This is a genomic window from Caulobacter sp. BP25 (genome assembly GCF_002737755.1).
In the GTDB taxonomy this organism is placed as follows: Bacteria; Pseudomonadota; Alphaproteobacteria; order Caulobacterales; family Caulobacteraceae; genus Caulobacter.
Map to the genome: position 1 here is coordinate 1 of NZ_PEGH01000011.1, position 57671 is coordinate 57671.

At 65.1% G+C, this 57671-nt stretch carries 49 protein-coding genes and 2 pseudogenes (1 of these 51 running past the window's edge); 36 read left to right on the top strand and 15 right to left on the bottom strand.

Annotation, left to right across the window (positions count from 1 at the left end):
- Both CSW59_RS08010 and CSW59_RS08015 read left to right on the top strand, forming a co-directional pair.
- A partial coding sequence (locus CSW59_RS08010) for an aspartate/glutamate racemase family protein (protein WP_236632182.1) occupies positions 1 to 613 on the top strand: 613 nt, incomplete at its 5' end.
- Positions 614 to 617: 4 nt separating this feature from the next.
- On the top strand, positions 618 to 1343 hold the full coding sequence (locus CSW59_RS08015; protein ID WP_201722743.1) for a hypothetical protein: 726 nt from the start codon (positions 618 to 620) through the stop codon (positions 1341 to 1343).
- A gap of 33 nt (positions 1344 to 1376) precedes the next feature.
- On the opposite strand, the gene CSW59_RS08020 is transcribed toward CSW59_RS08015, so the two are convergent.
- From CSW59_RS08020 to CSW59_RS08030, 3 genes are read right to left on the bottom strand one after another with little or no spacing between them, the layout of a single operon-like run.
- Positions 1377 to 2714 carry an amidase gene (locus tag CSW59_RS08020; protein ID WP_099443545.1) on the bottom strand — a complete coding sequence of 446 codons (1338 nt, stop codon included), beginning with the start codon at positions 2712 to 2714 and terminating at the stop codon, positions 1377 to 1379.
- Entirely contained in the window at positions 2711 to 4114 is a 1404-nt protein-coding gene (locus CSW59_RS08025) for a phenylacetate--CoA ligase family protein (RefSeq protein ID WP_201722744.1), read from the bottom strand. Before CSW59_RS08025 ends, CSW59_RS08020 begins: the two co-directional genes overlap by 4 nt.
- Before the next feature lie 9 nt (positions 4115 to 4123).
- A complete protein-coding gene (locus CSW59_RS08030) occupies positions 4124 to 5467 on the bottom strand; it encodes an MmgE/PrpD family protein (RefSeq protein ID WP_201722745.1) in 1344 nt (447 codons plus the stop codon).
- Positions 5468 to 5642: 175 nt separating this feature from the next.
- Here CSW59_RS08030 and CSW59_RS08035 point away from each other — a divergent pair, with 175 nt between their 5' ends.
- On the top strand, positions 5643 to 6368 hold the full coding sequence (locus CSW59_RS08035; protein WP_099443547.1) for a GntR family transcriptional regulator: 726 nt from the start codon (positions 5643 to 5645) through the stop codon (positions 6366 to 6368).
- On the opposite strand, the gene CSW59_RS08040 is transcribed toward CSW59_RS08035, so the two are convergent.
- The 5 genes from CSW59_RS08040 to CSW59_RS08060 are packed head-to-tail and all read right to left on the bottom strand — an operon-like array spanning position 6369 to position 11183.
- Positions 6369 to 7472 carry a CaiB/BaiF CoA-transferase family protein gene (locus tag CSW59_RS08040; protein ID WP_099443548.1) on the bottom strand — a complete coding sequence of 368 codons (1104 nt, stop codon included), beginning with the start codon at positions 7470 to 7472 and terminating at the stop codon, positions 6369 to 6371.
- Positions 7469 to 8617, bottom strand: coding sequence for a CaiB/BaiF CoA-transferase family protein (locus CSW59_RS08045; protein ID WP_099443549.1), 1149 nt, complete (start codon positions 8615 to 8617; stop codon positions 7469 to 7471). The genes CSW59_RS08040 and CSW59_RS08045 overlap by 4 nt, the downstream gene beginning before the upstream one ends.
- The gene (locus tag CSW59_RS08050) at positions 8617 to 9813 is read right to left on the bottom strand and encodes an acyl-CoA dehydrogenase family protein (protein ID WP_099443550.1); all 1197 of its coding nucleotides are present in this window, start codon (positions 9811 to 9813) and stop codon (positions 8617 to 8619) included. Before CSW59_RS08050 ends, CSW59_RS08045 begins: the two co-directional genes overlap by 1 nt.
- 18 nt (positions 9814 to 9831) lie before the next feature.
- Positions 9832 to 10353 carry a MaoC family dehydratase gene (locus tag CSW59_RS08055; RefSeq protein ID WP_099443551.1) on the bottom strand — a complete coding sequence of 174 codons (522 nt, stop codon included), beginning with the start codon at positions 10351 to 10353 and terminating at the stop codon, positions 9832 to 9834.
- An 11-nt stretch (positions 10354 to 10364) separates the two neighbouring features.
- The gene (locus CSW59_RS08060) at positions 10365 to 11183 is read right to left on the bottom strand and encodes a CoA ester lyase (protein WP_099443552.1); all 819 of its coding nucleotides are present in this window, start codon (positions 11181 to 11183) and stop codon (positions 10365 to 10367) included.
- 267 nt (positions 11184 to 11450) lie between these two features.
- Between CSW59_RS08060 and CSW59_RS08065 the strand changes: the two genes are divergently transcribed.
- From CSW59_RS08065 to CSW59_RS08070, 3 genes are read left to right on the top strand one after another with little or no spacing between them, the layout of a single operon-like run.
- Positions 11451 to 11771, top strand: a complete 321-nt coding sequence (locus CSW59_RS08065; protein WP_099443553.1) for an REDY-like protein HapK — start codon at positions 11451 to 11453, stop codon at positions 11769 to 11771.
- Positions 11772 to 11773: 2 nt separating this feature from the next.
- Positions 11774 to 11929, top strand: a complete 156-nt coding sequence (locus tag CSW59_RS20925) for a hypothetical protein (RefSeq protein WP_201722746.1) — start codon at positions 11774 to 11776, stop codon at positions 11927 to 11929.
- On the top strand, positions 11926 to 12606 hold the full coding sequence (locus CSW59_RS08070) for an SDR family NAD(P)-dependent oxidoreductase (RefSeq protein ID WP_201722747.1): 681 nt from the start codon (positions 11926 to 11928) through the stop codon (positions 12604 to 12606). The genes CSW59_RS20925 and CSW59_RS08070 overlap by 4 nt, the downstream gene beginning before the upstream one ends.
- A 114-nt stretch (positions 12607 to 12720) precedes the next feature.
- Here CSW59_RS08070 and CSW59_RS21305 read toward each other — a convergent pair whose 3' ends face one another.
- Together CSW59_RS21305 and CSW59_RS08075 are read right to left on the bottom strand one after the other, a co-directional pair.
- On the bottom strand, positions 12721 to 12942 hold the full coding sequence (locus tag CSW59_RS21305) for a transposase (protein WP_236632186.1): 222 nt from the start codon (positions 12940 to 12942) through the stop codon (positions 12721 to 12723).
- 18 nt (positions 12943 to 12960) lie between these two features.
- A pseudogene (locus CSW59_RS08075) lies at positions 12961 to 13167 on the bottom strand (ATP-binding protein); the annotation flags it as partial.
- 296 nt (positions 13168 to 13463) lie between these two features.
- Here CSW59_RS08075 and CSW59_RS08080 point away from each other — a divergent pair.
- From CSW59_RS08080 to CSW59_RS08130, 11 genes are all read left to right on the top strand, one after another.
- The gene (locus CSW59_RS08080) at positions 13464 to 16292 is read left to right on the top strand and encodes a TonB-dependent receptor (protein ID WP_236632183.1); all 2829 of its coding nucleotides are present in this window, start codon (positions 13464 to 13466) and stop codon (positions 16290 to 16292) included.
- 62 nt (positions 16293 to 16354) lie between these two features.
- A complete protein-coding gene (locus CSW59_RS08085; RefSeq protein ID WP_099443554.1) occupies positions 16355 to 17725 on the top strand; it encodes a BNR repeat-containing protein in 1371 nt (456 codons plus the stop codon).
- 70 nt (positions 17726 to 17795) lie between these two features.
- A complete protein-coding gene (gene rhaT / locus CSW59_RS08090; RefSeq protein WP_099443555.1) occupies positions 17796 to 18860 on the top strand; it encodes an L-rhamnose/proton symporter RhaT in 1065 nt (354 codons plus the stop codon).
- A 32-nt stretch (positions 18861 to 18892) separates the two neighbouring features.
- Positions 18893 to 21007, top strand: coding sequence for a glycoside hydrolase family 88 protein (locus CSW59_RS08095; protein ID WP_201722748.1), 2115 nt, complete (start codon positions 18893 to 18895; stop codon positions 21005 to 21007).
- Positions 20994 to 21809 carry an IclR family transcriptional regulator gene (locus CSW59_RS08100; protein WP_099443556.1) on the top strand — a complete coding sequence of 272 codons (816 nt, stop codon included), beginning with the start codon at positions 20994 to 20996 and terminating at the stop codon, positions 21807 to 21809. Before CSW59_RS08095 ends, CSW59_RS08100 begins: the two co-directional genes overlap by 14 nt.
- Before the next feature lie 12 nt (positions 21810 to 21821).
- The gene (locus CSW59_RS08105) at positions 21822 to 22274 is read left to right on the top strand and encodes a heme-binding protein (RefSeq protein WP_099443557.1); all 453 of its coding nucleotides are present in this window, start codon (positions 21822 to 21824) and stop codon (positions 22272 to 22274) included.
- Positions 22271 to 23029 (top strand): IclR family transcriptional regulator, encoded by a 759-nt coding sequence (locus tag CSW59_RS08110; RefSeq protein ID WP_099443558.1) that lies wholly within the window; start codon positions 22271 to 22273, stop codon positions 23027 to 23029. Before CSW59_RS08105 ends, CSW59_RS08110 begins: the two co-directional genes overlap by 4 nt.
- 141 nt (positions 23030 to 23170) lie before the next feature.
- Positions 23171 to 23854, top strand: a complete 684-nt coding sequence (locus CSW59_RS08115; RefSeq protein ID WP_099443666.1) for an OmpW family outer membrane protein — start codon at positions 23171 to 23173, stop codon at positions 23852 to 23854.
- Positions 23818 to 24543, top strand: a complete 726-nt coding sequence (locus tag CSW59_RS08120) for a DUF2490 domain-containing protein (RefSeq protein ID WP_099443559.1) — start codon at positions 23818 to 23820, stop codon at positions 24541 to 24543. The genes CSW59_RS08115 and CSW59_RS08120 overlap by 37 nt, the downstream gene beginning before the upstream one ends.
- A gap of 16 nt (positions 24544 to 24559) precedes the next feature.
- Entirely contained in the window at positions 24560 to 25180 is a 621-nt protein-coding gene (locus CSW59_RS08125) for a hypothetical protein (protein ID WP_143754976.1), read from the top strand.
- Positions 25181 to 25377: 197 nt separating this feature from the next.
- A complete protein-coding gene (locus CSW59_RS08130; RefSeq protein WP_099443561.1) occupies positions 25378 to 25944 on the top strand; it encodes a hypothetical protein in 567 nt (188 codons plus the stop codon).
- Between the two features lie 111 nt (positions 25945 to 26055).
- Here CSW59_RS08130 and CSW59_RS08135 read toward each other — a convergent pair whose 3' ends face one another.
- The 3 genes and pseudogenes from CSW59_RS08135 to CSW59_RS08145 all read right to left on the bottom strand — a co-directional run.
- Positions 26056 to 26784 (bottom strand): response regulator transcription factor, encoded by a 729-nt coding sequence (locus CSW59_RS08135; protein ID WP_099443562.1) that lies wholly within the window; start codon positions 26782 to 26784, stop codon positions 26056 to 26058.
- Positions 26785 to 28359: a cell wall metabolism sensor histidine kinase WalK gene (locus CSW59_RS08140; RefSeq protein WP_099443667.1), complete on the bottom strand. Its 1575-nt coding sequence runs from the start codon at positions 28357 to 28359 to the stop codon at positions 26785 to 26787.
- A gap of 214 nt (positions 28360 to 28573) precedes the next feature.
- A pseudogene (locus CSW59_RS08145) lies at positions 28574 to 28777 on the bottom strand (response regulator transcription factor); the annotation flags it as partial.
- Positions 28778 to 29317: 540 nt separating this feature from the next.
- Between CSW59_RS08145 and CSW59_RS08150 the strand changes: the two are divergent.
- Positions 29318 to 29995 carry a FadR/GntR family transcriptional regulator gene (locus CSW59_RS08150; protein WP_099443564.1) on the top strand — a complete coding sequence of 226 codons (678 nt, stop codon included), beginning with the start codon at positions 29318 to 29320 and terminating at the stop codon, positions 29993 to 29995.
- Here the strand turns inward: CSW59_RS08150 and CSW59_RS08155 are convergent.
- On the bottom strand, positions 29984 to 30505 hold the full coding sequence (locus CSW59_RS08155; protein ID WP_236632184.1) for a gluconokinase: 522 nt from the start codon (positions 30503 to 30505) through the stop codon (positions 29984 to 29986). The genes CSW59_RS08150 and CSW59_RS08155 overlap by 12 nt on opposite strands.
- Positions 30506 to 30715: 210 nt before the next feature.
- Here CSW59_RS08155 and CSW59_RS08160 point away from each other — a divergent pair, with 210 nt between their 5' ends.
- The 6 genes from CSW59_RS08160 to CSW59_RS08185 all read left to right on the top strand — a co-directional run bounded on the left by CSW59_RS08160 (position 30716) and on the right by CSW59_RS08185 (position 43313).
- A complete protein-coding gene (locus tag CSW59_RS08160) occupies positions 30716 to 33721 on the top strand; it encodes a glycosyl hydrolase family 28-related protein (protein WP_099443565.1) in 3006 nt (1001 codons plus the stop codon).
- 314 nt (positions 33722 to 34035) lie between these two features.
- Complete coding sequence (locus tag CSW59_RS08165) at positions 34036 to 36993, top strand: TonB-dependent siderophore receptor (RefSeq protein ID WP_099443566.1); 2958 nt, start codon at positions 34036 to 34038, stop codon at positions 36991 to 36993.
- A gap of 271 nt (positions 36994 to 37264) precedes the next feature.
- Positions 37265 to 39046 carry an SLC13 family permease gene (locus CSW59_RS08170; RefSeq protein WP_099443567.1) on the top strand — a complete coding sequence of 594 codons (1782 nt, stop codon included), beginning with the start codon at positions 37265 to 37267 and terminating at the stop codon, positions 39044 to 39046.
- A gap of 99 nt (positions 39047 to 39145) precedes the next feature.
- Positions 39146 to 39913 carry a cyclic nucleotide-binding domain-containing protein gene (locus tag CSW59_RS08175; protein WP_099443568.1) on the top strand — a complete coding sequence of 256 codons (768 nt, stop codon included), beginning with the start codon at positions 39146 to 39148 and terminating at the stop codon, positions 39911 to 39913.
- Positions 39913 to 40422, top strand: a complete 510-nt coding sequence (locus CSW59_RS08180; RefSeq protein ID WP_099443569.1) for a 6-carboxytetrahydropterin synthase — start codon at positions 39913 to 39915, stop codon at positions 40420 to 40422. The genes CSW59_RS08175 and CSW59_RS08180 overlap by 1 nt, the downstream gene beginning before the upstream one ends.
- Positions 40423 to 40580: 158 nt before the next feature.
- A complete protein-coding gene (locus CSW59_RS08185; protein WP_201722749.1) occupies positions 40581 to 43313 on the top strand; it encodes a Tat pathway signal sequence domain protein in 2733 nt (910 codons plus the stop codon).
- Positions 43314 to 43359: 46 nt separating this feature from the next.
- Here CSW59_RS08185 and CSW59_RS08190 read toward each other — a convergent pair whose 3' ends face one another.
- Positions 43360 to 43629 (bottom strand): hypothetical protein, encoded by a 270-nt coding sequence (locus CSW59_RS08190; RefSeq protein WP_099443570.1) that lies wholly within the window; start codon positions 43627 to 43629, stop codon positions 43360 to 43362.
- A gap of 121 nt (positions 43630 to 43750) precedes the next feature.
- Here CSW59_RS08190 and ccoN point away from each other — a divergent pair, with 121 nt between their 5' ends.
- The 12 genes from ccoN to CSW59_RS08250 form a co-directional block, all read left to right on the top strand.
- Positions 43751 to 45397, top strand: a complete 1647-nt coding sequence (gene ccoN / locus CSW59_RS08195; RefSeq protein WP_099443571.1) for a cytochrome-c oxidase, cbb3-type subunit I — start codon at positions 43751 to 43753, stop codon at positions 45395 to 45397.
- Positions 45398 to 45404: 7 nt separating this feature from the next.
- On the top strand, positions 45405 to 46148 hold the full coding sequence (gene ccoO, locus CSW59_RS08200) for a cytochrome-c oxidase, cbb3-type subunit II (protein ID WP_099443572.1): 744 nt from the start codon (positions 45405 to 45407) through the stop codon (positions 46146 to 46148).
- Entirely contained in the window at positions 46145 to 46312 is a 168-nt protein-coding gene (locus CSW59_RS08205; protein ID WP_013079015.1) for a cbb3-type cytochrome c oxidase subunit 3, read from the top strand. Before ccoO ends, CSW59_RS08205 begins: the two co-directional genes overlap by 4 nt.
- Positions 46312 to 47181 (top strand): cytochrome-c oxidase, cbb3-type subunit III, encoded by an 870-nt coding sequence (ccoP, locus tag CSW59_RS08210; RefSeq protein ID WP_099443573.1) that lies wholly within the window; start codon positions 46312 to 46314, stop codon positions 47179 to 47181. The genes CSW59_RS08205 and ccoP overlap by 1 nt, the downstream gene beginning before the upstream one ends.
- Positions 47182 to 47186: 5 nt before the next feature.
- Entirely contained in the window at positions 47187 to 48680 is a 1494-nt protein-coding gene (ccoG, locus tag CSW59_RS08215; RefSeq protein WP_099443574.1) for a cytochrome c oxidase accessory protein CcoG, read from the top strand.
- Positions 48677 to 49183 carry a FixH family protein gene (locus CSW59_RS08220; protein WP_099443575.1) on the top strand — a complete coding sequence of 169 codons (507 nt, stop codon included), beginning with the start codon at positions 48677 to 48679 and terminating at the stop codon, positions 49181 to 49183. Before ccoG ends, CSW59_RS08220 begins: the two co-directional genes overlap by 4 nt.
- Positions 49180 to 51354: a heavy metal translocating P-type ATPase gene (locus CSW59_RS08225; RefSeq protein ID WP_099443576.1), complete on the top strand. Its 2175-nt coding sequence runs from the start codon at positions 49180 to 49182 to the stop codon at positions 51352 to 51354. Before CSW59_RS08220 ends, CSW59_RS08225 begins: the two co-directional genes overlap by 4 nt.
- Complete coding sequence (gene ccoS, locus CSW59_RS08230; protein WP_099443577.1) at positions 51351 to 51512, top strand: cbb3-type cytochrome oxidase assembly protein CcoS; 162 nt, start codon at positions 51351 to 51353, stop codon at positions 51510 to 51512. Before CSW59_RS08225 ends, ccoS begins: the two co-directional genes overlap by 4 nt.
- 72 nt (positions 51513 to 51584) lie before the next feature.
- Positions 51585 to 52964 carry an oxygen-independent coproporphyrinogen III oxidase gene (gene hemN, locus CSW59_RS08235; RefSeq protein ID WP_099443578.1) on the top strand — a complete coding sequence of 460 codons (1380 nt, stop codon included), beginning with the start codon at positions 51585 to 51587 and terminating at the stop codon, positions 52962 to 52964.
- A 99-nt stretch (positions 52965 to 53063) separates the two neighbouring features.
- Positions 53064 to 53708 carry an OmpW family outer membrane protein gene (locus CSW59_RS08240; protein WP_099443670.1) on the top strand — a complete coding sequence of 215 codons (645 nt, stop codon included), beginning with the start codon at positions 53064 to 53066 and terminating at the stop codon, positions 53706 to 53708.
- 305 nt (positions 53709 to 54013) lie between these two features.
- Positions 54014 to 56410 carry a TonB-dependent siderophore receptor gene (locus CSW59_RS08245; RefSeq protein WP_099443579.1) on the top strand — a complete coding sequence of 799 codons (2397 nt, stop codon included), beginning with the start codon at positions 54014 to 54016 and terminating at the stop codon, positions 56408 to 56410.
- A 58-nt stretch (positions 56411 to 56468) separates the two neighbouring features.
- Positions 56469 to 57671, top strand: the 5' portion of a protein-coding gene (locus tag CSW59_RS08250; RefSeq protein ID WP_099443671.1) for a CynX/NimT family MFS transporter. It continues 102 nt past the right edge of the window; 1203 of the gene's 1305 nt are visible here — the first part of the coding sequence; it begins with the start codon at positions 56469 to 56471; the stop codon falls past the right edge of the window.

Genomic DNA, 57671 nt, shown 5'->3' on the forward strand with positions numbered 1-57671 from the left:
CGGCGACTACGGCCTGGATATCCTGCGCTCTGGTCTTGGCATCCCCGTCGTGGGCTGCGGTGACGCTGCTCTGGAAGAAGCCGCGCGCCTGGGACGAACGTTCGCCCTGGTGACGACATGGCCGCGCCGTTTCGATGGACTTCATCGTCAAGCGGGTGCTGCGCGCGCAAGGGCTCGAGCCGGCTGCCGCGGTATCCTGTCGATCGGCGGTGAGGAGGATCTGACGGGCGTTTCACAGCCGGGCGGATACCTCTCGCGCATCGCCGCTGGAGAGGCCGGGATCCTCGACCGCTTGAGAGATGCCTGTCGCCACGCCGTCGAGCGAAATGGCGCCGAGGTCATTGTCCTGGGCTGCACCTGCTTGTCGTCGGTCGCCGAGACCTTGGCGCGCGACTGTTCGGTTCCCGTGGTGAACCCGCGTTTGGCGGGCGTCAGAAGCGCTTTGCGCCAAGTGGCTCAGGACAGCGCGCGCGCCAATGCTGGCTTCCGCGCCGAAAGCTTGGACGTCCTGAAAAGCATGCTCGACGCAGTCGCGGACACGCCGCCTGAAGCCTGTCCGACCTGTGTTGGCGACCACCTCGATCCCCAAGCTCACCCTTCCAGAGGCGCATGAAGCCATGATGAAGCATCGCACGATCCGCGGTCGGATCCTCTACACGTCTAATAAGCCGGGGCGCGAAGGGCAGGAGCGCGGGCGCGAGAGCTTCGTCATGCGCCAGCATAAGGATGGCAAGGTCACGATCAGCGCCCAATGCGAGATCGACGAGCCCGATCCGACCGTGCTGCGCGACGTCATCTATTCGATGGATGAATCTGGCCGGCCCATGGATTGCCATGTGCGCCTGACCGTCGGCGATCGCTTCATGGGCTCGGGCTGGTTTCGGTTCGGTGACGGCTTTATAGAATGCGAGAGCTACGGCCCCTCGATCGGGCGTGTGTCCCAGCGCATGCCGGTGTCCGGGCCCTATGACGGCTTCGGGACCCATCCCATCATCGGCGACGCCTACATGACGCGGGTGATGGACCTGTCGCGCGGCCCGCACAAGCGAGCCTTGCGCGCCTTCCTGCCGTCCGTCGACCATCGCGGCGCCACGCCGCCGCTGATCGCCGAGAGCAACCTCTACATGGAGTATGTCGGCGAGGACGAAGCGACGACGCCGGCCGGGACCTTCGCCTGCCGCCATTTTCGCTTTTCGGACGAGGCGGGCGGCATGGTCAGCAAGGACGGGGCCCATCCGGTCTATGACCTGTGGGTCACGGCCGACGACGACCACCTTTTCGTGAAGGGCGGCGTCGGTGGCTACATGCAGACCTGGTACGAACTGGTCGAACTGGAACGCTGAGATCGGCGCCGGCGGTCCCCCGCCGGCGTTCTTCTAGGCCGTAAAGCCCGCGGGCGTTGATCGTGGCGCCGCCGCCGCGAGGGTCTTTGCCAAGGCCAGGGCCACGGCGGGGTCATGGGAGATGATCTGTCCCGACAACGGCAGCCCATCGGGCGAGAGACCCGTGGGAAAGGCGACGGCCGGCGCGCCCATGAATGCCCCTAGGGCGGTGAAGTCCGCCTGGTTCGCCGGCGCGACCTGATCGAAAGGGAACGCCGTCTGGGGCGCGGTGGGCGTCAGCAAGGCGGAGAAGGGCGCAAGCCTCGCTTCGACCTCGGCGACGGCCTTGGCCAGATCGCGATAGGCGCGCGCCAGCTTGACCGCCGGCTGTTTAGCGCCCCAGTCCAGCAGGCGTCGGAATTCCGCTGAGAAGCCTTCCGGATCCTCGCCCAGGGCCGTGGCATGCACGACAGCGCCTTCGGCCTCGCAGACCAGAAGGCCCGCGCGACGCAGGCGGCTAAAGTCGTAGTCAGGCAGACGCAAGGCGGTGACCAGAAGGCCCGCCGTCCGCGCGGCCTCGACGGTGGCCGCAAAGGCGTTCGCGACGGCGGGCTCGACCTTCACCTGGCCTTCGAAGTCGAGTACGGCGATCGGACCTTCGGGCGCCTTGAGGGCCAAGACCTGTCCGCTGGCCGCTTCGGCCAAGAGGCGCGCATCTTCGATCGAACGCGCGTGGACGCCGACATGGTCGTAGGTCCACGACAGGGCCTCGACGCCGACGGTGGAGATGAAGCCGCGCGCCGGCTTGAAGCCAAACACGCCACAATAGGCCGAGGGAATACGCACGCTGCCCATGGTGTCGGTGCCCAGGGCTGCGGCGCAGAGGCCTGCGGCGGTCGCAGCGCCTGAGCCACCCGACGAGCCCCCGGGGGTCCACCCATGGCGATAGGGGTTGTGACACCGGCCGTAAGCCAGGTTGTCGGTCGTCGCGCCCAGCGCCCCTTCGTGCATGTTCAGCGCGCCAAGGATCACCGCGCCGGCCGCGCGCAGTCGCTCGACCGTTTCGGCGTCGCGCGCGGGCAGGCGGCCACGATAGGCGCCGATCCCCGAGGTCCAGGGCAGGCCGGCGATGGCGATATTGGCCTTCACGGCGATCGGGACACCGTCGAGCGTGGAGAGGGGCTGACCCTCGCGCCAGCGGGCGGCGCTGGCTGCGGCGGCCGCGCGTGCGCCCTCGACGTCGAGCGCGGTGACCGCGCCCAGCGACGGGTTCAACCGCTCGATCCGCGCCAGATAGACCTCGGTCGCTTCGGAGGGCGTGACGGCGCGCGCTCGAAACAGTTCGGCCAGACCAGCGACGCCGGCTTCGACGATGGGGTTGTGGAAGCTCATTTGCGTTCGTCGATCAGGCGGATGGGCTTCTGGCGGACGTCAATCTGAGTGCGCGCCGCCGTAGCGCCCTTCGGGGTCAGCTCGATCTCGACCTCGATGCCGATCTTGCGCTTGAGGGCCTCGCCAAACACGCGGGAGACGTCGGCGTAGGATGCTTCGGGCGCGGTGGTCTCGGCGACCACGACGAAGCTGTCGCGCCCGCCTTGGTCGCGACGCGCCAGGCAGATGAACTCGCCGGCGAAGGCGTCGAACTCCTCCAGCATGGCGCCAACGCCGTGCGGGAAGATGTTGATGCCCCGGATCTTGACCATGTTGTCCGAGCGCCCGAGGAAGCCGGCGATGCGGTCGTACTGGATGCCGATCGACGACTTGCCGGTCAGGCGGCGCGAGACGTCGTGGGTGTTGAAGCGGATGATCGGATAGAGGTCGTCCTTGAACAGGCAAGTGACGACCATGTCGCCCAGCTCGCCATCGGCCACCGGCGCGCCGGTGTCGATGTCGCAGAGTTCGACATAGTGGGCGTCCTCGTGAATGTAGAGGCCGTCCTGGTCGGGGCCTTCGCCGGCGATCAGGCCGGTATCGCCCACGCCGTACCAGTCGAAGCACTGATCGACGCCCCAGACCTCCTTCATCACCGCCTTGTCCTCGCGCCCAAGCTGGCCGGAGATCATCCGCAGCGGGATGTCGCGCCCGGGCTCGATGCCGTTCTCCCGCGCGACGTCGGCCAGCTTCTTCACATAGTCGGCGAAGCCGGCGATGACCGTGGCCTTGAAGCGCTTCATCAGCTCGACCTGCTGCAGCGAGCGTGTCTCCACGCCCGTGCCGGCCGACATGAAGGTGGCGCTGGTCCAGTGGGTCAGGGCCTCGCGGACATAGTGGCCGCCGTTGATCATGCCGTGGCCGTAGACCGAGTGGATCACGTCGTCGGGCCGCAGGCCCTGGAAGCGGAAGCTGCGGGCCAGCAGCAGGTTCTGCACCTCGCGGCTCTTGGGGCCAAACAGCAGCACCTGCGGATCGCCCGTGGTGCCCGAGGTGGTGTGCATGATCGCGGGGGGCTTCTGGTCCGCCGGATAGCTCTCGAAGCCGGCGAAGTCGCCAAAGGGCGGGGCCAGCTTCAGCGACTCCATGATGTCGGACTTGCTGAACATCGGCAGGCGGGGCAGGTCGTCGATCGAGCGGATGTCGCCCGGCTCGATCCCAGCCGCGCCCCACAGGCGCTGGTAGAATGGAATCCGCCAGGCGCGAGCGACGCAGCGCAGGAACAGCTTGTTCTGATGCGCGCGCAAGGCCTCGCGGCTGACCGACGTGGCGAAGGCGACGAAGTCATCCCCGATCGGATGCTCAGCCAGCATCTGGTCGAAGTCGATCGAGCGCCAATAGGACTGATGGGTGTCTTTCATCGTCTTCCGTCAGATCGCGCCGTGGGCGAGGCGGAACGCCTCCGCGCCGTCGGTCAGGGTGTCGAAGCGGTCCATCAGGGCCGCCAGCGGTTCGTGCAGGGCCGCGAGGCCAGCGAAGTCGAGGCAGGCATAGCCTTTGGCCAATTGCTGCTCGCGGCTCAGCGGATAGGCGGGAGAGCCCAGCTGGGCGGTTACTGGTTCGCGGACCGTGCGGCCGTCCGCCAGCGTGAGGCTCAGCTCGGCGGGGATGAAGGCGGCCGGGTCCGGGTTGTCGTCCACCGTCACGACGATGCGCGAGGCCAGGTCCAATACCGAGGCGTCCGAAAGTGCGGCGGGGGTGAAGTCCGATAGGCTGACCGCGCCCCGCGTCAGAGCCACGGCGATCAGATAGGGCAGGCACAGGCGAGCGTGCGAGACGGCCATGCCCGGGTGGCTTTCGCGGCCGACCAGGTGCCGGATCAAGGCCGGGGCGCGGTAGGTCGCCGCGACGACCTGCTCGCCGCTCAAGGCGTGCGCCTGGCGCAGGTTCAGGGCGGCCACAACGCCGCCGTGGGTAGCGCGCCCGCTGGGATAGGGCTTCACGCAGACTTCGCTGATCCGAAAGTCGCGGCCGAGACGGTCCAGCGCGTCGGTCAGATCATGGTTCTTCTCGAACAGGGTCAGATAGCCGAACGGGCCGGTGACCGAGTCGATAGGGCCGGACAGGCCGGCGACGGCGATGTCCACAGCCTGTATGGCGTTGCGGGCGGCGTTGGCGACCTGGACGGGCAGGGCGGGCTTGCCCTCGGTGTGGGCCTGCATGGTGCCGGACGAGAAGGCCAAGGCGTAGCCCAGCGCGTTCAGCGTGGTCTCCCGGTCTAGCCGGCGCAGGCGGCACAGCGCCGCGACGCTGCCGAAGATGCCGGCGGTGGCAGGGCGGAAGAATTGGATCGGGCTGGTCGCTGCGACGCCCAGCGTGACCGACACGTCCGTCCCCGCGACCATGGCGGCGAGTATTTCCGATCCCGGATAGGGGCCCGAGCGCTCGGCCTCGGCCATCAGCACCGGCATGATCGTAGGCAGGGGATGCAGGACGGCGCCTTCGTGCACCGAATCGAATTCCTGCCCGTGGGTCTGGAAGGCGTTGATGAAGGCCGCCGAGGGGGCGGGCAGGCGTACGCCCGGCCGCCCCAGCACGCCGCAATTTTGATCGGCGGCCGCGCCCCACCCCTGGACGACATGCAGGAGTTCGTCGCCATGGGTTGCGCGCGCGCCGCCGATCCCGACCACGACGGCGTCATACAGCAGGCGCAGCGCATCGGCGCGGACAGAAGCGGGCAAGGCGCTCCAGTCCACCGACAGCGCGTGATCCACGAGCCGCTCCGATGTCATTCGAGATCGGGTGGTCTCAATCATGCCGCTTGATGCTCCGTAAATGTCCGGACATATATCTGTCGCCCGCTCCGGACGTCGGGTCAAGCGACGGGGCTTGCCTTATCGTAGAGCGAGGTTTTGATGCTTCTCGCCTGCTCAGAAAGTCCGCGCTCGCATGTCGACTCCTCGTTACCGCCAATTGACCGACGTCCTGCGCAAGGAAATCGAATCTGGTCGCTATCCGATCGGCTCGTTGCTGCCGCCCGAGGTCGAGCTGTGCGAGGCCTATGGCGTGTCGCGTCACACGATCCGCGACGCCATCCGCCTTCTGCGCGAGGCGGGTCTCGTCGAGCGCCGCCGTGGCCTTGGCACCACCGTTCTCGCCGCCGCGCCGCCGGTCTCCTTCGTGCAGCCGCTGGGCAGCGTCTCGGCGCTGTTGCAGTACGCGCGCGATGCGCGTCTCGAACTGGGCGATGTTCAAACCCGGCCTCTGACGCCCGAAGAGGCCGAGGCGTTCCGGGTCCCGACGGGAGAAGCGCACGGCGCGTGGTTGCTGATGGAGGGCGTGCGGGATCGCGACGCAAAGCCTCTGTCGCTCACCCGCGTTCTCATTCCTCCGCGCTTCGCCGACCTGCAAGGCGAGGTCCAGGCTTGGAGCGGCGCATTCCAAGAGCTGATCGCTGAGCGATATGGCGTGGTCGTTGATCGGATCGAGCAGGAGATCAGCGCCGAACTGCTGGATCCGGAAGCCGCGCGGCTGTTGAAAGCGCGGCGCGGCGAGGCGGCCCTTCGGACCTTGCGGCGATACTTCAGCGCCGACGACAGCCTGATCCTGGCGTCGGACAGCCTGCATCCGGCGGGTCGCTTCGTCTATGCGATGACCTATCACCGGGATAGCTGATCAGCGCCAGCCGAGGGTGTCGTCGTTCACGGGCGGCACGGTCGGGTCGGGGCGACCAGGCTCGTCGCGGAAGATGAGCGGCGTGCCGACGATCTCCGAGCCCTCGGCGTCGTGGGCCAGCATGCCACGCGCGACGAGGTGGGGGTCTTCGAAGGCTTCCTTGAGGTTTCGGACGGGCGCGAAGCAGACGTCGCGACCTTCGAACCAGGTCTCCCATTCCGTCCGTGTTTTCTGCTTGAAGGCCTCGCGCAGGAAGGCCCGCAAAGGCTCCTGCTGTGGGCCGGGCGGATAGGTCGCATAGACCGTGAGATCCTCGCGTCCCAAACCCGACAGCAGCGCCTTGGCGAACTTCGGCTCGGCCCCGCCCAGGCTCACCCACTGGTGGTCAGCGGTTTCATAGAGATTGTACATGGCGTTGCCGCCGAACGAGCGCTCGTCCTTGACGACATGCGGCTCGCCCGTCGCGAAGATGCGACCTGTGACGTTCGGGGTCCAGGCGATCAGGCTGTCGAACATGGCGACGTCGAGGAAGTCGCCCTTGCCGGTGTCGCGCCGACGTAGCAGCGCCATCAGCACGCCCGACAATGCGGTCAGGGAGGCCAGGGCGTCGGCCACCGGCATGTGCGGCATGGCCGGCTTGCCGTCCTGGCCTTCGTTCAGGGCGACCACCCCGGCGAGGGCCTCAACCGCCAGGTCATGCGCTGGACGATCGCGGTTGGGACCGGTCTGGCCAAAGGCTGAGATCGAGACATAGACCACGCCTGGATTGATCGCCGCGATGGCGTTGTAGCCGACGCCGAGTCGGTCGGCGACGCCAGGACGGAAGGCTTCGACCACTACGTCAGCCTCGGCGGCTAGCGCCATGAAGCGGGCCTTGTCGGCGTCGGCCTTGAGGTTCAAGCGTAGTGAACGCTTGCCACGGTTGGCGTTACGGAACCACACGGTGTGGCCGTTCTTGCGGTAGCCGATATGCCGCGCCGGATCGCCTTCCTCCCAGGGCTCGACCTTGATCACGTCCGCGCCATGGTCGGCCATCATCAGGGTCAACATCGGGCCGGGCAGGAACAGGGAAAGGTCGAGGACCTTGACGCCTTCCAGCTTCATCGGCGGATCTCGCTCAACAGGGCTTGGGTGTGTTCGCCGAGCTTGGGCGCGCGGACGCCAAGCATGCGCTCGCCGTTGATCTTGACCGGGCAGGCCAGCATCCGCAGGCCATCGGGCTTGTCGGGATGCTCGACCACGTCGCGCATCCCGATCTCGTGGACGAAGGCGTTGTCCAGCGCCTCGCCCAGCGAGGTCACCGGCGCGAACGGCACGTGGCCGCCCAGGATCTTGGACCACTCGGCGGTGGTGCGCGTCGACAGCACCGCGTCGACCGCCTCGGTCAGCTCCGCCAGGTGCTTGCGGCGGCTCGGGATGTCGAGAAAGCGAGGGTCGGTCTTCAGCTCTGGATGGCCGGTCAGGTCGCAGAAGCTCTCCCAGAACTTTGGCGTCTGGCACATCAGCATGCCCCAGCCGTCGGCGGTGCGGACGGCCTGCGAGGGCGCGATCGAGGGGTGGGCCCCGCGCGGCAGCCGACCGACCTCATGGCCCTCGTTCAAGCGCCAGACGGCTGGATAGCTCAACTGGTGCAGGGCCACGTCGAACAGCGAGACGTCGACGTCACAGCCCCGGCCGCTGGTCCGCGCCTTCAGGATGGCGGCTAGGATGCCCATGGCAAAGGTCGAGCCGGTCATGAAGTCGACCATCGACACGCCCAGGCGCGTCGGCGGGCCGTCGGGCTCGCCGCTCATGCCCATGAAGCCGCATTCGGCCTGCATCAGGTAGTCGTAGCCGGGCCAGCTCTCTCGGCTATTGTCGCGACCATAGGCCGACAGGTGGGCGCAGACGATCGACGGCTTGATCGCCGAAAGGTCGGCATAGGTGACCTTCATCTTGGCCGGCTGGTCGCCGCGTAGGTTGTTGACCACCGCGTCGGCGGTGGCGACCAGGGCTTCGAAATCGGCGCGGCCCTCGGGCGTCTTGATCTCGAGCGCAAGCGACTTCTTCGAACGCGAGAAGGTCTGGAAGAACTCACTGTCCCTATCGCCCAGAAAGAAGGGGCCGGTGGCGCGGCTGACGTCGCCGCCCATCGACGGCGCCTCGATCTTGACGACCTCGGCACCCAGTTCGGCGAGCAGTTGGGTGCCGTAGGGACCGGCGCCGTACTGCTCGATGGCGAGAATTCGCAGACCTTCCAGCGGGCGCATTAGACGGGGTTCCTCGCCACCAGTTGCTTGGCGATGATGATGCGCTGCATCTCGTTGGTGCCTTCGCCGATGCACATCAGCGGGGCGTCGCGATACAGGCGCTCGATCGGATACTCCTTGGAATAGCCGTAGCCGCCGTGGATGCGCATGGCCTCGGTGGCGCAATAGACCGCCGTTTCCGAAGCGAAGTACTTGGCCATGCCCGCTTCCATGTCGACGCGCAGGCCTTTGTCGTAGGCCGCCGCGGCGTCCTGGACGAGCAGCTCGGCCGCGCGGGTCTTGGAGGCCATCTCGCCCAGCTTCAGCTGAATCGCCTGGTGCTCGGCGATCGGCTTGCCCATGGTCTTGCGCAGCTGGGCGTACTTGACGCTTTCGCTGAGAGCGCGCTTGGCGATGCCCACGGCGCGCGCGGCGACGTTGATGCGGCCGATTTCCAGGCCGCCCGTGGCCATCAGGAAACCCTTGCCCTCTTCGCCGCTGACGAGGCCCAGCTCGGCGGAGATGGCGTAGTCTTCGTACATCAGTTCGCCGGAATCGATGCCTTTGTAGCCTAGCTTCTCAAGCTTGCGGCCGTTCTTGACGCCGGGGATCGGCTCGCCGGTCTCGGGGTTGGCCTTGGGCGTGATCAGCATGCTCATGCCCTTGTAGCGGGGCTTGGCGTCCGGATCGGTCTTGACCAGCAGGGCTACGACATGGCCCTCGATGGCGTTCGAGATCCAGGTCTTGTTGCCGTTGACGATGTAGGTGTCGCCCTCGCGGCGGGCGACCGTGCGGATCGCCTGCAGGTCGGTGCCCGCGTCGGGCTCGGTCAGACCCAGGCAGCCACGCAGCTCGCCCGAGGCGAAGCGGGGAAGCCAGAAGTCCTTCTGCGTTTGGGTGCCGAACTTCTGCACCACCAGCGCCATCATCAGGTGCGAGTTGAAGATGCCCGTCAGGCTCATCCACTCTTCGGAGATGCGGGTGACGATCTTGGAATAGGTGGTCGCCGAGAGGCCCAGGCCGCCGTACTCCGGATCGATCAGGGCCCCGAACAGGCCCAGTTCCTTCATGTCCTCGACCAGTTCGGTCGGATAGATGTCGTCGTGCTCGAGCTTCATCGCGACGGGCGCGACCTTTTTCTCGATCCACTTCTCGATCGCGTCGAGGATCGCGCGTTCCTCGGCTTCGGCCTCGGCGGAAGCGACTTGGGCGTTCATGGCGATGTCCTCAGGAAATCAATAGGTTTCGACGCGATCCTCGACCGCGTTGCCGCGGGCCGGGATCAGCATGTTGCGCTTGAAGCTGCAGACGACTTCGCCGCGCTGGTTCTTGCCGATCGTGCGGATGGTCACGATGCCCTGGCCGGGCCGCGAGGCGCTCTCGCGCTTGGCCAGCACTTCGCTCTCGCCGTACAGCGTGTCGCCGTGGAACACCGGCGCGGTGAACTTCACCTCGTCCATGCCGAGGTTGGCGATGGCCTTCTGCGAGACGTCGGTGACGCTCATGCCGATCAGAAGGGCCAGGGTATAGGGGCTGACGACGAGGTTCTGCTTGAACTCCGAGGCCTTGGCGAACTCGGCGTCGAAGTGCATCGGGTGGGTGTTCAGCGTCAGCAGAGTGAATAGGTGGTTGTCATACTCGGTGACGGTCTTGCCAGGGCGATGCTCGTAGACGTCGCCGACGTGGAAGTCCTCGTAGTAGCGGCCGAAGGTCTCGCGATAGCGATTGGGGCCGACTTCTTTCCAGTTCTGGACCAAGTTCGTATTCCTCAGGCGAATGGAGCGCGCGCGAGCACGCGTTGGGCCGACCGGATCACCGGGGCCTCGATGAGCTTTCCGTCGAGCAGGGCCGCCGCGCCGCCAGCGGCCGCGAAGGCCTCCAGCACGCGCTCGGCTTGAGCGATCTCGGCGGCGGTGGGCGAGAAGACCAGATTCACCGTCGCGACCTGCGAGGGGTGGATGCAGGCGCGTCCGCTAAAGCCCAGCGCCTTGACCCGGCGGGTGCCGGCTTCAAGGCCGGCTTCGTCCTTCACGTCGATATGAGGCACGTCCAGCAGCTCGACGCCGGCGTTGGCGCAGGCGGCCGCTAAGGTGGAGCGGGCCAGAAACAGCGGTTCCCAGTCCATCGTCACGCCGAGGTCGGCGGAGTAGTCCGCGCCGCCGAACAATACGCCCTTCACGCCGGGGGCGGCTGCTATCTCCCAGGCGGCCTTCAGCGCGCCGGCGCTTTCTACGATGGGCCAGAGGGGCGGGGTCTGGTCGCCGAGGACCGCGCGAACGATCCGGATCTCCTCTGCGTGGCTCGCTTTCGGCAGCATCAGCAGCACCGGACGGGCATGGCTTTCCGCCAGGGCCACGAGGTCTCGCAGGCCTTCGATCGTTCCGAGGCCGTTGATCCGCAGGCCCACTGGCGCGCCTGCCGGCTGCGCGGCCAGCCAGGCCAGGGTCGCGGCGCGCGCCGAGGCCTTCTGATCGGGCGGAACGGCGTCCTCCAGATCAACGCAGACCAAGTCCGCGCCGGCGGCCATGGCCTTGTCAAAGCGCTCGGGCCGAGCGCCGGGAACGAAGAGGAGAGAGCGGATCGACATAGGAGACTCTTAAATGTCCGGACATTTATGGCGAGGCCTGGACCGCGATGTCAACTGGCGGACCGCAAGTGAGGGGCGGCGCGGCCTGTCCGGGCCCAAGAAATCTCGCGTTCGATCGCAGGGCGGGCGCCGCGCGAGAGGCGGCGCGCGCGATGCCCGCCAAAGTCTCAATCTGACGGATGCGGCGTGTCTGGCTCGCAAGCCCTCTCGACGAGCGGCGTATCGCGACTAAAATGTCCGTACATTTAATATTCGGTGGAGAAGACCATGGCGGCCCGGATCATCGTCCTTTTCAATCTCAAGCCCGGCCAGTCGGTGGCTGATTACGAAGCCTGGGCCAAGGCCAAGGATCTGCCCACGGTCAACGGCCTGGGCTCCGTCGCCGGCTTCGAGGTCTTCCGCAGCGCGGGCCTGCTGATGGGCGAGGGCAAGCCGCCTTACGAGTATGTCGAGATCATCGACGTCGCCGACATGGACAAGTTCGGCGCCGACGTCTCCACGCCGACCATGGAGGCGATCGCCGCCGAGTTTGGCGCCTTTGCCGACGCAGTCTTCATCATGACCGAAAAGCTCGATTGGAAGGCCTGAGCATGGGGCGTTTCACGGGTAAGACCGCTGTCATCACGGGCTCTGGCCGCCGCAAGGGTCTCGGCGAGGCCATCGCGCGGCGTCTAGCGGAGGAGGGCGCTTCGATCGTCATCTCCGACATAGGTCGCTCGACCGATCACGCCACCCCGGCGCCATGATTGGCGCGACCGAGGAGATGGAAGCCGTCGCCGAGGACCTGCGCGGCCTAGGCGTGGAGGTCAGCACTAAGCCGTGTGACGTAAGACGCTGGGACGAGGTTAAGGCTCTGGCCAACCATGCCGTCAGCCAGCACGGCTCCCTGGACATCTGGGTCAACAACGCCGGCATCGGCTACATTATGAAGCCGCTGCTGGAGGTCTCTCCCGACGATTGGGAGGCCGTCATTGGTGTGAACCTGACGGGCGCCTTCTTCGGCCTTAAGGCCGCCGCCGAGGCGATGATCGCTCTGGGCAAGGGTGGGCGGATCATCAATATCGCCAGCCAGGCCGCCAAGTCGGGCTTTCCCCACGCTCAGGCCTACACTTCGTCCAAGCACGGCCTAGTGGGGCTGGTCCGCTCCGCCGCGATTGAATTGGGTCCATGCGGGATTACGGTGAATAATGTCTGTCCCAATCATGTCACGACAGGGCTTGGTTCTTGGCAGAACGAGTACTTCTCCAAGGTGCTCGGGGTGACGCTTGAGCAATATCTTGGCCAAATGGCGGCCCGTATTCCGATGGGACGACCTGGGCTTGCGTCCGACACCGCTGGCGCGGTCGCGTTCCTGTGCTCTGATGACGCGGGCTATATCACGGCCGAAAGTCTCAATGTTTCGGGCGGAGAGGAGCCGCACTGATGGCGGCTTTTACAGGCGCAAGGGCTCCCCGTAGTCTATACTGGGTGGCGATGCGGCGGAGGTCCTTCAAGCGACGCAACAGTCGTTCGACGGTGTTGCGGCGACGATAGGCGATCAGGTCATCAGCGATTGAAGCGGTTTTGGATGGTCGTGTACGAGTCCGTACTCGGCCGAGCAGCATCGCTTGGGCGTGCCTGAGCGCAGCATTTGGACGATGCCGTTGGCGACCCTTCGATCATCACCCCGTCGGGCCCTGCTACGACCTCGCGGCAAGTGAGGCTTGATCGCCGACCACTCCGCATCCGAGAGCCAATAGATCTGCTTGCGCTTCGACATCCGGGCGCCCTCCCGGAAGCCACGCCCTTCGTCCTCGATGCTGATCACCACGTTAAAGCGGTCCTCGTGGGCGGCCATCTCGACGCGCGACGCAGGCGGGCTATAGGCGATGGCGTTCTCCAATACGTGGGCGAGCACCTACTCCAGAAGGCTTGCGTCGACCTGGATCAAGGATAGCCCGCGAGGAAAGCCTTGCGTGAGCGCGCGGCCGCCCAGGCGTCGGGCGCATCCACATGGGGGAGGCTATGTTCCTATAAACGGAACGGCTTATAAAAATATCGTGACTAATGATCCGTCACAATGCGGCTGTCTCGATCGGTATCTGCCGCTTTAGTATTGTTTTATCTGGACTTTCCTTTCCGCTGCTTCAATCCGGCGTCGACGGCGGGATACCGGTTTCAGTCGGATACGCGGATGACTTGTATGACAAGTCATTTCGGATGGTGTAGCCCTGGTATCAATCAATGACACAAGGTCCCACATAACGGGACTGGGGTGGAAACGGAGAGGGGTACCGGGCGATGTCTCAGGGGAAGATGAATCGCGTCTGCGTCGTGGCGCTGGCGACGGCGAGTTCGATCGCGTTGATGACCGGAATGGCCAGCGCGCAAACGGCGGGCTCGGCGCAGACCGAGTCCGACGCCGTCGAAGAGGTAGTCGTCACCGGCTTCAAGCAGATGTACGCCAATGCGGCGCAGATGAAGCGAGACGCGATCCAGATCAGCGATAGCATTTCATCAGACGGCCTTGGCCGCTTCCCCGACTTGAACGTCGGCGAGGCGATGCAGCGCATTCCCGGCGTACAGATCAACCGCGAGGCCGACTCGCGTGATGCGACCATCAACCTGCGCGGCTTGCCGGGCACTTTCGCTCGCGTGACCTTGAATGGGGGCACCTTCGCTGATCCGATTCTCGATGGTTCTACGCCGCTTGGCGCCTTCAACTCGGACATCTTCTCGGCGATCACCGTGATCAAATCGCCTACGGCCGCCGATCAGGCGGGGGGCTTGAGCGGCAATATCGACCTGCGCATCCAAGGCGCGCTGGATCGGCCTGAAGGCGGCGCGGCGAAGGTGGCCGTGGAGTACAACGAACTGGGCAAGAGCTGGGCGCCGCGCGGCACCCTCAGTTACGCGAAGCGGTTCCTGGACGACCGCGTCGGCGTGTTTGGCGTGGTGGCCTATTCCAAGGAGAAGTTCCGCCGGGACTCGATCTTCTTCAATCAGTACACGGCGCTGAGCCCGACTACGACGCCGAACTACGCCACGCGCTATGCGTCAGCCAATCCAGCTGGCGTGCTCTTCCCGTCCGATATTCGCCAGGGCGCTCGCAACAACGAGGGCCATATGGTGACCGCCGCTGGCGGTGTGGCCTACAAGCCCAACGACCATGTGACCTTTGACCTGACAGGATTCCTCACGCGGAGGGAGCTGGACGGCAACACGCTCGACATACTCGATATCGACATGCGCAACAGCCTCACGGTCATAGATCCGACCGGGCCAGTGTTTTCGCTGGATGACGGGCGAGCCTACGTCAATCGCTACAGCTACAGCAACGCCAGCGTGTTCGCCTCGATGCGCAAGGAGCCGTTGCTGCAGCAGGCTTGGGGCGTCAATCCGCGGCTTGAGTGGAAGAACGACCAATGGAAGGCCTCAGCCGTTGGCACGCTGTCCAAGGCCAAGAACCACGTCCTGCAGACCCAGTTCGATGTCCGGCGGCTACCCAAGGTGGGCGGCAATGGCACGTCTGGGACTTTCTTCTCGGGCGCGGGCGACATCGGCGACTATCTGTTCACGCTGTCGCCTGATCCCGCAGTTGTGGTCGGCGCGGGGCCCTACACCTATTCCGGCTCGGGGCCGACCTTGGTCGGGTCGCAAGGCGATCAGCTGATCGTGGCCGGGAGCGAGGGCGAGGCCCGTACGGAAGTGAAGGCGATCCAGGGCGATGCCGAACGCTTCCTCGACATGGGCTGGCTAAGCTCCATCAAGTTCGGCGCGCGCTATGAGTCCAACGCTTTCGCCTCCGACCAATACCGGACCTCGGCCGCCGGCGTGCAGCTGCAAAACGTCTCGTCGACCTTCGTGACCCAGAGCGCCTATGCCCAGGATTTCTTCGGCGGCGCCGCAGGCAGCTATCTGTCGAACTGGCAGACGGTGAACTTCGAGGCGATGTACAACGCCCTGCGGCCGGTCACGGTCGGGCCGGGTCAGACCCTGACGCGTACGGGCTGGATCAACGACACCACGAACGGCGGTGTGATCCAGCAGAATTTCACGAACACCGACGACATCTCCTCGGCCTACGCGGTGGCGAACCTGAAGGGCGATGTCGCTGGCCGGACGGTCCGGGCCTCGGCGGGTTTGCGCTACGAAGACACCAAGAACACGATCGAGGCGCTGGAATTCAACGCCGCCAAGCAGCGCGTGACCAACGAATACGTCAGCAAGTACCACAAGCTGCTGCCGTCCTTTATCTTGGCGGCCGACCTTTCCGACGACCTGGTACTGCGCGCCGCCGGCTACAAGACCTATGTGCGACCACAGCGCCGCCAGGTCGTGCCCTCGACCAGCATCTCGAACACCACCAACGGCTACAACGTTAGCTTCGGCAGCCGCGACCTGAAGCCCTACGAGGCGACGTCGTACGACACCTCGCTGGAGTGGTATAACCGTCCGGGCGGCATGATCGCGATCGCCGCCTTCCAGAAGAAAGTGCGTGGGCTGATCGGCGCGGCCACCGATAAGGCGACTCTTTGCCCGGCCGATGCGACGGACTTGGGGCTGGGGCGTCTGACCCTGAATGGCGACACCTGCGTCAGCGACATCCTGATCAACGGTCAGCCGGCCGTGATCACGGCCTCGATGAGCGTCAACCAGAACAATCCGATCAAGGTGTCTGGCGTCGAGTTCAACATCCAGCAGAACCTCGATTTCCTGCCGGGCTTCTGGAGGAACTTCGGCGGCGCCTTCAACTATTCTTACACGACCGTCAGCGGCACGAACGCTAATGGCACCAAGGCCGTGTTGCCAGGCGTCTCGAAGAACGCGGTCAATGTGATCGGGTACTACGAGACATCGAAGTTTGGCGTGCGGGCTGTGTTCAACTATCGCGACGTCTATGACCTCGCGGCCGGCGGCACCTTCTCGGGCGCGGCGCGGCGGGTGAAGGCGCGCGGGCAGCTGGACCTCTCGGCCTCGTACAACATCAACGAAAAGACGACGGTCAGCCTCGACGCCTTCAACCTGACCGACGCCATGCGGACGGAGTTCGAAGGCCAGGAGCTGAAGCCGCGTCGTGTCGACTACGACGGCCGGACCTTCCAGTTCGCCATCCGCACCTCGTTCTAGGATCCCCCTGCGGGCCGTCGCCGAGAGGCGGCGGCCGCCTTTTTTCTTCGTTTGAGGCGCTCATGCGTTCTGGTCTTTCGAGGATCATCGTTTCTCTCGCGTTGTCGACGGCGTGCCTTCTGAGCGTGTCAGCCGCCGGCGCCCAGGCGCCCGAGGCCGATCATCCGACCAAGTCTCTGCCGATCGCCTCGGTCGAGGCCATCGACCAGGTCTGGGCCGGACACAAGGTGGGCTTCGCGCTGGCAGTCAGCGCGACGCGACTCTATGTCGGCTACTACGACGCCAACCGTCAGCTGACGATCGCCCAGCGCGACCGCAACGGCAGCTACTGGACCTACGCCAAGCTCGACACCTGGCTGGGTTGGGACAGCCACAACTACGTCGCGATGGCTGTGGACCCGTCTGGCCGACTGCACGTCATGGCTAATATGCACTCCGAGCCGCTGATCTATTTCCGCTCGGAGGAGACTGGCGACGCTCGAACCTTACGCCGCGAGGCTGGAATGGTGGCTGCCGTGGACGAGGCGCGGGTGACCTATCCGATCTTCCTGCGCGACCCCGAGGGACGGCTAATCGTGAAGTACCGTTCGGGCCGCAGCGGCGCGGGCGACGAAATCTACAATGTCCTCGACGCCAAGACAGGCCGCTGGAGCCGTCTGCTCTCGAACCCGCTGGTCAGCGGCGAGGGTAAGCGCAACGCCTATTTTGTCGGTCCGGTGTTGGGACCCGACAAACTGTTCCATATCGTCTGGGTCTGGCGGGACTCGCCCGACGCTTCCACTAATCATGACCTCAGCTATGCGCGCAGCAGAGACTTGATTCACTGGGAGCGATCCGACGGACAGCCACTGTCGCTGCCGATCACCCTGGGAAAGGCCGAGATCGTCGATCCGGTCCCAGTCCGAGGCGGCATGATCAACAACAACACTGTGTTGGGGTTTGACTCCCAAGGGCGGCCGACGATCACCTATCACAAGTTCGACGCAGCCGGTGACACCCAAGTCTATCTGGCGCGTCGCGAGGCGTCTGGCTGGCGCGCAGCGCCGATCAGTCAGTGGAAGGGCTTCCGCTGGGACTTCGGTGGCTCCGGTAGTTTGGCCGGCAGGCTCTCGGTCGGCGGCGCGAAGGTCGAGGCGTATGGGCGGATGATGGCGCCGGTCGTTCGGGATGGACGGGCCTTGGAGTTGGTCTTTGATGAGAAGACCCTGGCCCCGGTCGAAGAGCGTCCGGCGCAGGATCTCGTCGCGCGCCTTGGTGACAAGTTGCGCGTCCCGTCCGACATGCGCGCCAACGTCCTGCAAGTCGCCGGCGGGCCGGAGGGAGACTACGCCCTGGTTTGGCCCACCCGTCCGCCGAACCGCGACCGGCCCACGGAAGACATCCCGTCGCCCACGACGCTGCTGCTGCTGCGCCTAGCGCCCGGCGCGCCTTGACTGTTGGATTTTCGTTGAACTGATTTTGTCTTTCCCGGGTCCCTCGGACCCACCGCACCGGAGCGTAAAAGTGCCCGCCAATCCTCTTTTCGGCGTCTTTCTCCACTGGCTGGGCGGCTTTGCTTCGGCAAGCTTCTACGTGCCCTACAAAGGGGTGCGCCGCTGGTCATGGGAGATTTACTGGCTGGCGGGCGGGATCTTCTCGTGGCTGCTGGCGCCCTGGTTTTTCGCCGCGCTGGGGACCCATGATTTAGTAGGCGTCCTGGCGCAGACGCCGCCGAAGGTTCTGGGAGCGTGTGTCCTTTTCGGTGCGCTCTGGGGCTTTGGCGGACTCGGCTACGGCCTGACCATGCGGTATCTGGGGCTGTCGCTTGGCATGGCGGTGGTGCTGGGACTGTGCACGGCGTTCGGTACGCTGATTCCGCCGCTGGTCTCGGGTGAGTTCCATGAAAAACTCCTGGCCCATACGCCGGGACGGATCGTGCTGGGGGGCATCGTGCTGACCCTTGTCGGCATCGTGGTCGTCGCCTGGGCTGGCTCTCTGAAGGAGCGCGACATGTCGGCCGAGGACGCCAAGGCCGCCATCGCCGAGTTCGACTATCGCAAGGGGCTGATCGTGGCGATCCTGTCGGGGATCATGTCGGCCTGCTTCGCCTACGGCCTGGCGGCCGGTGAGCCAATCCGGCAGCTGTCTGCCAAGGCCGGCACGGGGCCGCTCTGGACCGGCCTGCCCGTTCTTTGCGTGGTGCTACTGGGCGGCCTCGTCACCAACCTCGTCTGGTGCGGCTTCCTAGTCGTCAAGAACCGTTCGGCCGGACAATGGCTGGGTCGTGGCGAAGCGGGAGAAGCCAAGACGCCGATCGCTCGCAACTACGCGCTATGCGCCTTGGCCGGCGTGGCCTGGTACTTCCAGTTCTTCTTCTACACGATGGGTGAGAGCCAGATGGGGCGCTACGGCTTCTCCAGCTGGACCCTGCACATGGCCAGCATCATCATTTTCGGGACCCTATGGGGTTTCGCGCTCGCCGAGTGGCGCAAAGCCAAGGCCGCCACCCGCGCTGTGGTGTGGCTCGGGGTGACCTTGCTGGTGCTGGCGACCGTCGTGATCGGGTATGGCAACAGCCTCGGCGCTTAGGTCGCGGAGGAATTAGGAAAAAGGGGAGGGCGATGAGCCTTTCGAAACAGCCCTCTCGCGGCCGACGCGCCGCCTTGGTCAGGGCGACGCTCGCGTCGATGATCCTGGTGTCGCCGTTGGGCGTGGCTCCAGCTCTGGCCGCCACTCCCGTCGCGAGCGCTCCAGCGGAGGTCATACCACACCGCCCCGCCGAGGTTCTGCGCCTGGCCGAAAAGGTCGCCGACTACCAGCTGGCGACCATGGCGGCGGGCTACATCCCGCCAAACACATCGCGCGATACGCCCGATCCGAAGGGGTGGGTGCAGGGCGCGTTGTTCGTGGGGTTACGGGACCTCGCCGACCACTCGTCAAATCCCGCCTATCGCCAGGCGATCCTGGCTCGGGGAATGGCCAACCAGTGGCAGCTAGGCCACCGGTTCTATCACGCCGACGACCATGTCATCGGCCAGGCCTATCTGTGGGCCGTCCAGAATGGCGCGGGGCTGGAAGCGATCGCGCCGCTGAAGACCCGCTTCGATGCGATCCTCACATACCCGCCAAAGGTGGGGCTGGAGCACGCCGAGTACACCGACCCCCGCGGCGTCGACTGCGACAAGCGCTGGTGCTGGAGCGACGCGCTCTTCATGGCGCCGGCCACCTGGTTCGAGCTGAGCAAGGTGACGGGCGACCCGCGCTATGCGGCGTACGCCAAGTCGGAGTTCAACGCGGTGACCGACTTCCTCTATGACCGCGATGAGCACCTCTATTACCGTGACTCACGGTTCTTTCCTCGGCGGGGTCCAAACGGCGAGAAGATCTTCTGGAGTCGGGGGGATGGCTGGGTCTTGGCTGGCCTGGCGCGGATGATCCCGCTGCTGCCGGCGAACGATCCGACCCGTGCGCGGATGGAGACGGTCTTCAAGGAAATGTCGGCCAAGCTAGCGGCGATCCAGAAGCCGGACGGCTACTGGTCACCCTCGCTGCTGTCAGACCCCACGAAGTCTCCGCCGGAGTCCAGCGGCACGGCCTTCTTCACCTATGGCCTGGCCTGGGGGATCAAGGCGGGACTGCTTGACCGTCAAACCTTCGAGCCGACCGTGCGCAAGGGATGGACCGCCCTGACCCGCGCGGTCCATCCGGACGGCAAGTTCGGCTATGTGCAGCCGGTGTCTGATCGCCCCGAGAGCGTCAGCTATGATGACACCCAATTCTACGGTGTCGGCGCCTTCCTGCTGGCGGCGATCGCCGTCGCCGATCTCGATCTCAAGCCGGGCAAGGACCTGACGATCCAGGCCCCGCGCGCGCCGGCCCAGGCGGTGCTGAACGTCCAGGACGGCGGCGTGCTGAAGGACAAGGTGTTGCAGGGCGGCATATTCCACCAGCGCAAGAGCTTCAGCGTGCCGGCGGACCACTTCATCCACGATGGCCTTCTGGCGTTCGAGGGGGTGGGCTGGGAGTCGGACCTAGTCGCCTATCGGCTCTATCTCGACGAGCGGATGGCGGTTGACATCTTCGGCAAGAAGACGCCGGGTCCGGTGCTCGACAAGATCGGTCAGGGTGTCGACAACTATCACGATATGGCCCCCTGGGGCATGGACATCTTCAAGGTCGGCGACACCGTTGGCATCGGTGGGATTGGTCGGCTTAGAGACGGCAAGGCAGGACAACTGGGCGCCTCGACCATCCATGCCGAGGTTCTGGAGAGCGGTCGGGACGCCGCAACCGTCGAGGTGGTCAATACGGGGCTTTCGGGCGGAAAGTCGAACCTGCGGGCTCGCTACGCGATCCGCCGCGGCTCGGCTTTGACGCGCGTGACGGCGGCCGGCGACGGCCAGGGCGGTCCGTTGCTGACAGGCCTGGTCAAGCATGAGGGGGTAGAGATGATCTACTCTCCCCCGGGGGCGGCTGGTTGGGCCTATCTCGCCACGTATGGCAAGCAAAGCCTGGCTGGCGACGGGCTGGGGATTGCGGTGTTCTATCGACCCTCGGCGATTGACGGCGGTCCTCGCGACGATGGAAGCTCGCTTTTCGTGACGTTTAAGGACCCGACGCGGATCGACTATGCGTTTGGCGCTGCCTGGGCCCAGGACCAGCAGGGGGTGAAGGACCTCGCCACGTTCAAGACTTGGCTCGGCGCCCGCAAGGCCGAGCTTGATGCGGGACGTTAACGCCATGCAGGATCCCAAGGAGATCGGCGCATTGAGCGAGGACGCGGCCTCGGCGCGCGCCGGGGCGGCCGCTCTGACCCTCTTCAAGGGCCTTGAGGTGCTGAGCCGTGTCGCCAAGGGCGACACGACCTTGGCTCAAATGGCCGCCGCTTTGAGTCTCAACAAGACGACGGTGCATCGCTTGGCGACCACCCTGGTGGACGCGGGCTTCCTCTCGTTCAATCCGCGTGATGGCTACACGCTGGGGACCAAGCTTCTGGAACTGGGTTATGCCGCTTCGCAGCAGATCACCCTGACCCGCGTCAGTCGCGAGCACCTGCGGCAGCTGTCGATCGACACCGGCGATACGGTGAACCTTGGCGTGCTTGATCGCGACCAGGTGCATTACATTGACAAGATCCCGGGCTCGCGGCGTATCGAGGTCCGCTGCGTTGTTGGGGAGCGCCAACCGCTTCGCCACACAGGACTGGGCAAGGCGCTGCTGTTCGACGAGAGCGAGGACGTGTGGCGCGAGGTCTTCCAGCGCGAGGCGGCGCTGTTTCCCCGGTATCGCTACGACTTGCGGCAGTGGCTGGAGGTCATGCGCGGCTATCGGGCTCGCGGCGTCGCTCTGGATATGGACGAGAACGAGGATCACATCCGCTGCGTCGCCGCTCCTATTCGCGACATGAGCGGCAAAATCATCGCGGCCGTATCGGTCTCGTCGGTGGCCCAATACATGGACGACGCACGGATCGAGACCGTTGGCGCCTACGTGCGCGAGGCGACGGCGAAGATCAGCGCAGAGTTTGGTTACCGCTAGCGGTGAGGGATCATGCTGTCTTTGGTTTTCGCGCTTGCCGCTTCAACGGCGGGACCTTCGCTCGATGAGGCTATCGCTCTCGCGAGGGCGGCGATCCGCGCCTGCGAGGTGAAGGGGCAGGCGGTAAGCGTCTCCGTGGTTGACGGTACGGGAATTCCGATCGTCGTGCTGCGTGCTGACGGTGCGCCCAAGTCGCCGGTCGCCGCGCCGCGCAAGGCGGCCACGGCTGTCGCTTTCCAGGCGCCGGGCTCGGTGCTGGAAGCGCGCGAAAAGAGCGATCCTCAGTTCTGGGCCATGATCGCCGCACACCCGGAGCTCTACAACGCCCACGGCGGCTCTTTGCCGCTCTATCGGCAGGGACGGCTGGCTGGCGGATTGGCTGTTGCCGACACCGGTCATGACATCGCCGACGCCTGCGCCAGGGCGGCGGTAGGGACGCAGTCGGCTTACACGATCACACCATGACGTCCACGCGCGGCGACCGATCCAGCCAAACCCTGCGCCGCGCGCTCGACATTATCGACCGCGTCGCATCAGGCGCCCAAGCGATCAGTGAAATTCAGGCCAGCCTTGGCCTGACGCGAAGTACGACCCATCGTCTGGCGCACGCGCTGGAGGGCAGGGGACTTCTGTCCATCGAGGGGCGACGTGTCCGTCTTGGACCGCGCCTGCTCTATCTCGGCGCCCAGGCGCGCGACGCGAATGGCTTGATCGAGGTGGCAAGGCCAAGGCTCGAGACGCTGACGGCCGAGACAAGTGAATCGACCAATCTCGGCGTGCTGGTCGGCGATGAGGTCGTCTATGTCGCCCAGGTCGAGGGGCAACGTCGGCTGACCGTTCGCCACCGGGTTGGAGACCGCAATCTCGCTAGGGACACCGCATTGGGTCGTGCGCTATTGCTCGACGCGCCGCCGGAGCAATGGCGAAGGCTCTTCCCGCCCGAGGCCTCGGCGGAAGCCGAAGCTTTCCTAGCCGAGATGGGCCGCGCCCTGGCGCGGGGGTATGCAGCTCATATCCAGGAGGACGGCGACCGCATCTGTTGCATCTCCGCGCCTATCCGTGACGCCAGTGGCGAAGTTGTCGCCGCCATTAGCGTCTCAAGCATACCGCAGTACATGGACGCTAGGCGCATGGAGCTCGTGGCGTCGCGGCTGCTGGAGACCGCAAAAGACGCTAGCGCCGCGCTCGGCCACGCGCCGGCATGTCGGGCGCCGCGCTGAGAAACATCGCCCTCACGCGCTAGGCGAGCCGTCGCTTCAGGGGCTGTAACCCCCCGTTCATCTTCCCGACAGGGCCGGTTCACCCGCCCCGTCTAGTCCTTGTCTTGCGGGCTTAGGGCCCGTCCTGAAGGGCAGTAGATGATGAGAGACCAAAAGCTATTCGCCGCGATCGCAACGTCCATGCTGGCCTTGGCCGGTACTGCAGGAAGCGCTCACGCCGCCGAGAACGGCAAGTTCCAGATCAAGGTAATGGCGACCAATGTGGCTGTTGATGGGGCCATCACCAAGGTCAATCGCGACCAGCTCGGTTTGCCGACGGGTTCCGATACGCGGGCCAAGGACGCTTGGGTTCCGACCATCGCGGCGGAATACTTTGTCTCGCCCCGCTTCTCGATCGAGACGATCTGCTGCGTCACGCAACACGACGTGCGCGGATCTGGCGCGCTGAACGGCGCGGCCCTGGTGGATAACGCTGAGGTCATTCCGGCGACCGTGACGCTGAAGTACCACTTCCCGCTCGAAGGGGGCGTTAAGCCTTATATCGGCGCCGGCCCGGCTTACTTCATGGTGTTCGGCGAAAGCGTTGGCTCCAGCGCGAGGGCTCTGGGCGCCACCAAGGTCGGCCTCTCCAGCGAGTTTGGCGCCGCGCTGCAAGCGGGCGTGGATATTCCTCTGCGCGACAAAGCCATGGGGCTCAGCGTTGATGTGAAGCGCTACTTCGTCGACACCACGGCTCGATTCCACGCGGGCAGCCAGCTGGTTCTTGAGACCGAGCACAAGCTGAATCCGTGGGTGGCGAGCGCGGGTGTGACATGGCGCTTCTAACCCCTCGTCGAGGCGGTCGCGCCTTGATGAGCTTTGTGCTGGCGAGCCTTGCGCTCGCCAGTGCTGGAGCGGCCAGCGCGGCGGACGAGGACGCGCAGGCCTGGGCGGTGGTCAACGCCACGGGGGCGCTGAACGACAAGGTTGTTGTGGCCTTCGACAGTCAGGCTCGGTTCAGCGACGACGCCAGTCGCCTCGGTCAGCTGATCGTTCGCCCGTCGGTTGGCTGGCGACTGGACAGCACGACGACCGCCTCGCTGGGTTACGCCTATATCCGCTCCACGCCGGAGGGGCGTCCGACGACCCATGAGCACCGCGGCTGGCAGCAGATGTCCTACCGCATAGCGGGGGATGGCAAGGGTGTGACGCTTACGGGCCGCACGCGCCTGGAGCAGCGTTGGCTCGAAGGGCGTGATGGAACCGGATGGAGGGTCCGACAGCAGGTGCGTTTGACCGCGCCAGTGCAGAACGGCGTCCGCGCCGTTGCGTGGACCGAGCCGTTCGTCGGTTTCAACCAGACCTCTTGGGGGCAGAGCGACGGGCTGCATTTGCTGCGCAGCTTCGCTGGAGTGTCGGTTCCCATCTCCAAAACCGTGACGCTGGAGCCGGGATACCTGCACCAGCGCGCCTATCGCTCCGGACCTGACGCGGTGACCCACGCTGCGGCCGTCTGGATCAACTTACAATTCTGAGCAAAGGAGCAATATCATGAAAAGGTTGGCTATCCCCATGGGCGCGGCCTCGCTCGCCGTGCTCTTCGCCGCCGGCGCGACGCAGGCCTCAGTCGGTCACAAGCCGCTCCCGTCGTCCCTGGTCAAGATGACCCCCGACAAGATCGCCGAGCGCATCGAGGTGCGTGACGATCCGCTGGAGGATCACGTGCTCTTCAGCACCAAGCCCGTGTTCCGCAAGGGCGGTTTTACGGACGGGGTTGCGGTTCACGACGGCTTCATCAAGGCCAGCAAATCGCGTGACGGCGCCGGCGTTTCCTGGCGTATCACCTACGACCTGACCTATTTCGGCGCTCGCCGTGACGTGACCCATATCAATGTGGGTTCCGCCGATGGCCTGCTGAAGATCGCGCCCACCGCAGTTCGCCGCTGGAGCGATGAGTGCGGCGACGCGACGGTCACTTGCGGTCAGCATATGACGGTCGAGTTCGAGGCTCCCGAGAAGGTCATTCGCGACATCGCCGCCGCCTATCGTCCGGGCGATCCCACGCCCTGGCGCGTCCGCTTCAAGGACGACCATGGCGAGGGGCTGACCGTGGGCCTCGCGCCGGCCGAAGTGGCCGCGCTGGTCAACACGGTCGACAGCTGGAAGCGGTAGTCTCAGTTCCCGTCTCGAGGGGACTATCGCTGACGGAGAGCCGCGTCCCAATGGGGCGCGGCTTTTTCGCGTGCGGCCTTCAGTAGAGCGCGGTCCGCTCTGTAATCCAGCGTTCATCTTCACGACAGTTGAGGTTCACTCGCGCTCTTTAGACCTGTTTTTGCGGCGCTCGACGCCCGACAGATCAGGAGAACACGATGACCCCTCGCTCACTAATCGCCGCTGGCGCCCTGTTCGCGGCCGTCGCGACCGCGCCGGCCGCCTGGGCGAGCTCGATCTATTCCGGAGCTCTGACCGAGACCGAGGTCCTGGCGGCCCAGAAGGCCTGGGGTGAAGCCCTGGTGGCCATCGCGCGTGAACACGAAACGGGCGGTCACGCAAAGGCCAAGGTCCTGGCCAGCACGGTTCTCGACAAGGCCTACGGCTACAACCTGGGTCCGGTGCTCTTCAAGCCGACCCTGACCACCGCGCCGCAGACCTTCCGCACCACCAAGGACGGCGCCCTGGCCTACTTCGTCGGCGGCGATCCGAACTATCCCAACGACAAGGGTTTTGCGCTGCAAGGCTGGCGCTCGGTCGAGATCAAGAACGCGGCGGTCCAAATCCACGGCGACACGGCCAGCACCACGGGCAACGTGATCATGACCGACAAGAACGGCAAGGTGACGACGGTCGACAAGACCTGGACCTTCAAGAAGACGGACGACGGCGCGATCCGCATCGTCGCCCACCACTCGTCGCTGCCTTACAGCGCGGCCAAGTAAAGCGTACCCGACTCCGCATTTATTTACCCCTTGAACTTGCGCCCGCCGGGTCCCCCTCGCCCTGCGGGCGCTTTTTCTTGGGCGCTCGCAGAGTGCATCGCGACAGGCGTCTCAGGCCTCGATCGGGGCCTTCTGGGGCGTGGGTTCTAGGCGATAGCCAAGCCCTCGCACGGTTGTGATGAAGGATACCGCCCCTAGCGGGTCGAGCTTGGCGCGCAGCCGCCGCACATAGACATCGACGACATTGGTTAGGGGGTCTTCATCGACGCCCCAGACATTGGACAGGATGCGTTCGCGGCTTAGCACGCGGCCTGGCGCGGAGAGAAACAGCTCCAGCAAGGCCAGCTCCCGCGCCGTCAGAATAATCTCTTCACCGTCTCGCGTAACGCGCATCGTCGTACGGTCGAGCTCGATCACACCGACCTTGAGTCGTCGGTTCGTTGGCGCTCTTTGATCTCGAGGTCGGCGCAGCAGGGCTTCGATCCGGGCCAGCAGTTCTTCGAAGGAAAACGGTTTGACCAGGTAGTCGTCGGCTCCAGTTCGCAGCCCGGTGACGCGGTCCTCCACGGCGCCGAGCGCGGTCAGCATCAGGATCGGAGTCATGATCCCGGACGCGCGCAGAGTCTGGCAGACTTCCACGCCAGTCATCTTGGGCAACATCAGGTCTAGGAGGATCACGCCGCTCTGATCAAGCTCCTTGAGCATGTCATCCAGTTCCCGCGCGGCCTCCAGGCCGCTGATCCCGTCGCGCACCACTCGAACCTTGTAGCCCTCGGCCTTGAGGCCCCGCTCGAGGAAGTCGGCGACGCGCGTGTCGTCTTCCACCACCAGGATGTGCATCTAGGCGTCTCCTTCCGCGTGTGTCGCGGTCACTATGGGCAACGTAAGGACCGCCCTGACGCCTTGGCCGGCATGGCTTTCGAGCGTCAGGGCGCCGCCTTGTCTTTCGGTCAGTGTTTTGGCGATGGGGAGGCCTAAGCCGGTTCCATCCGCGCGGTGGGCGCGGGCGGCCGAGGAGCGGAAGCCGCGCTCGAAGACGCGCGCCATGTCCGTGTCGGTGATGCCAATGCCCTTATCTGTGATCTCAAGGCGCCAGACGTCGGGCGCTTCTGGATCGGGGCCGGCGGACACATCGACAGGGCCGCCTGGATGCGAATAGCGGATGGCGTTGTCCAGCAGCAGGGCCATCACCTGCTGCAGTCGTTGTCCATCCGCCTCGACGCGCACCGGGGCGGCGTCTGCGTCGACCTTCAGTTCCAGGCCGCGGACGTGCGCCACTGGGGAAAGGGTCGCGACAGCCTCTTCCAGGACGTGTCGCGGATCCACCTCCGTCAGGTTCAATTGCAGCATTTCGGCGTCGCTGCGCGCCATCATCAGCAAATCCTCGATCAGTGCGCCCATCTGCCGAGAGGCTTGCGTGATCCGCTGGAGGGCCTCGCGATAGTCGTCGATCGACTTGCTGCCGCGCAGGGCCACCTCGGCTTCCCCGCGTATGGCGGTCATCGGCGTGCGAAGCTCATGGCTGATATCGCCCAGAAGCTGGCGTCGGCGCGCCTCGACCTGACGGAGCTCGCCCAGCGCCGCCTCCAGTTCCTGCGTGCGCAGAGCGACCTGAACTTCCAGGTCGGCGCGCAGCTCGGCTTCCTGCTCGCGGCGCGCCGACAGTTCCTCGGCCATGTGGTTGATGCTTGAGCCCAAGCGGGAGAATTCGCCAAAGCCGTCCTCGGGCATCCGGTGATCTAACCAGCCTTGCTCAAAGGCCTTGGCTCCATTGGACATCGCCGCCAGCGGCTTTCTCAGCGCGCGAATGAAGTAGATCGCGAGGATGACGCCTGTCAGGCTCAGCGTCCCCGCCGCCGACCAGCACAGCAGCTTCACCCGTTCCAGATAGACGTCAGCGGTCTCGCGCGTGCGTTTGAGGATTTCCGCCTCGGTTCTGATCCGCCCGTTCAGCATCTCCCGCAAGTCGCGGCCCGCGCCCTTGTCGAAGACTGACTCGATGGCCGCCCAAGCCGTTAGCGCGTCTTGGGCCGGACCTCGGCGATTGATCTCGGCGATTGGCTCCCGCAGGGCCACGACGCTTTGAGACAGAAGCTTGAGTGCGTCGTCCCGCTGAGCGCTCTCATCGGATCGGATGCCCATGGCGCGATCCATCTGTTCGGCGCGCGCGCTGAGATCCTGTAGTCGCACGATGGTGTCGGCCATGCGAAGGCGCAGCATCTCGCCATCGCCCGGCGCGTGCGGGGCGCCCATCAAGGCGCGAAGGGACCACGCTCGAAGCCGCTGCTTCGTCGCCGAGAGCTCCCAGAAGCCGCTCTGTAGATCGCCCGCCACTCGCCCGCGAATGACTTGATGTTCCGCGCGCGTCGCAATCCAGGCGGCAAGACCGCCCTGAGCGAGCGCAAGGGAAGCCATCAGCGCGAAGGCCACAGTGAGACGGGTCGAGAATAGGGGCTTCACACGGGTCTCCGCGAGTCAGAGGCCCTAAGAAAATAGGCGTAAGCTCCGCCTTTGCCAGCATGTGCGCGCCTTGGCGCAGCGCTTTCTCGCTTCCGCGTTCGTTCAAAATTGGGCGGGAGAGTTCGAGGCTTCGGTCGATATCGAACCGCATGCCCGAGATGGGGAGAGACTAACGCGTTGCCGCCTCTGGCTCCAGGCTCATCGCCCTCGCGGCGATCGCCGCCTGGGTGCGGTTGTGAACGTTCAGCTTTCGCATCACTGCGGTCATGTGCGCCTTGACCGTCGCCTCGGCGATGCCGAGGTCGAAGGCGATCTGCTTGTTCAAAAGTCCGGAGTTGACCCCCTCCAGAACCTTGAGTTGGGTCGGTGTCAGATCACACAGCCCCACCCGCGTGGTGGCTTCGGCGTGGTCCTGCTTTTTCCCGGTCATGTTCACCCCTGCTTTCCCTGTCCCGCACCGCGCATCTTCCGATGAGCGGCCTCCGCCTTGGTCTAAGCGCCGGTCTTCGCCAGCGGGCGGTTCGCGCCCGCAAGCGCGAGCCATATTAGTTGGACAGATTCAGATGGATTGGTCAATGTTAACGCAAACAATTTCAGATACCGTTGCCATTGATTGAAATCTGTTGGACAGATTTTGACTATGTCCCGATGTGGAAGGGGAAATGGCGATTAAGCTCTCATCTGGCGCTCGCGGCGCCAGCCGCGTTGCCCGCGCTCTCGCTGACGGCCTCTTCAACGATTGTGGCGTTCTGTCCCAGCCTCGTAGTTCTAGACACTGGACCGCGCTCAGGGCCCGCAAGGGCGGAGGGCCGGGTGGTCGTCAACGCTTCGGTTCCCGTCAGGGGGCTCGAGCGACGCTTCTTGATCTGCGGAGGGCGCGCCCGCGCCATCGCGCCCAGCGGAGAACCTGTGGATGAGCCAGGGCCGGTTAGCCGATCAGGCCTATATGGGCATCGTCGAGATGATCAAGGTTCAGGGCCTGACCGCTGGCGATCGCTTGCCGTCGGAGGCTCGGCTGGCCGAGATTTTCGGCATGTCGCGCACGATCGTCCGCGAGGCGCTCGTCAGGTTAGCAGCGGACAGCATCACCGAAGCGCGCCGTGGAGCGGGGTCGTTCGTCAAGAATAGGCCATCGGACAGGCTAGGCGCCTATATGCCGCTTTCGGAACTGCCCTCCACGCTGGGCAGCTATGAGGTCCGGTTTGTCCTCGAGGCCGAGGCGGCCCGGCTGGCCGCCGCCCGCCGCTCCAGCGAAGAGATGGCCGGGATTGAGGAGGCGCTGTCCAACCTGCGCGAGGCGCTTCTATCGAATGCGCCAGCGCATGCCGAAGACATGGAGCTTCATCGCCGGATCACCCTAGCGACCGCCAATCCGGCCTTTCTGGTGACCTTCGAAGCGCTCCAACCAGACGTGGACAAGATCATGCGGGCCGGCGTCGATATCTCCCGTTCGCGACCGCCCGAAGCGATCCGCGAGATGATGAGCGAGCATGAGATGATTGTGGAGGCGATCAGAGCACAGGACGGGGATGGCGCAGCCTTGGCCATGCGCTGGCATCTCTCACGCGGGCGAAAGCGGCTAATGCCCTGAAGCCCGATCAGTTGTCAGCGAAGGCGCGTCTTCAAGCCAGGCATGAACACGATCGCACAGCTCATCCGGTAAAGCGACGGCGTCAAGCCTGAGAACCTTTTCTTCATCGGCGGGCCGTTCAAGGGTCGCCAGCTGACTGTCGAGCAGGCTGGCGGGCATGTAGTGATCAGTGCGTTGCCTCAGACGGTGTAGTAACTCGTCGCGACTGGCGTCGAGCAGGATGAAACGGACAGATCCGCCGATCACGGCGCGCAGTCGCTCTCGATAGCGAAGTCTGAGCGCCGAGCACGCCGCCACGACCTGTCCGTCTGACGCGAGGGTCTCCTTGATCGCCAGACCCAGCCGATCCAGCCATGGCCAGCGGTCGTCGTCGTTCAGCGGTTGGCCCGAGCGCATCTTCGTGACTGCTTTCTCATCGTGGAACGCATCTCCTTCCAGGAACGCGCAGTCGAGGCGCCGCGCGAGCAGGGCTCCCAGCGTCGACTTCCCGCAGCCGCTGACGCCCATCATCACAATCGCCAAACTCCTGGGGCGCGTGCGGCTGGATGGTGTCGGCAAGCGGGCTCCTTGCGAGCTGGGTGATCGCAGGCGGACTGGCCGACAATCAATCTGAGCTCGGGTTCTACCGGTAGCTCGGTCAGCCGCAATTACGACCATGGTCGCGGATGTCGGCGCGGTTGCGATCTCCTATCGCTAGGCGATAGTGACGGGGAGATTGAAATGAGAGTGGTGGTCTTCGCGGCGATCCTGGCGGCCTCGACGCCAGCCCTGGCCGAAACGCGCTCCGTCCTGACGTTCATTCCCGACGACCCTCATGCGGTCGTGGTCAAGGGCGTGGGCGATGGCCGCGCCGACGATACGGACGTGGTTCAGAAAGCCATCGACTCCGCGCGCGACAAGACCGGCCATGGCCTCGTCTTCCTGCCCTCGGGCCGCTATCGGCTGAGCCGCACGCTGCTCGTGCCGCCGGGTGTGCGGGTGTTCGGCGTGGGAGCGACCCGGCCGGTCTTCGTGCTGGGGGCCAATACGCCGGGTTTCCAGACCGGCGTCGCGACCATGATCGCCTTCATGGGGGGCGACCAGTATCAGGTCGGCGAGATTCCCGTTCCTGTGCCGACCGTACGTCCCGCGACCGCCAAGGTTCGCGACGCCAATTCCGGCACCTTCTATTCGTCGATGAGCAACATCGACATCGAGATTGAAGAGGGCAATCCGGCTGCGGCGGCGGTGCGCTTCCGGATGGCGCAGCATGCCTTCCTGCGGCATATGAATTTCCGCCTGGGATCTGCCTTCGCGGGCGTCTATCAGGCCGGTAACATCATGGAGGACGTCCACTTCCATGGTGGGCGCTACGGCGTTGTCACCGAGAAGACCTCGCCAGCCTGGCAGTTCACCCTGGTCGACTCCACGTTCGATGGCCAGCGCGACGCGGCGATCCGCGAGCACGAAGTAGACCTGACCCTGGTCAATGTCGGCATCAAGAATACGCCGGTCGGGATCGAGATCGACCGTGGTTACAGCGACAGTCTTTGGGGCAAGAACGTCCGCTTCGAGAACGTCTCCAAAGCGGGGGTCATCATTTCCGCCGAGAACAGCGTGTTCACCCAGGTCGGTTTCGACAATGCCACCGCGACCAATACGCCTGTGTTCGCTCACTTCCGCGATAGCGGCAAGACCGTCGCGGGCAAGGGCAGGGACTATCGGGTGGCCTCGTTCACGTATGGCCTGACTCTGCCGGCTCTTGGTCAGATGGGCGAGTATAAGACGGTCGTCGACATCACGCCGATCACCGCCAAGACGGCCGCCGCGCCGACGCTGCGGGCTCTGCCGCCAATGGCCGAATGGGTCAACGTCAAGACGCGAGGCGTCAAGGGCGACGGTTCGACGGATGATACCGCCGCGCTGCAAAAGGCGATCGACACGCACCGCGTGCTCTACCTGCCTGTCGGTTTCTACCGGGTGTCCGACACCTTGAAGCTGCGACCGGAGACCGTACTGATCGGGCTCCATCCGGCGATCACCCAGCTGTTCATACCGGACAATAACCCCGAGCACCTTGGCGTGGGCGCTGTGCGACCAATCCTGGAAACACCACGCGGCGGCGACAATATCCTGTCAGGGATTGGTCTGTTCACCGGCCGCGTGAATCCGCGCGCCTCGGCCCTGCTTTGGCGTTCGGGCGCTAGCTCGATGGTCAATGACGTCAAGATCATGGGCGGTGGGGGAACGCCAACGGCCGATGGAAAGCCGCTTTGGAGCGCCCAGGCGCGCAGCGGCGATCCTGTCGCCGACGGTCGTTGGGACGCCCAGTATCCGAGCATCTGGGTGACCGACGGCGGTGGCGGAACCTTCGCCGACGTCTGGAGCCCCAACACCTTCGCCTCGGCCGGCTTCTATATCAGCGACACCAAGACGCCCGGCTACATTTACCAGGTTTCCGTCGAGCACCATGTCCGCAATGAGTTCGTGCTCGACAATGTGGAGAACTGGGAGTTCCTCGCCCCTCAGACCGAGCAGGAGGTTGGCGACGGCCCCTACGCGGTGTCTCTGGAGGTGCGCAACTCGCGCAATATCCTGTTCGCCAACTATCACGGCTATCGGGTGACGCGCTCATACCATCCGGCGGAAACGGCGGTGAAGTTGTTCAACTCGACCGACATCCGCTTCCGCAACGTTCATATCAACGCCGAGAGCGGCATCGCCCTGTGCGACACGATCGGCTGCGGCACTTACCTGAGAGCCAGCAAGTACCCGTTCGAAAACGCGATTCAGGACAAGACCCGCAAGCTGGAGGTTCGCGAACGTGAGTTCGCCGTGTTGGATGTCACCGGCCCGGCCAAGCCCGGCTCGCCGCCGCAGAGCGATCCGCGCCTACGCAAGCTGGAGACTGGCTTCTGGTCGATCTCGGGCGCGGCGACGGGCCCGGACGGCGCGCTTTATTTCATAGAGAAGCGCTTCCAGAGGATCTACCGCTGGACTCAGGCGCGCGGCCTTGAAGTGGTGCGCGACCATGCGTTGGATCCGACCAACCTCGCCGTAGACGGGTCTGGCAAGCTGCTTGTCTTGTCTTCATACGGCCCGCAGGCCTCGGTCTATTCGGTTGACCCGGAGGGGCCGAAGGATCAGTTGACGATGATCGCGCCGACGGCCGCGACGCCCCGCGCGGGCGCCAAGATGCTGCTCCCCGTGAACTGGTGGGTGAATGGTGAGTTCCGCGACCAGTACGACGCTGCCACGGACCATTTCACCACCTTGGCCGAGATGTTCGCCCGCGACGTCGGAACGCCGAAGGCGCAGGAGTACGTCTCGCCCGACGGCAGCGTAGTGCTCCCGGCGTTCCGGGTGTGGCAGCAAGGTCCGCCCGATCACGTTGGCTGGCGCTGGGCTGACACTCTGCAGGCCCATGGCCTGATCGGCGGGGCGAGTGACAAGCGGGTGTTCGTCACCAACAGCTCGGAAAACAAGACCTACAGCGGTCAAGTCGGCCCCGGCGGGACGCTGACCGACCTGAAGGTCTTCGCCAATCGCGGTGGCGAGAGCGTCGCCGTCGATGGTCAGGGACACGTGTTCGTGGTCAACGGTCAGATCTTTCAGTACGCCCCCGACGGCAAACTGGTCGGACGCATCGACGTACCTGAGCGCCCGCTGCAGCTGATCTTCGGCGGAGAGAGCGGACGGACCTTGTTCGTCCTGACCCATCACTCGCTCTACGCGCTTACGCTCTGAGCAAGCCTGAGTAGAGCGCGCCATCGACGCTGGGCCGCGTCTACGTCGCCAATGGTCAGGTGATCGAGTTGCGAGCTTGGCTGGATCGACGGGACCGAACGACCTTTGCAACGGGCCTTCGGTTGCCCTGACAAGCGGGTGCTTGCCGTGCTGGCGATCCTTGGTCTGCATGCTGTGCGGGGAGGCCGAGCCGCCGGGCGCGCAAGCGTTCGCCGCCACCTACGACCATGGTCTAATAGTTCGCTTTTTGCGGCTCTGACACAGTCCTTCCACGCCATCGACGATGGCCAAAAGAAAAATGGGAGGGTTGTAGAATGAGTGCTGTCGGTAGCACGCGAGGGGGATCGTCGTTGCTGAACGCCTTGCTCGCGACGAGCGCGTTCGCGACGATTGTTGCTGGAGGCGCGGCGCATGCGCAGGCGTCGCAGACGCCGCCGATTGCCGGGCCAGAAGACTCCGTCGTCACCGAGATCGTGGTCACTGGGTCGCGCATCCGGTCCGAGGGTTTCACCGCGCCAACGCCAACCCAGATGCTTGGCGTCGCCGATCTTGAGCGCGCCGCCCAGCCGAACATCTTCACCGCGATCACCCAGCTTCCGTCATTGCAGGGCTCTACGGGCGCGACCACCGGCACCTTCAGCACCTCAAGCGGCCAGCAGGGGCTGTCTTCCTTCTCGCTGCGAGGCCTTGGTACGATCCGCACCCTGACGCTGCTGGACGGCCAGCGGGTCGTTCCGGCCAATGTCACCGGCGTTCCGGATATCAGCCTGTTCCCCCAGCTTCTGGTCGAGCGGGTAGACGTCGTTACTGGCGGCGCCTCGGCCTCGTATGGCTCGGACGCGGTCGGCGGCGTCGTGAACTTCATCACCAACAAGAAGTTCGTGGGCTTCAAGGCCAACGTGATGGCCGGCGTTACGACCTATGGCGACAACGAGCAGTATCTGGGCCAGTTCGCGGCCGGTAAGAACTTCCTGGGCGACCGCCTGCATGTGCAGGTCAGCGGCGAATATGACAGGCAGGAAGGCGTTCCGCCCGGTGGCTTCGGTGAGGAGGCTCCCAACGGCCGCGACTGGTACACCACCGCCACGCTGATCAATCGCGGCGTCACCAACGACGGCTCGCCGCAGTATCTCTATCGCGAGCACGCGCAGGCCTATCAGTACACCAAATATGGCCTGATCAGCGCGGGCCCCTTGCAAGGCACGGCCTTCGACAAGAACGGTAATCCGTTCCCGTTCCAATACGGTGGTGGCACGCCGTCCAAGCAGGCCAACGGCGCGGTCATCGGCTGCTATTCGTCGGGCGGCTTCTGTATCGGCGGCGACCTGTCCGGCAACGTCGGTATCGGCACGTCTCTGCAGTCGAAGATCAAGCGCATGAACAGCTACACGCGCATCGCCTACGATCTCGACGACAACAACGAGATCTACGCGACCTTCAACGCGGCGCGCGTGAAGAGCAGCAACCAGCCCAATCCGGGCGGGGCCACGACCGGCCTGACCATGTCGTGCTCGAATCCGTATCTGCCCGCTTCGGTCGCGGCAGCCTGCGTTGCGAATGGCATCACCACCTTTACCTTTGGCACCAGCAACGCGCTGCTGCCCCGGAACATCTCCGTCCATCCGACCCGGACCCAATATCGCGGCGTCGTCGGCGCTGATGGCAAGTTCGGCGTGATGGGTAAGGAGTGGCGCTACGACGCCTATTACGAGCACGGCGAGAACAAGACGAACATCCACGTTCGCGACATCATGCTGAACCCGCGCTATCGTCAGGCCATCCAGGCCACGCTGGTCAACGGCCAGATCGTCTGCGCCGATCCGGTCGCTCGCGCCAACGGCTGCGTCCCGATCAATGTGTTCGGCGGTCAAACACCGAGCGAGGCGGCGCTTGCCTACATCACGCCCAAGAACGGGCCATACCAGCACTCGGTCCAGAAGCAGGACGTCGCCAGCATCAACTTCAGCGGAGAGCCGCTGGACGGTTGGGCCGGGCCGATCTCGGTGGCCCTCGGCGGCGAGTGGCGTCGTGAGCAGTATCATGTCCAGGGTGACCCCTATGGCGACGGGGCGGCGGACTCTCCAAACACGGCCGACTATCCCGCCGACCCAATCCTAAACGCGGCGGGCGCCAACTGGTACGCCGGAAACTATCACTCGGGTCGCGGCAAGTACTCGGTGAAGGAAGCCTATCTGGAAGTGAACCTGCCGCTGGTGGACTCCGATGCGGCGGGTAAGGCCAACCTGAACGCCGCCGGCCGCTGGACCGACTACAGCACCTCGGGCACCGTCTATACTTGGAAGGTTGGCGGCACCTGGGACACGCCGATCGACGGTGTTCGCCTGCGGGCGGTGACCTCGCGCGACGTCCGGGCTCCAAACCTTTCGGAACTGTTCGCCGCTCCGGTGACCACCACGCTGCCAAACTTCACCAACCCGTTCACGGGTGGGGCGCTATTGGTGCTTCAGAACGTGGTCGGCAATCCGAACCTCAAGCCAGAGATCGCCAAGAACGCCACGCTGGGCGTCGTGCTGTCGAACCCGAAGTGGCTGCCGGGCTTCAGCGTTTCGGTCGACTGGTACAACATCGTCCTCAATGGCGGGATCTCTAGCCTGAGCGCCCAGCAGATCGTCAACTTCTGCTATTCGGGTCTGACCCAGTTCTGCAGCGCGTTCAACTTCACCCCGTCGGCCGGCACGCCCTACGTCAACGCCCAGGTGTTCAACCTGGCGTCCATCAAGACGAGCGGGTTTGACATCGAGACCAGCTATCGGTTCGAAGCGCCCGGCGTGCCCGGACGGTTCACCGTGCGCGGCATGGCCACGAACACGCATAAGTTCGTGACGAACCCCGGCATTCCGGGCGCGATCGCCAACGACTCCGCCGGCCAGAATTCCGGCGCCACGCCAGACTGGAAATTCCTCGCGATCCAGTCCTGGGATAATGACAGCTTCGTCTTCAGCATTCAGGAGCGGTGGTTCAGCGACGGGACGTTTGGCAACCAGTACGTGACCTGCAAGGCTGGCAGCTGCCCGGTCTCGACCAACAACCACCCGACCATCGACTACAATAAGATGAAGGGCGCGACCTATGTCGACATCAGCGGCTCGTACAAGTTCGGCAAGGGGCTGCAGGCCTATTTCAAGGTCGACAACCTGCTGAACCGCGACCCGACTCCGTCGCCGCAGACCAACACCGGTCTCGACGCCAATCCAGCGCTCTACGACCTGCTGGGGCGCTTCTACCATGTGGGCCTGCGCTACAGCTTCTAGCTCTCTTTCGCGGCTGCTGTTTACCTCCCCAACTGGGCGCCGCCGCCCGGGTCTTGCCTAGGCAGGATCCGGGCGTCTTCTTTATGGTCTTTGCCCCCCGCCGACCTTGATGGGAGGCGGGTGGCATCGCTGGCAATGCTGAGGACGATGAGCGCTCTCAGGTCCTCCTGGCGCGCTCGGGCCGCGACATGCGCCAAGCCCGATGAACCGTTCAAGGCGCCGCTTCGTTGTACAGCCGGTCGAGCGGTTCGGCCGGCAAGGGGGCGGTTGCGTGACACTGCAGCAAGGGCTTTCATTTGGGCTGATCGGCGCGACGGTGCTCTGCTTTCTCTGGGGGCGGTGGCGCTACGATCTGATCGCGCTCGGCGCGCTGGCGGTCGGGGTTGTCACCGGCTTGATCCCCGTGAAATCGGCGTTCGACGGCTTCTCTAACGACATCGTGGTGATCATCGCCAGCGCGCTGGTGCTTAGCGCTGCCGTCTCCCGTTCGGGACTTGTGGATCGGCTCATGTCTCCGTTGCTGCCGCGTCTTAGCGGTGAGGGCAGTCAGGTCCCGGTGCTCGTAACGGTGACCACGCTTCTTTCGATGATGACCAAGAACGTCGGCGCCTTGGCCTTGATGATGCCGTCGGCCCTGCAGATCGCCAAGCGCACCGGGGTCTCTCCGGGGCGTCTCTTGATGCCGATGTCGTTCGGCTCGCTCGTCGGCGGCTTGGCGGTTCTGGTGGGCACATCGCCGAACATCATCGTCTCGGAGGTGCGGGGACGGGAACTGGGCGAGCCGTTCCGCATGTTCGATTTCATGCCCGTGGGCGGTGGCCTCGCCGTACTGACGATCATCTATCTGTCCGTCGCCTACCGCTTGTTGCCCAAGCACAGAAAAGCGGCGATTGACGTAGACGCGGCCTTGGCCGCAAACGCCTATGTGACTGAGGTTGAGGCTCCAGAAAACTGGCGTTTTGGCGAGGGGCGGGTGGCCGACCTCCGCGCTGCCGCCGAAGGGGCCGTAGGCGTGGTGGCGATCTTGCGGGGGCGCGAACGGATGGCCTCACCCCGCGCCAACCGTCGCATCCTGCCTGGAGACCAGCTGTTGCTTGAGGGCGAACAGCAAGCGCTCAACGAACTGATCGTCAAGACGGGGCTCAAGCTGACCGACGCCGATCGGCCCGTCGTCATGAATGAGCCGACCGAAGAGGTTAGGGTGGTCGAGGCGGTGATCGGGGCAGAGTCCGATCTGATCGGCCAGACGGCGCGCGGTCTGAAGCTGAACGAGGCCTATGGCGTCAATCTGCTGGGCGTCAGCCGCAGCGGTTATCGGATGGCCGGACGTTTGGCTACGGTGCGCTTACGGGCCGGTGATATGCTGGTGCTTCAGGGGGGCGAGCAGCAACTACCGCTGGCGCTGTCGGCCTTGGGATGTCTGCCGCTTGCCGAGCGTGAGGTCCGCCTGGGTGGCGCGCGGCATATGTTGCTTCCGACCGTGATCCTGATTGGAGCGATGCTGCTGGTGGCCTTTGGGGTGTTGCCTGCTGCGGTCGGTTTTTTCGCCGCAGCGGTGCTCGTTGTCGCGACGGGCGCCTTGCGTATGCGCGAGGCCTATGGGGCCCTGGAGGGGCCGGTGCTGGTTCTCGTCGCGGCGATGATCCCCGTCAGCGAAACCGTCCAATCCAGCGGCGGAGCGGACCTTATCGCTGACTGGCTATCGGGCGCGTTCCATGGGCTTCCGCCGCTGGTAACCCTCACCGCCATGATGGCGGTGGCGATGGCCGCCACACCCTTCCTGAACAACGCCGCCACGGTGCTGATCGTCGCGCCGATCGGTATGGGCCTAGCCGAGCGTCTCGGTTTGAGCCCGGACCCCTTCCTGATGGCGGTCGCGGTCGGAGCGGGCTGCGACTTCCTCACGCCGATAGGGCACCAATGCAACACGCTTGTTCTGGCGCCGGGCGGCTATAGGTTTGGCGACTACGCCCGTCTCGGCGCGCCGCTGACCTTGATGATCCTGGTCGCGGCGCCCGCGCTCATCGCGTTTTTCTGGCCTTTCGCGCGATAGCTCGGCGACCCAAATCACGGCCAAGATTGATCAACCGCAACGTCAGGAATGAACGTCGGCCGTAAAGTCGAGTCCTCACACCTGCGTTCGAGATGGTCCATGTCGATCAAGCCCGTTGACCTAAATCGCGTCCGTGACCTGCCGCTGCTGGCCGCCGCCAGCGAAGAGTCGCTCTCCCTGATCGGGCAGGGCGGCTTCCTGCAATGGACCCCCAAGGGCGCCGAGCTGGTCGCGGAGGGCGAGGTCAACGACTTCCTCTACATCCTGCTCGACGGCGCGGTCGAGCTGGAGGGCACCTGGGGGGATCGCGACACCACCCTGGCTGTCCTGCTGCCGCTCTCGAGCTTTGTGCTGGCTTCGGTGGTGCTTGAGGCGCCGGCGCTGATGACCGCGCGCACGCTGGCTCGCAGTCAGCTGCTGATGATTCCGGGGGAGCTCTTCCGCCGCGTGATCCAGCAGGACCAGGCCGTGTCCCTGGCGGTCATCGAGGAACTATCGGGCTGCTACAGCGGCCTGGTGCGGACCATCAAGAGCCACAAGCTGCGTGCGCCGCTCGTACGGCTGGCCAACTATCTGCTGGTGCAGCAGCAGCGCCAGGGTGGCGGCAGCGTCTTGCGGCTACCGTTGCAGAAGCGGATGCTTGCGTCCTTGCTGGGCATGACGCCCGAGAACCTGTCGCGTTCGTTCGCGGGCCTCGCTGAGTATGGCGTCAAGGTCGATGGGCCCCTCGTCACCATCGCTCGCCCAGCGATCCTGGCGCGTTTGGCCAGGCCGGACCCATTGATTGACAATCCCCTGCCGGTCGCCGGCGTGACAATGGGGCAGGCTAGGCGAGAGCGCGAGGCTCACGTCGAAGGCCGCGCCTGATGGCCTATCGGTCGGTAAAGACCTATGGCTCGGAACGCGGACTGTCCTGCGCCTACCGCCAATGGGCCACAGAGAGCCATTGCCAGCTTCTGCACGGCTACTCCCTGGGTTTCGTCTTCGATTTCGCGGCAGAGCAGCTCGACGCGCGCGGTTGGGTCGTCGATTTCGGCAAGGCTGGTTTTGGCGCGATCCGCGAGTGGTTGCACCACATGTTCGATCACACGCTGCTGGTGGCGGCGGACGATCCGTCGCGGCTGGAATTTGAGCGGCTTCAAAGGCTGGGCTTGGCGCAGGTGCGGATCGTGCCTGGCGTCAGTGCCGAAGCGCTGGCCGCTCAGGTGTTTGAATACGCCCAGGCGCTGGTCGACACGGCCACCAAGGGGCGCTGCTGGGTGGCGTCGGTCGAGTGTCGCGAACACGGCGCGAACGCCGCAGTCTTCGAGAACCCCCATGGCGTCTTGCGGCAGGTGAGCGCCGAGGCGCTGAACATGGCGCTCAAAGGCCTCTAGCCTTTGGGCAAGCCGCGAGCGTGGGCGGTGAGACAAGGGTCTTTGCTCTCAAAATGTGGCTTGACGATCCACAATATGAAACAATAGTCGTTGTATCCTAAGACTGGCCGGTTCGCGCAATCAGCATGGGCGCGGCGGAAAAGGTCTGGGAGGACACCTTGAAGCAAGCCCCCGCCATGGCGTTGTCGCGCCGCGATCTTCTTGCGCTCTCGGCGGCCGCGACCGCTTTGGGCCTTGGCGCCGGCTCGGTCGCCAAAGCCGCGACGACCCCGCCTGACACGGACCTGCGGTGGCTGGACGGCGAGGCCCCGGCTTTCCACGATGGAGCCACGTTCGGTGTTCCGTGGCCGCGCGGGGCGCATAAGGCATCGCAAGCCTTCAAGGTTGTCGGAAAGGCCGGAGAGGAGCTCCCCGCGCAATCGTGGCCGATCGCCTATTGGCCTGATGGTTCGCTGAAATGGTCCGCCCACGCCGTCGTCGGCGGCCAAGGATTCGACGGACTGTCGATCGTCGCTGGCAGGCCCCAGACGCACTCCGCGCCCGTGAGGGTGACCCGGACCGCCGAAGTGGTCACTATATCGTCTGGCGATCTTGTCTGGCGGCTGCCGACATCGGGGCCCCTTCTGGTGTCCGAGGCTTCACGGGCCGGGCGGGTCACGCTGAAGGATCTGCGACTAACCGCCATCGCTCAGGACCAGCCGACACTGGAGCCCGACGGCGTCGTTCGCTCCTCGCGCTATATTTCCAAGTTCACCACGGTCACTGTCGAGCAAACGGGACCCGTTCGCGCGGTGGTTCGTTTCGACGGCGTGCATAGCGGCGGCGGACGCGACTGGCTGCCGGTCACAGTGCGGCTCTATTTCCACGCGGGCTCCGACGCGGTCCGTATCGTCCATAGCTTCATCCAAGACGGTGACCCAGCCAGGGATTTCATTCGGGGGCTGGGCGTCACCGCTCATGTCCCGATGAGCGACGAGACCCATAACCGCCACGTCCGCCTCTCGGGCGAGGAGGTCGGCGTATTTGGTGAAGCCGTGCGCACACTGACGGGGCTTCGCAGCCGAGGCGATCCTGGCGCCGCGGCGCGCGAGACGCAGATCGCCGGACGGGCTGTGCGGACCGAGACCTTGCCGCCCAAGCTAAAGGCCGGGCTGCAGTGGATTCCGGAATGGGGCGATTTTTCTTTGTCGCAGCTGACGCCGGACGGCTTCACCTTGCGCAAGCGCACCAGCGCCGGGCATGCCTGGATCGACTCCAACGCCGGACGGCGCACCAAGGGGCTCGCCTATATCGGCGGGGTTTCGGGCGGGGTCGCTCTGGGGCTAAAGGACTTCTGGCAGCGCGCCCCGACGGGGCTCGACATCCGAAACGCTCATACAGACCTGGCCGAGCTGACCGCCTGGATGTGGTCGCCCGAAGCGCCGGCCATGGATGTGCGCCCCTATCGCAGCGCCAATGGGATGGACACCCACGCCGAGGAGCTTGAGGGCCTCGACATTACCTATGAGGACTACGAGGCTGGCTGGGACGACGCTCGGGGCATCGCGCGGACGTCTGAGCTCACCCTGTGGCTGCTGGGCTCGACCCCTTCGCACGATGCTTTCTCGGCCATGGCCGCCCGGGTCGCCGATCCGCCGAGGCTGACGGTCTCGCCGCAGCGCCTGAAAGCGGCTGGCGTGTTCGGCGACTGGGACACGGTCGACGCCTCGACGCCAGCTCGTAAGCGGATCGAAGATCGCCTGACCTACCTGATCGACTATTATATGAAGGAGGTCGATCAGCGACGCTGGTACGGATTCTGGTCCTACGGCGACGTGATGCACACCTATGACCCCGACCGCCACATGTGGCGCTACGACGTCGGCGGTTACGCTTGGGACAACTCAGAGCTCTCGACCGATCTGTGGATCTGGTACACCTATCTGCGCACCGGACGCGCGGATGTCTTCAAGTTCGCCGAGGCCATGACCCGGCATACGGGCGAGGTCGACGTATACCATCTGGGTCGGTTCAAGGGCTTCGGCACGCGCCATGGCGTGCAGCACTGGTCGGATTCATCCAAACAACCCCGCGTCTCGAATGTCGCCTATCGCCGGATCTACTATTACTTGACCGCCGATGAGCGGGTCGGGGACCTGATGCGCGACCTGGTGACGTCTGACACGGCCCTTGAGGCCGTTGACATCTCGCGCAAGTTGCCGCCGTCGCCAGGGCGGGAGCGACCTAAGGGCGTCGTGGCGTCCGGCTTCGGGACGTCTTGGGGAGCGTTCCTGGGCGCCTGGCTCACGGAATGGGAGCGCACGCGAGACCCGCGCTGGCGCGATCGCATCCTGAACGGCATGAACAGCATCGCCGCAATGAAGCGGCGGTGGTTTGCGGGCGAGGCCCCCTACGATCTCAAGACCGGCAAGTTCCTGGGCGAAGGCGACTACGTCAGCGTCTCGCACCTGAACGCCGTATTCGGCGTGGTCGAGATGACCTCGGAACTGCTCGATCTTCTGGACGCGCCCGCTTACCGCAAGGCCTGGCTGGAATACTGCCGTTATTACAACGCGCCGCCAGCCGAGCTGAAGGCGCTGCTGGGGAAGGTTCCGAGCGGGCGTAATCTGGGTGACGCCCATTCGCGTCTGACCGCTTACGCCGCCAAGCACGAAAACGATCACGCGCTGGCTCTTCGCGCTTGGGCGGAGTTCTTCGGCAAGGCTGGACGGGAAGGGGGCGACCTGATGCTCAGCCAGACCCGCCGCGTTGCGGGTTCGGCGGTGCTGCGCCCGATCGACGAGGATCCGGTCCTGTCGACCAACGCCGTCGCCCAATGGAGCCTGGCGGCCATCCAGAACCTGGCCCTGATCGGCGACAGTCTGGAAGAGGCTGCGACCGCGAACCGGTGAAGCATGAACCGCGCCATTCAGGCGCGGCTGAACGCCACAGACTGACCTAGAGCGCGGCGTCGACCGTCAAGATCACGCGCGAGCCGCCGTGAGGCTGGCGGCTCGCGAGGAACAACGACGCCAGGAAGGCGATCGAGAGCGCGGCCGCCACGTAGCAGGCTGGGCAATGCCCCGCGAGCACAAACATATCTCCGCGTGCGCTGCAGATGGGGCCGGCCAGCATGCGAGGCAGCGACTGCTGTAGGGCGATCGCCCAGGCGATCAGAGCCGCCAGGCCGGTAGCCGTGGGGAAATGACGGGAAAGCGCTTTGAGCATTGCGGACTCCGAATTGGCCCACAGGGTCCAATAGGTTCGCTGATTTGGCTTTGAGACAGATCAAAGCACGAGATCGGTCGGTGTGACACCCCTGGGGCCAGGTTCGACTCATGGAGTCCGCATGTCCGCCCCAACAAACACCAGTGCTGGTCCGCCCGCGGGCTCCAGTGTCCTCTTAATCATCTCGGTCGTAGGCGCCTTCCTTGCGATCTTGGGGGCGGGTCTGACCCATGATCCCCTGTTCCGTCTCCAAGCCGCGACCTTGGCCTTGGCGGGCGTGATCGCCGCCTTTGTCCTGAACGGCGGCCTCGCCGGCGGCACGCTGCGCGACCATCCCGACCAATATTCCGACAACGTCATCAAGGCTGGCGTCATCGCCACCATGTTTTGGGCGGCGGCGGGTTTGCTGGTGGGGGTGATCATCGCCGCCCAGCTCGCCTGGCCGAGGATCTTCTACTTCCCCGACCTCGGCTTCCTGAACTTCGGGCGGCTTCGGCCTCTGCACACCTCGGCGGTGATCTTCGCGTTCGGCGGCAACGCCCTGATCGCGACGTCCTTCTGGGTCGTCCAGCGCACCTGCAAGGCGCGGCTGGCCGGCGGGATCACCCCGTGGTTCGTGTTCTGGGGCTACCAGCTGTTCATCGTGATGGCCGCGACGGGCTATTTGATGGGCGCGACCCAGGGCAAGGAATACGCCGAGCCCGAATGGTACACCGACCTGTGGCTGACGATCGTCTGGGTGGCCTATCTGCTGGTCTTCCTGGGCACGATCTGGAAGCGCAAGGAGCCGCATATCTATGTGGCCAACTGGTTCTACCTGGCGTTCATCGTCACCATCGCCCTGCTGCACCTGGTCAACAACGCCTCCGTTCCGGTCGGCCTGCTGAACCACAAGTCCTACGGCGTGATGGCCGGCGTCCAGGACGCTCTGACCCAGTGGTGGTACGGCCACAACGCGGTCGGCTTCTTCCTGACCGCCGGCTTCCTGGCCATGATGTACTACTTCGTGCCCAAGCGCGTTGAGCGCCCGGTCTACAGCTACCGTCTGTCGATCGTGCACTTCTGGGCCCTGATCTTCATCTACATCTGGGCCGGCCCGCACCACCTGCACTACACGGCCCTGCCGCAGTGGGCGCAGACCCTGGGCATGACCTTCTCGATCATGCTGTGGATGCCCTCCTGGGGCGGCATGATCAACGGCCTGATGACCCTGTCGGGCGCCTGGGACAAGCTCCGCACCGACCCCGTCGTCCGCATGATGGTCGTCTCGATCGCCTTCTACGGCATGTCGACCTTCGAAGGTCCGGTGATGTCGATCCGCGCCGTCAACGCGCTCTCCCACTACACCGACTGGACTATCGGCCACGTGCACTCCGGCGCCCTGGGCTGGGTCGGCTTCATCAGCTTCGGTGCGGTCTACTGCCTGGTGCCATGGCTGTGGAAGAAGCCGGGCCTCTACTCGAACAAGATGGTCGAGTGGCACTTCTGGATCGCGACCACTGGGATCCTGCTCTACATCGCCGCGATGTGGGTGTCGGGCATCATGGAAGGCCTGATGTGGCGGGAATACACCCCGCAGGGCTTCCTGGCCTACAGCTTCATCGAGACCGTCTCGGCCAAGCATATCGAGAACATCATCCGCACCGTGGGCGGCCTGATGTACCTGGCCGGCGCGCTGATCATGATCGTCAACCTCTGGAAGACGATCAGCACGCCCTACGCCGAGCTGGCCGACGCTCCGGCCGCCCCCGCCACCGCGATCGCCTGAGGTTCCGATGTCTCTCTGGAAACACCACTCCAAGCTTGAGCGGCATTCGCTGCTGCTCATCGTCGGCATCCTTCTGGTCGTCTCCATCGGCGGCCTGGTCGAGATCGCCCCGCTGTTCTGGCTGCAGAGCACGATCGAGAAGGTGCAGGGCATGCGTCCCTACACCCCGCTTGAGCTGGCTGGCCGCGACATCTACGTCCGCGAGGGCTGCTATCTCTGCCACTCGCAGATGATCCGCCCGCTGCGTGACGAGGTTGAACGCTACGGTCACTACAGCCTGGCCGCCGAGAGCATGTACGACCACCCGTTCCAGTGGGGGTCCAAGCGGACCGGGCCCGACCTGGCGCGCGTGGGCGGCAAGTACTCGGACACCTGGCACCGTGATCACCTGATCGACCCGCGCTCGGTCGTGCCGGAGTCGGTGATGCCGCCCTACAAGTTCCTGGCCGAAAAGGACCTGGACTACAGCGACATCGTCGATCGCCTGAAGACCCAACGTACGGTCGGCGTTCCCTACACGCCCGATCAGATCGCCAACGCCAAGAAGGACCTTGAGGCCCAGGCCGATCCGTTCTCGACCGACGCTGTGGCTCTGCGCGGTCGCTACGACGCCAAGGTGGTCAACCGCGACTTCGATGGCGATCCCAACAAGATCACCGAGATGGATGCGCTGGTCGCCTACCTGCAGATGCTGGGCACCCTGGTGGACTTCAAGTCCTACAAGGCCCAGGCGCCGGAGAACCAACGATGAGCGGTCTGACCTACGAAGCCGTCGCGCGCTTCGCGCAGCAGGGCGGGCTGATCTACTTCGGCCTGATCTTCCTCGCCGGCGTCGCCTACGCCCTGTGGCCCTCCAAGAAGGCCGAATTCCAACACGCCGCGCATATGCCGCTGGATGACGAGGAGCTCTCCTGATGGCTCACGAACGCGAGACCGACCACGCCACCGGCGTCGAGACGACTGGGCACGAGTGGGACGGCATCAAGGAACTGGACAACCCGCTGCCCCGCTGGTGGCTGTGGGTCTGGTACGCGACGATCGCCTTCTCGATCGCCTACTGGGTGGCGATGCCGGCCTGGCCGGGCCTGCATAGCTACACCAAGGGGTTGCTCAACAAGTCGGACCGGGCGGATGTCGGCAAGCAGCTGAACGCTCTTGACGCCCAGCGGGGGCAAGGCGCGGCGATGCTCCGTACCGCCAGCCTGGAGCAGATCGAAAAGGATCCGACGCTGCAGACCTACGCCCAGCAGGTCGGCCAGTCGGTCTTCGGTGACAACTGCGCCACCTGCCACGGCATCGGCGGTACGGGCTCCAAGGGCTACCCCAACCTTCGCGATGACGTGTGGCTGTGGGGCGGCAAGCTGGAGGACATCCAGTACACCATTACCCACGGCATCCGCAGCGGCGACCAGAACGCCCGTATGTCGCAGATGCCAGCCTATGGTCGCGACGAGCTGCTCAAGCCCGAGCAGATCGACGATCTGACCGAATATGTGGTCAAGCTGTCGAACCGTCCCGCCGACGCCGGCGCCGTGGCGCGCGCCGCTCCGATCTTCGAGACGCAATGCTCGGCCTGCCATGGCCTGGACGGCAGGGGGAACCAGGAGCTCGGCGCGCCGAACTTGACCGACGCCGACTGGCTGTACGGCGCCGACCGCGCTTCGATCCGTGGCCAGATCTACGCTGGCGCCGGCGGCGTCATGCCCACCTGGGCCGGTCGCCTGAGCCCTGAGACCATCAAGGCGCTCTCCGTCTACATTCACGCCAACGCGGGTGGTCAGTAAGGGCTATGCCCACGCTTATCGACAATCGGCCACCTGAACCTGAAACCCGGACGGCGGTCTCGGCCGCCGCCCGGGCGAAGGGCAAGGGCGACGCCAACGGCGGGCTCTACAAGCCTCGCGAGCCGATCTACCCCAAGCTGGTCCATGGCAAGTGGCGGAACGTGAAGTGGGCGCTGCTCATCATCACGCTCGGAATCTACTACATCACGCCTTGGATCCGTTGGCATCGCCCGGACGGCTTCCCGCAACAGGCGGCGCTGGTCGATTTCACCGGCCGGCGCTTCTACTTCTTCGACATCCAGCTGTGGCCTCAGGAAGTCTACATCTTCACGGGGCTGCTGGTGATGTCGGCCTTGGCGCTGTTCCTGGTGACGGCGCTTTTCGGCCGTCTGTGGTGCGGCTACGCTTGTCCTCAGACGGTCTGGACGGACCTCTACATTGTCGTGGAGCGCTTGTTCGAAGGCGACCGCAACGCCCGCATGCGCCTCGATGCCGCGCCGCTGTCGTTCAACAAGATCTGGCGCAAGACGGGCAAGCATTTGACCTGGCTGGCCATCGCCTTTGGCACCGGCGGCGCCTGGATCTTCTACTTTCATGACGCGCCGACGCTGCTCCGCACCTTCTGGACCGGCGACGCCCCGGTCACCGCCTATGTCTCTTGCTTCCTGCTCACCTGCACGACCTACATCTTCGCTGGCTGGATGCGCGAGCAGGTCTGCACCTACATGTGCCCCTGGCCCCGCATCCAGGGCGCCATGCTCGATCATCACTCGCTGCAGGTGACCTATCTGGGCTACCGCGGCGAGCCGCGCGGGCCGCACAAGAAGGGCCAGACCTGGGAAGGCCGCGGCGACTGCGTCGACTGCCGCCAGTGCGTGGTCGTCTGCCCGATGGGCATCGACATCCGCGACGGCGCGCAGCTTGAGTGCATCAACTGCGGCCTCTGCGTCGACGCCTGCGACGACATCATGATCAAGATGGGGCGGCCCATCGGTCTCATCGCCTATGACTCCGAAGCTGCGGTCTCGCATCGCGGTTCGGGTTGCAAGCCGCAGTATAAGCCCGTTCGCAGCCGCACCCTCTACTACGCCTTGGCGCTCACGATCGTGGGCGGCCTGACGCTTTGGTCGCTGCTCGCGCGGCCTGACGCCGACCTCCATGTGATCCGTGACCGCAACCCCGTCTTTGTGCGGATGCACGATGGCGCGGTGCGCGATGGGTACACGCTCAAGATCGGCAACCGCACTTTCGTCGAACAACGCTTCGACGTCTCGTTCGAGGGCGTGCCCGGCGCGCGCCTCAGCCATCCCGGTGGCGAGGGCGACCGCGTCAGCATCGTCGTCCCCGCCGATCAGGTCGTGCCACTGCGCGTCTTCGTGACCGCGCCGCCGAACGCCGAACTCGACGCCAGCGTCCCGGCCCGCTTCGTTGTCCGCTCGGCCGACGTTCAGGCCGAGGCCAAGACCGTCTTCCTCTCAGGAGCCGCGAACCCGCAATGACCAGCGCAACGCACACGATCGCCAAGGCCCCGAGCGAGAAGGGCCGTATCACAGGGTGGCACGTGCTCATCGGCGTGGTGCTTTTCTTCGCGACGGTAATCGCGGTCGACATCATCTTCATGGTGCAGGCCTATCGGACTTTCTCGGGCGAGGTGGCCTCCAATCCGTATGAGGCGGGCCTGACGTTCAACCGCACCCTGGCTCAGCGACAGAAGGAGGCGGCGCTGGGCTGGTCGGCCAGTGTCGAAACACCCGAGGGCAAGGCCGTTTCGGTCAAGGTCGTCGATCGTAGTGGCAAACCGATGGACGGCCTTTCTCTAACCGGCGTGTTGGAGCGCCCGGCCACCGATAACGGTCGCCAGACCTTGAACTTTCGTTCGCTGGGAGGCGGTCGCTATCAAGCCGCCGCGTATCTGGAGGGCGCCTGGGACCTGCGGGCCACGGCCCGTAACGCCAAGGACATGTTCGAGATCGAAACCCGTCTGGTGGAACCCGCCCAATGAGCCAGAGCCTGACCCTGCATCGTGATCTCGAGGCGTTCGTCCGGCGGGACGAGGCGGGAAAGGGCCGTCTTGAGCTGCTGGTCAGCGGCGCACGCTGCGCCGGCTGCATCAACAAGATCGAGAAGGCGGTCCGCGAAATTCCAGGCGTGGACGCGGCGCGTCTGAACCTGACGACCGGCAAGCTGGCCGTTCAGTTGGAAGGCAAGGAAGCCGACCCCGAGCGCGTCGTCGAGACCGTCGAGGCGCTGGGCTATCGCGCCTGCCTGTTCGATCCTGGCGAAGCGGCCGCGGCGCAGGATCGGGAAGGGCGCGAACTGGCTGTCGCGTTGGGCGTGGCGGGCTTCGGCGCCGGCAACGTCATGATGTTCACCGTGCCCGCCTGGGCCGGCCTGTTCGGGCAGGAGCTGAACGGCTCGACCCTGACCCTGATGTACTGGATGGCCGCGATCGTCGCGACGCCGTGCGCCTTGTTCGCGGGGCGTCCGTTCTTCAGGTCCGCCTGGGCCTCGCTCAAGCGAGGCAAGGCCAATATGGACGTGCCGATCTCGATCGGCGTCATCCTGACCCTGATCGTCAGCTTTTCCGAGACGATCCTGCGCGGCCAGCACGCCTATTTCGACGCGGCGGTGACGCTGTTGTTCCTGCTGCTGATCGGCCGCTATCTGGATCACCGCCTGCGCGCCAACGCTCGCTCGGCCGCGCGCGATCTGCTGGCCCTGCAGACCCCGGTCGCCATGCGCCTCGTCGATGGCGTCGAGCAAGGAATCCCTGTCGCCGAGGTTAAGATCGGCGACTGTCTCGTCGTCGCGCCAGGTGATCGCGTACCGGTCGACGGCCTTGTCGAGAGTGGCCAGTCCGAACTCGACAACGCCATGATCACCGGCGAGACCGCCCTGGCGCCCGTCGGCGCGGGCGCGCGCCTTCACGCGGGCGCTCTTAATCTGTCGGGCCGCTTGGTCATGACCGCCACGGCGCGTAGCGAGGACTCCACCGTCGCCGCCATCGCCCGCCTGATGGAGGCCGGCGCGCAGACTCGCTCCGCCTATGTCCGCCTGGCGGATAAGGCCGCCGCGCTCTACGTCCCTGTGGTGCACACCGCTGCGGCCCTGACCTTCATCGGCGGATGGGCGCTGGGCCTTGGTCCGCGCGAGGCGCTGCTGCGCGCCGCCGCAGTGCTGATCGTCACCTGCCCCTGCGCTCTGGGCCTTGCGGTGCCCGCCGTGCAGATCGCCGCCAGCAGCCGCCTTTTCCGCAAGGGTGTGTTGGTGAAATCCGGCGAGGCGCTCGAGCGCCTCGCCGAGGTCGATCATGTAGTGTTCGACAAGACAGGTGTCCTCACCGAAGGCCGTCCGCGCCTGATCGACGCGCCGGCGCATGTGGTCGCCATGGCCGCGCCGCTGGCCCGCGCCTCGCGCCACCCGCTTGCCAAGGCCCTGGCGGCGGAAGCCGGCCTGGGCCCCGTCGCCGCCGATTGTGTGGAGACGGCGGGGCAGGGCGTCGAAGGCCTGATCGACGGCCGCCGCGCGCGCCTCGGCCGCGCCGGCTTCGTCGGCGTCACGGGCGGCGACGCGCGCGAGACGGAGCTGTGGTTCGGCTTCGAGAACGACATCAAGATCCGCTTCGTGTTCGAGGACCAGCCTCGCGCGGACGCGGCCGACACCATCGCGCGCCTCTGCCGTATGGGCCTGTCGGTCGAGATCCTGTCCGGCGATCTGGCCGGGCCCGTGGGCGACATCGCTCGCGAGGTGGGCATCGCCGAGTGGCGCGCCGGCCTGACCCCGTTCGACAAGGCCGCGATCGTCGATGAGGTCAAGGCGCAGGGGCGCAAGGTGCTGATGGTCGGCGACGGCCTCAATGACGCTGCGGCTCTGTCCAAGGCTCACGCTTCGATGGCGCCGGGCGCCGCCGTGGACGCCGCTCAGAACGCCGCCGATCTCGTCTTCACGGGTGAGGGGCTCGGTGCGGTCGTCGAAGCCATAGACACCGCGCGCGAGGCGCGCCGTCGTGCGCTTGAGAACTTCGGATTCTCTGCGCTCTACAACCTCGTAGCCACCCCTGCGGCCATGTTCGGCCTGATAAATCCCTTCATCGCCGCCCTGGCGATGTCGGGCTCCTCGATGGTCGTGCTGCTGAACGCCGCGCGGCCGCGCATCGCCTGGAGGCGTCGATGAATATCGTCCTGTTCCTGGCTCCGTTCTCGATCGGCCTCGGGGCCATGGGTCTGTTCGCCTTCTTCTGGACCATGCGGTCGGGCCAGTACGAAGATCCCAAGGGCGACGCCGCCCGGATCCTCTACGACCATCTCGAGGACAAGCCGCCCCAGGATTGATCGAAGTGGATTGATCCAAATCACGGCGGAGGCCGGTCCGTCGGAGCAGGTTGCCCGCGTCAGGAGAGACGCATGACCGCAGCCGCCGCCACGATTCCCGCCAATGACCATCGCGCGCTTCTGACGCGCTACGACAGCCGAGCGCCTCGCTACACGAGCTATCCGACGGCGCTGCAATTTTCGAAAGAGGTCGACGCAGAGGTTTATGGCGACTGGCTGGCGCGCCTCGATCCTCGCGAGCCTGTCTCGCTCTACGCCCACATCCCGTTCTGCGACCGGCTGTGCTGGTACTGCGGTTGCAACACGCGGGTCGTGAAGAAACAGGCGCTGATCAGCGAGTATGTCGAGCGGCTCGTCGATGAGCTGGCGCTGGTCGAGGCCCGCCTGCCTGGCCGGATCAAGGCTGGCGCGGTCCACCTGGGCGGCGGCACGCCGAATATGCTGTCGCGCGACGACTTGGTTCGCCTGTTCGGCGCCCTGCGCCATGTCTTTCCGTTCGCGCCCGGCGTCGAAATCTCGGCTGAGCTAGACCCGGCGGTCCTGACCGAAAGCTGGGTTAAGGCGGCCGCCTTCCATGGGCTGACCCGCGCTAGCCTAGGAGTCCAAGACCTGGCCCCGCACGTGCAAGAGGCGGTGAACCGCGTCGAGCCGTTCGAGGTCGTCGCGCGTGCGACGCACTGGCTGCGCCAGGCTGGCGTCGCCTCGATCAATCTCGACCTGATGTACGGCCTTCCCAAGCAGACCACCGCCGACGTGGTCGCCACACTGGACAAGGTTCTGACCCTGCGGCCCGAGCGGATCGCTCTGTTCGGCTACGCCCACGTGCCCTGGGCGCGCACGCACCAGAAGCTGATCCGAGAAGACGACCTGGCGGACGCCAACGGCCGCTTCGAACAGAGCCAAGCCGCTGCCGAGCGCCTCGTGAAGGCGGGCTATGTCGCGATCGGCCTCGATCACTTCGCCCTGCCGAATGATGATCTGGCGTTGGGCGTCACGACTGGAACGCTGCGCCGGAACTTCCAAGGCTACACCACTGACCAGCATCCCACCCTTATCGGCCTGGGCGCGTCGTCCATCGGCCGGATGCCGGGCGGCTATGTCCAGAACCTGACCGCCGAGGTCGCCTGGCGTGACGCCATCACCCAAGGGCGGCTGCCGGTCGCGCGCGGCGTTAAGTTGACGGACGACGATCGTCTGCGCGCCGATGTGATCGAACGGCTGATGTGCGACTTCCAGGTGGACCTAGCGCAGGTGGCCGCGCGTCACGGCGTTTCGACGACCGTGTTCGGAGAGGACATCGCAAAGCTGGCGGACTTGCGTGCTGACGGTCTTGTCCATGTGAGCGGCGACGCGGTTCGCGTTACCGAGGCGGGCCGTCCGTTCATGCGTCTGGCCGCCCAGGCCTTCGATCACCGCTCCGACACCCAGGAAGGCTTCTCTCGCGCGATCTAGTTTTTCGGAAACTGATCGAGGTCAAGGTCGAGTGCTTCGAAATCCCTCAAACAAACATCGCGACGAAAATTAGAGAGTCGCCACTTCTGGGGATAGATGATGAAGACGCTTATTCTTTCGGCCATCGCGGCGACGGCTCTGGTCGGCAGCGTGGCGCACGCCGAGGACTTCTCGCCCAACGCCAAGGGCGATTTCATCGTCCATGCGCGGATCACGCAAGTCGCGCCGGACAAGGATGCGGCCATCCTGACCGCTGCGGGCGCCGCCACGGGCCTGAAGGCCCACGTCAAGGATGATATCAAGCCGACCCTGGGCTTCACCTACTTTCTGACCGACAAGGTCGCCGTCGAAGCCATCCTGGGCAGCACTGAGCACGACATCCGCGCTCAAGGCGGCACGACGGACGCTCTGGTCCACAAGACCTGGGTTCTGCCGCCGGTCGTGACCCTGCAGTACCACCCGCTGCCCGCCGCCCGCGTCAGCCCCTATGTCGGCGCTGGCATCAACTACATGCTGTTCTACAGCGGCAAGAACAAGAACGGCTTCACGGTGAAGGTCGACGACGGCTTCGGCTACGCCCTGCAAGCCGGCGTCAACGTCAAGCTGAAGGACAACTGGCTGCTGAACGCGGACATCAAGAAGGTCTATTTCAGCACCGACGCCAAGATCAATGGCGGCGCCCTGAAGGCTGACGTGGACCTGGATCCGCTGGTCTCTTCGATCGGCTTCAGCCGCAAGTTCTAACGGCGACAATCCGCGCCGCCGGCCGCAGCCGGCGGCGCGGGCGTCATTCCGAGGCTTGGTCCTGGAGGCCGGGCCTTGGACGCGTTTGAGCCCCTGTGGTTCGCGTTGAAGCAAGTTTCGTGATCAGTGGGCGGCATGTTCCGGGCGTGCGCGGCTCAACATCCATGCTAGCGCGACATTTTCCGTAAAATGTCACTCCTATCTCCGCTCGGCTGCGGCCAGACCGGGAGATGATCTTCCTGAGGCGTCGCCCTTGGGGATAACCGCCATCGGCGGTGGGCGCGACGGCCTCGAGTGAGGACCGCATGTCGACCCATCGGCTTTTGATGGCGGGATGTTCCGCCCTTGTGCTGTTAGCTTACGGCCCGGCGACGCTCGCCGAGGAGAACACGCCCGCGACCGACACGGTCGACGAGGTCATCGTCAAGGCGCGCGATAAGGCGGGCCTTCTGGAGAAGCAGCCCAACAACACAGTCTTTGGTATCGACAAGCCACTGTTGGAGACGCCGCGCTCGGCCAGTTTCGTCAGTGACGTCACGCTGCAGCGTTATGGCATTGAGACCATCGACGGTCTGACGGCGGTTTCGCCCGGCACCTATACGGCCAGCTTCTATGGTGTGCCTGGCGCGCTGAACATCCGCGGGACACTGGCCGAGAACTACTTCCGAGGCTTCAAGCGGATCGAGAACCGCGGCACCTATTCGACGCCGATCGGCGCGGCCGAGCAGATCCAGATCGTGCGAGGACCGCCGACGCCGATCTATGGCTCTGGCAAGGTCGGCGGCATGCTCAACTTCATTCCGAAGTCGGGCAAAAACGAAGGCGGCTATCTGACTGAGCCCACCGGCGAGGTGACGCTGACCTACGGCTCCTACAACAAGAAGAACGCCACAGCCCAGCTCGGCCTGCCGGCGAACTTCGGGGCCGTCACGGGCGGGGTCTACCTGTATGGCGAGGTCGAGGACTCCCACAGCTTCTACAAGGGAATCTATCCGCGCCGGCAGACCGGGGAGGTCTCGGCCGATTTCGACCTTGGCAATGGCTGGACGACCGCCTTAGGGGGCATGATCTACCACTCGAAAGGCGATGTGCAGACCCCGGGCTGGAACCGACTGACCCAGAGCCTGATTGACGACCAGACGTATATCACCGGCCGCGACACAACGCTCAAGGACACGGACGGCAACGGCCGTCTGACGCCGGGCGAGATCGGCTTCTACCCCTACGGCGTGGCGATGTATCTGCCGTATTACGGCTTTCCGTCGACCAACGATCTGCACACCCTTGATGTTGGCGTCGGCACGACGAAGCTCAGCCCGCGTCAGGTTTATATCAGCGGCGCGGACTTCTCGAAGACCCGCACCAACACCCTCTACTACGACCTGGCCAAGGACATCACGCCAGACAGCGCCATCAAGCTGCAGCTGTTCTATGACGACCAGGAGAACAAGCGCTTCGTCAGCTACGGCTATCCGGCCTGGTTCGACAGTTCGGTCTGGGAAGCCCGACTAACCTACAACTTCGCCTATGATCTCGGGATCATCACCTCAAAGTCGTTCGTCGGCGCCTCTTATCGCAGCTTCGATGGTCGTCGACGTGAGAGCTACAACAGCGGCCTGATCGCGCTCGACCGTCGTGACATCGCCTTCGGCGCGACGGCGACGGACATCATCGGCAGCCCGTTCAACGCCGCCGACGGCGTGAAGTGGGAAAACGATAACAAGAGCGACTGGAAGCAGCGCGGGGTCTTCTTCACCACCGACATCATGGTCGGCGAGCGTCTGAACCTGATGCTGGGCGGTCGCTACGACGACTACGACGTCAAGTCGAACGACACCGGCTTCCTGAGCTACACGATTTCCGGTGAGCAAAAGGCGGGCAAGGGGCAGGGGACCTATACGGCCAGCCTGACCTACAAGACCCCCGTCGGCGTCATGCCCTATATCAGCTACGCCGAGGCCTCGGCGCTCGAGATGAGCCAGGCGGGTGATATCGCGCCGGGTCTGGTCGCCAGCGGCGCTTGGCTGTCGGACAGCGACCTGGCCGAGGCGGGCGTAAAGTTCCAGCTTCTTAAGGGTACGCTGGTGGGCTCGCTGGCGGGCTACCGCCAGAACCGCACGCAACTGGTCAACGGCCCGCCCGTCAGCGTGCAGGGCACGCGGGCCAAGGGCGTCGAGCTGGAGGTTCGCTGGCTGGCGAGCGAGCACCTGAGCTTCACCTTCTCAGGGAACACTCAGCGCACAACGGTCAAGGGACCCGACACCTCGTTCCAGTACATCCCGGCCTACACCGCCGGCGTCTCCGGCGCGCAGGCCTATGGCGGGACCTATGTGGTCTGGGCGTTCAACAGCCTGCCTGGGCGAAGCGGCGACTACGACTACACACTGATCCCCAAGTCGGTGGTCAGCCTGTACGGCGCCTATACCAGCGACGAGTACGACTGGGGCAAGGTCGGCGCCACGCTGGGCGTCACCCACGTGACCAAGACCTCGGGCACGGTCCAGAACGCCGTGACCTATCCCGCCTACGCTGTGGCTAGCGGCAGCGCCTACTACGAGTTCGGACCGTACACGGCCACGCTCAACGTCGATAATCTGTTCGACAAGCTCTACTTCACGCCCGACGCCGACAGCTACGCCAACCTCGGCGCGCTGCCCAGCAAGGGACGCGAGTGGCGCGTGACCTTGGCCCGGAAGTTCTAGTTCCCGCGCGGCGCGTTCCGCGAGGGCGCGCCGCGAGCTTGCATGAGGCTCTATGGCGATGTCGACGATCCAATGGCGTTCCTGGGTTCTTTTGGGCGCGCTTTCCCTGTTGCTGTTCCTGATCACCGCTTCGACCTTCTCGTCGCTGGGCGTGATCCTGCCAGCCATGATCAAGGACCAGCACTGGAGCTTCGCTTCCGCCTTCCTGGGCTTCACCTTGCTGGGCGCCTTCTGCGGTGGCTCCTCTTGGCTGCCGGCCCTGCTGATCCGCAGGATCGGCGTGCGGTCCACCATCGTGACCGGCTCGGTCGTGATGATTGCCGGCTTCTTCTGTCTGGCCTTCTCGAAAGGTCTGCCAATCTACCTGACCGGGACGGCGCTGCTCGGCGTCGGCTACCAGATGATGGCCCTGATCCCAGGCACCCACCTGCTGTCTATGCTGTTCAAGAAGCGCGCTCTGCCGTTCGGGATCTATTTCACGATAGGCTCGCTGGGTGGAGTGGTCGGGCCCTGGATAGCCTTGGGCGGAATGGAAATCGCTGGCGGCGCGTGGCGCCCCTACTGGATCTGGCAGGCTATCGCCTCGGCCGTGGTGGGCGTGCTCGCCGCAGCCCTTGTCGGCGGTAAGACATGGCTGGAAAACGCGGCGGTTGAGACCGACAAGGCGGTCGCCGAGGACTCCGCCGCGCAGCCGGTCAATGCTCGCGTCTATCGCACTTCGGTCGACTGGACCGTGAAGGAAGCGCTGCGCACGCCACAGTTCTACGTCATCGTGGCTGCCTATTTTGCGCACCTGCTTGGCGGGGTGACCGCTGTCAGCCTGGCTCCGAGCCACTTTGCCGAGATGGGCGTGGTCTCGGCCGTCGCCGTCGCGGCGCTGAGCCTGGAGTCGCTGATGCAGGTTGTCGCCCGGATGGGCGGCGGGCTTCTGGGCGACCGGATTGATCCGCGCTGGCTGCTGGCCGGGGCTCAGGGCATGATGGCCGCTGGACTGCTGGTCCTGGCGAACGCCACCACCTGGCCGATGATGGTGATTTTCGCGCTCGGCGTGGGCGTTGGTTTCGGACTGACTGTCCTGGCGGTCAGCATCCTGCTGCTGAACTATTACGGCCGGAAGAACAACTTGGAGCTCTTCTCGATGGTCTGCTTGGTCGGCGCTGTATCAGCCCTCGGCCCCGTGATCGGCGGCTTCATGCGCGACAGCCTCGGCGGTTTCGCGCCGACCTTCCAGGTGTTCGCCGCCGTGATCGGCGTGATCTTC

Coding starts and splice junctions, on each gene's coding strand:
- CSW59_RS08015 (WP_201722743.1), top strand. CDS start 618: ATGATGAAGCATCGCACGATCCGCGGTCGGATCCTCTACACGTCTAAT.
- CSW59_RS08020 (WP_099443545.1), bottom strand. CDS start 2,714: ATGAGCTTCCACAACCCCATCGTCGAAGCCGGCGTCGCTGGTCTGGCC.
- CSW59_RS08025 (WP_201722744.1), bottom strand. CDS start 4,114: ATGAAAGACACCCATCAGTCCTATTGGCGCTCGATCGACTTCGACCAG.
- CSW59_RS08035 (WP_099443547.1), top strand. CDS start 5,643: ATGTCGACTCCTCGTTACCGCCAATTGACCGACGTCCTGCGCAAGGAA.
- CSW59_RS08040 (WP_099443548.1), bottom strand. CDS start 7,472: ATGAAGCTGGAAGGCGTCAAGGTCCTCGACCTTTCCCTGTTCCTGCCC.
- CSW59_RS08045 (WP_099443549.1), bottom strand. CDS start 8,617: ATGCGCCCGCTGGAAGGTCTGCGAATTCTCGCCATCGAGCAGTACGGC.
- CSW59_RS08050 (WP_099443550.1), bottom strand. CDS start 9,813: ATGAACGCCCAAGTCGCTTCCGCCGAGGCCGAAGCCGAGGAACGCGCG.
- CSW59_RS08060 (WP_099443552.1), bottom strand. CDS start 11,183: ATGTCGATCCGCTCTCTCCTCTTCGTTCCCGGCGCTCGGCCCGAGCGC.
- CSW59_RS08065 (WP_099443553.1), top strand. CDS start 11,451: ATGGCGGCCCGGATCATCGTCCTTTTCAATCTCAAGCCCGGCCAGTCG.
- CSW59_RS20925 (WP_201722746.1), top strand. CDS start 11,774: ATGGGGCGTTTCACGGGTAAGACCGCTGTCATCACGGGCTCTGGCCGC.
- CSW59_RS08070 (WP_201722747.1), top strand. CDS start 11,926: ATGATTGGCGCGACCGAGGAGATGGAAGCCGTCGCCGAGGACCTGCGC.
- CSW59_RS21305 (WP_236632186.1), bottom strand. CDS start 12,942: ATGTCGAAGCGCAAGCAGATCTATTGGCTCTCGGATGCGGAGTGGTCG.
- CSW59_RS08080 (WP_236632183.1), top strand. CDS start 13,464: ATGTCTCAGGGGAAGATGAATCGCGTCTGCGTCGTGGCGCTGGCGACG.
- CSW59_RS08085 (WP_099443554.1), top strand. CDS start 16,355: ATGCGTTCTGGTCTTTCGAGGATCATCGTTTCTCTCGCGTTGTCGACG.
- CSW59_RS08095 (WP_201722748.1), top strand. CDS start 18,893: ATGAGCCTTTCGAAACAGCCCTCTCGCGGCCGACGCGCCGCCTTGGTC.
- CSW59_RS08100 (WP_099443556.1), top strand. CDS start 20,994: ATGCGGGACGTTAACGCCATGCAGGATCCCAAGGAGATCGGCGCATTG.
- CSW59_RS08105 (WP_099443557.1), top strand. CDS start 21,822: ATGCTGTCTTTGGTTTTCGCGCTTGCCGCTTCAACGGCGGGACCTTCG.
- CSW59_RS08110 (WP_099443558.1), top strand. CDS start 22,271: ATGACGTCCACGCGCGGCGACCGATCCAGCCAAACCCTGCGCCGCGCG.
- CSW59_RS08115 (WP_099443666.1), top strand. CDS start 23,171: ATGAGAGACCAAAAGCTATTCGCCGCGATCGCAACGTCCATGCTGGCC.
- CSW59_RS08125 (WP_143754976.1), top strand. CDS start 24,560: ATGAAAAGGTTGGCTATCCCCATGGGCGCGGCCTCGCTCGCCGTGCTC.
- CSW59_RS08130 (WP_099443561.1), top strand. CDS start 25,378: ATGACCCCTCGCTCACTAATCGCCGCTGGCGCCCTGTTCGCGGCCGTC.
- CSW59_RS08135 (WP_099443562.1), bottom strand. CDS start 26,784: ATGCACATCCTGGTGGTGGAAGACGACACGCGCGTCGCCGACTTCCTC.
- CSW59_RS08140 (WP_099443667.1), bottom strand. CDS start 28,359: ATGGCTTCCCTTGCGCTCGCTCAGGGCGGTCTTGCCGCCTGGATTGCG.
- CSW59_RS08150 (WP_099443564.1), top strand. CDS start 29,318: ATGAGCCAGGGCCGGTTAGCCGATCAGGCCTATATGGGCATCGTCGAG.
- CSW59_RS08155 (WP_236632184.1), bottom strand. CDS start 30,505: ATGATGGGCGTCAGCGGCTGCGGGAAGTCGACGCTGGGAGCCCTGCTC.
- CSW59_RS08160 (WP_099443565.1), top strand. CDS start 30,716: ATGAGAGTGGTGGTCTTCGCGGCGATCCTGGCGGCCTCGACGCCAGCC.
- CSW59_RS08165 (WP_099443566.1), top strand. CDS start 34,036: ATGAGTGCTGTCGGTAGCACGCGAGGGGGATCGTCGTTGCTGAACGCC.
- CSW59_RS08175 (WP_099443568.1), top strand. CDS start 39,146: ATGTCGATCAAGCCCGTTGACCTAAATCGCGTCCGTGACCTGCCGCTG.
- CSW59_RS08180 (WP_099443569.1), top strand. CDS start 39,913: ATGGCCTATCGGTCGGTAAAGACCTATGGCTCGGAACGCGGACTGTCC.
- CSW59_RS08190 (WP_099443570.1), bottom strand. CDS start 43,629: ATGCTCAAAGCGCTTTCCCGTCATTTCCCCACGGCTACCGGCCTGGCG.
- ccoN (WP_099443571.1), top strand. CDS start 43,751: ATGTCCGCCCCAACAAACACCAGTGCTGGTCCGCCCGCGGGCTCCAGT.
- ccoO (WP_099443572.1), top strand. CDS start 45,405: ATGTCTCTCTGGAAACACCACTCCAAGCTTGAGCGGCATTCGCTGCTG.
- CSW59_RS08205 (WP_013079015.1), top strand. CDS start 46,145: ATGAGCGGTCTGACCTACGAAGCCGTCGCGCGCTTCGCGCAGCAGGGC.
- ccoP (WP_099443573.1), top strand. CDS start 46,312: ATGGCTCACGAACGCGAGACCGACCACGCCACCGGCGTCGAGACGACT.
- ccoG (WP_099443574.1), top strand. CDS start 47,187: ATGCCCACGCTTATCGACAATCGGCCACCTGAACCTGAAACCCGGACG.
- CSW59_RS08220 (WP_099443575.1), top strand. CDS start 48,677: ATGACCAGCGCAACGCACACGATCGCCAAGGCCCCGAGCGAGAAGGGC.
- CSW59_RS08225 (WP_099443576.1), top strand. CDS start 49,180: ATGAGCCAGAGCCTGACCCTGCATCGTGATCTCGAGGCGTTCGTCCGG.
- ccoS (WP_099443577.1), top strand. CDS start 51,351: ATGAATATCGTCCTGTTCCTGGCTCCGTTCTCGATCGGCCTCGGGGCC.
- hemN (WP_099443578.1), top strand. CDS start 51,585: ATGACCGCAGCCGCCGCCACGATTCCCGCCAATGACCATCGCGCGCTT.
- CSW59_RS08240 (WP_099443670.1), top strand. CDS start 53,064: ATGAAGACGCTTATTCTTTCGGCCATCGCGGCGACGGCTCTGGTCGGC.
- CSW59_RS08245 (WP_099443579.1), top strand. CDS start 54,014: ATGTCGACCCATCGGCTTTTGATGGCGGGATGTTCCGCCCTTGTGCTG.